The following is a 57671-nucleotide window of genomic DNA, read 5'->3' as shown; positions in this document are numbered from 1 at the left end:
CGGGAACATGCCATTGCATGGAAGCTTGTCCAAAGCCCGAGAGTGAAAAAACTCTACTGTGCCCCTGGGAATCCGGGAATTGCCGCACTTGCGGAATGTGTGCCCATAAATGCAGAAGAGATAGATAAGATTTGTTCCTTTGCAAAGGAAAAGGAGATTGATTTTGCTGTGATCGGGCCGGAGGTGCCCCTTTCCATGGGTATTGTAGATGCTCTTAAGGAAGTTGGGATAAAAGCCTTTGGTCCGAATCAAAAATGTGCCCGGCTTGAGGGCAGCAAATCTTTTACCAAAGCCTTCTTGGCCCGGCATAAAATACCTACGGCTGGGTACAAAGAGTATACCGATATGGAGCAATTAAAAAAGGCCATCGGAATTTTCGGCTATCCTATGGTGTTGAAGGCTGACGGCCTGGCTGCCGGAAAAGGGGTCGTCATTGCGGAAGATCGTGCTGCGGCTGAAAAAGCCATCGAGGAAATGATGGGTGATAAGATTTTTGGAGCTGCCGGTGAAAAGGTGGTAGTGGAAGAATTTTTGTCAGGGATTGAGGCATCGGTACTCTGTTTTGTTGATGGAAAGACCATTCTTCCTATGGAATCCGCCCAAGACTATAAAAGGATTTATGATAATGATAAAGGCTTAAATACCGGAGGGATGGGAACCTATTCTCCTAGCCTGATTTTTACCGATGAAATCAAAGAGCAGATAAACGAGCGGGTTCTGAAGCCTACCCTTCAGGGATTTCAGAAGGATGGACTCGACTTTAAAGGCGTTTTGTTTATTGGGTTAATGATCACAGAGGAAGGTCCGAAAGTAATAGAATTCAATAATCGTTTCGGTGATCCGGAAACACAGTCGGTTCTGCCGAGAATGAAATCAGACCTGGTAGATATCATGGAGGCCGTCATGGAGGATCGGCTGGCTGAGCAGAAGCTGGAATGGGATGACAGAAGAGCCGTATGTGTTGTAATGGCTTCATGCGGCTATCCCGGCGAATATAAAAAGGGAAATCTAATCGAGGGGCTTCATGACGTGGATGAGGATGTGCTGGTATTCCACAGTGGTACAAAATTAGTAGACCAAGATATCGTTACCGACGGGGGACGGGTCTTAGGCATTACTGCACTTGGCGAAACACACGAGGAAGCGAGGAAAAAAGCCTATGACAATGTAACCCGCATTATATTTGAAGGTGCTCAATACAGAACGGATATAGGACTGCTAAGAAAAATGGAGAGATAATTTCTCTCCATTTTAATCAAATAATTTCAAGTAAAATAGGGTTAGCTTTTCAGGTGATTGACAGAATTTAACTCTTTGCCCCCTGCAAAGGCGGTCAAATTGGCTGCCGCAATACCAATAAGGCGTATGCGTGATTCTTTGGTAATCCATGCAATATGCGGTGTGATGATGCAGGAATCCATGCCGATTAATGGGTTTCCTTCCCTGGGCGGCTCTGCGGATAATACATCCAGGCCTGCAGCATAGACTTTGCCGGTTTCCAATGCTCTCTTCAGATCCGCTTCGTTAATGAGAGGGCCTCTTGATGTATTTAGCAGGATCACACCATCTTTCATTTTGGATAGGGTGCTTTGATTGATAAATCCTTTATTGCTCTCGGTTAGCGGACAATGCAGGCTTATTATATCTGAAGAAGAAAGTATTTCTTCTTCATTGGCAAAATGAATTTGCTCCGTTGCAAAATTACGATCCGGATAACGAGTAGAAATTAAAACCCTCATACCGAAAGCCTCAGCAATCCTTGCGACTCTCCTGCCGATATTTCCAAATCCTATAATGCCGATTGTTTTCCCCATTAGCTCCATCTGAGGCGATACGGTAAAGCAGAAATCCTTCGATTCGCTCCAAAGACCTTTTGTGACTGCATCACTGTGCTTTTGAACCCGATTGCATATTTCAAGAAGCAAAGAAATGGTAAGCTGGGCAACGGATTCAGTTGAATAGGCCGGAATATTGGTAACCTTTATCTCCCGCTCATTGGCATAGGCCAGGTCAACCATATTGATGCCTGTTGCCAGTATTCCAATATAGCTGAGATTAGGGCACTGTTCCATGACCTCTTTCGTCAGAACACATTTTGATGTCAGCACCGCTTCCGCTTTGCCGATACGCTGAATCAGCTGGTCTTGAGAAGTTCTGTCATAAACCGTAACCTCTCCCACTTTGTCAAATTCGCTCCAGCTCAAGTCGCCGGGATTGATGGTATATCCATCCAGTATTACAATTTTCATATCGTCGCCTTTCTTTGCCTTCTATTGCTTATAGGCTGAACTTTGCAGGGCCCTTTCCTTTGAACCCTTATTGATGAATTATATATACTTACTTTTCAGGAATAATGGTATAATACTTATTGGTTCATTATTATATCAGAAACGTTAAGAATCATACAAGCGCCTCTCAGATTCAGAAAAAAGAATTGTTTGTGCGGCGGGAAAAAACGATAAAACCAGGAGGGAATTGCAATGGAAATTTTAAATATATCGCCGGTTACATTTACAGATGGCAGGATGCTGATTCTGGATCAGACCCTGCTGCCCGGTGAAACAGTATACCAGGAGCTTTTCACCAAGGAGGATGTATGGGATGCAATTTATAAGCTGAAAGTAAGAGGTGCGCCTGCCATCGGTGTGGCAGCGGGCTATGGACTATACCTTTCTGTGAAAGACATAGCGGCCGACAGTTATGAAGACTATTATAAAAAATTTATGGATGTTAAAAACTATCTTGCTTCATCCCGTCCTACAGCTGTGAATCTTTTTTGGGCACTGGACAGAATGGAGAGTGCGCTTCAGAAATTCGATCCGAAATTGAAGAAAACAGAAGAAGCGTCGGAATGCAAGAGCTGGGAGCAACTATTTGCAGAGATTCGGGAGGGGCTGTTCCTGGAGGCGGAGAAGATCAGATTGGAAGACGAAGCGTCCTGCCGTACTATGGGGGAATATGGCTTGTCTCTTTTAAAACCTGGAATGGGGATTTTGACCCATTGCAACGCAGGGACTATCGCCACGGCGAAATATGGCACCTGTTTGGCGCCGCTGTATATTGGGCAGGAGCGGGGGTATGATTTTAAAGTTTTTGCTGATGAAACCAGACCGTTACTGCAAGGGGCAAGGCTCACTGCCTGGGAACTCTCCCAGGTTGGTATTGACACCACCTTGATTTGTGATAATATGGCATCCATCGTGATGAAAAACGGGTGGGTGGATGCCATTGTTGTAGGCTGCGACAGAATGGCTGCCAATGGTGATGGTGCGAATAAAATCGGTACATCTGGGGTGGCAATCCTGGCAAAGGAATACGGGATTCCTTTTTATATGTTTGTCCCCACTTCTACCATTGATATCAATACTAAGACAGGGAAGGATATTCACATAGAACTGAGAGAAGGGGAAGAGATCTATAAAATGTGGTATGCCAAGAGCATGGCACCGGAAGGAATCAAGACCTACAATCCGGCCTTCGATGTGACAGATGCCAAATATATCACAGCGGTGATAACGGAAAAAGGAATTCTTTATCCGCCCTATGAGGAGAGCATCGCAAAACTGTTTGAAAACGAAACCAGGAAGGCTGAGTAGATCAGTCTTCCATTGCTGAATGTAAGGAATGACCCGGAGGAAACATGACAACAAATCGAATCTATATCCTGATGGTGTGCTCTGCAATGTTCTGGTCCGGAGCTTTTATTGCTGGAAAATACAGTGTACCATACATACCTACCTTCACCTTGACTTTTCTTAGATTTTTCATTGCAGTGATCATCCTGTATTTTGTTATGAAAAGGCAGAAAGAAACGTATCAGTTTGAAATCGGACATCTGCCGGTATATCTTTTTACCGGACTTGTGGGTATGTTTGGTTACCATGTACTGTTCTTTACCGCATTAAAGAGTACAACTGCCATCAACTCGTCCATCATTGCCGCTGCTAACCCTATGGTAACGGTGCTTATGGCTTTTCTTTTCCTGAAACAGAAATTAAAAATAAAACAGCTGGCCGGAATCCTGCTTTCTTTTTCAGGAGTACTTCTTACCATTACAGGTGCCGACCTTTCTTTGCTAAAGGATTTTTCCTTTAATAAAGGGGATCTCTGGATGCTTGGTGCTGTATCAGCATGGGCAGCTTACAGCGTTTTCAGCAAAAGTAAAGGGAAGGAAATCCCATCTCTTGCCATGACATTCTATAGTTTTGTTGTATGTACCGCAGCGTTGATTCCCTTCGTACTCTATGAGAAGCCGTGGACATTTCTCTTGTCCGTACCGCTGTCTGCCTATGGTGCAGTTATTTATATGAGCATTTTCCCCTCTGTGATCGGATACCTGGTGCAGCAGATGGCGATTAAAGAAATTGGTCCAGGGAAAACATCTATCTTTATTAATCTGGTTCCTGTCTTTTCCATCTTGCTGGCTGTGATGCTCCTTGGCGAGGTTCTGCAGCCTGTCAAGCTGCTTACGGCAGCGCTTATTATTCTAGGCGTTTTCATTTGCCAGCGTGATTCAATTGATAATTGAATCACACGGTAATTTCTGAAAATTCGCAATATGAGAATTGCTGCGACAAACCTCTTAAAAAATGGTATTGTATTTTGGTGAGAACAGATCAGATTATATTTACATGATAGTTATGGAGCAATAACAATATGAACATTTTTGAACGAAATGCAAAAAAAGTAGTGGTAGCTGGTGTTCTTTCGGCCTCAACCTCCGCTATTTTTATCCGATTAATTAATGCATCATCCATCGCCGTGGGGTTCTACAGACTTACCTATGCACTGCCTTTCTTTACTCTGGCGGTTATTTTCTGGCATAAAAAGGAGCTTCTTTCCATTACCCGCAGGCAGCTTATGGGCTGCATTTTAGCGGGGCTTTTTCTAAGCGCTCATTTTTTTACCTGGTTTACATCCATAGAAAATACCACGGTGGCCAGTGCCGTAGTAATATGCTCTACGCATCCTATCATCATTCTAGCCATTACTGCACTTGTCCTTCGGGAAAAAACCAATTTGAAAGCGGTGGCCGGCGTACTGATCGCCCTTCTCGGGGCCGCAATCATTACCGGCGGGGATTACAGCTTTTCGGGAAATGCAATTTATGGCGATATTATGGCTTTTCTGGGCGCTATTTTTCTGGCCCTCTATTTTCTTGCCGGCAGAAGGCTGAGAAAAAATATCAATGCAACCGTATATGTTTTTCTTGTATTCAGCGTTTCCTGGGTGGTTTTTACCATTGGAATGTTTGCAACGAAAACACCTTTTACCGGGTATTCCTCCATGGATTATGGGTACCTTTTTGCAATGGCTATTGTCTGCCAAATCGGTGCACATGCTGTATTTAACTGGTGCTTAGGACATGTGACGCCCCTATATATCTCCACCATAGAGAACGGGGAAGCTATTTTCGCTTCTGCCATGGCAGTGATATTTTTTGGGGAAATTCCGACCTTGTGGCAATTGGTGGGAGGAATTATCACAATTTGCGGACTCTTGTACTACAATTACCACGAGGCAAAACTTGAATGAACAGATGCTTTATGATAATATAGGGGATATTGGACAAACTTGGATTCTCTTGTACGGAACCAATAAAATTTCAACAAGGAGCGGTGCATGTCATATAAGATTAAACTTGACATATTTGAAGGACCATTTGATTTGCTTGTATACCTCATAGAAAATGCCGAGATGAACATCTATGATATTCAGGTATCGGAAATTACGAAGCAATATATGGAATACGTAGAGCGAATGCAGGCTCTGGATGTTATTTTAGCCGGAGAATTTATGGTATTGGCGGCTGCGTTAATTGAAATAAAGTCCAAAATGCTGCTCCCGAAAATAAAACCGGAGGGTTCCGAGGCGCTTTATGAAGATCCCAGGACCGAATTGGTACAACGAATTCTGGAATATAAGAAATTCAAAGCTGCAGCGGAACTGCTGGAACAGCAGGAAGCGCAGAATCTGCGGATTTATGAAAAACCGAAGGAAGATTTGGCTCCTTATACAAAAGAACCGGACGAATATCTGAATCTTGACCTGGCCCAGTTTGTAAAAGCGTTTCATATTTTTCTTCAAAAGAAGAAAAAATTGGAAGAAATCAAAAAGAATTATGAGCGGGTAGAACGGCAAAAAATAAGTATTGAATCCACCATTGACTACATAAAAAATCTCTTCCGCTTGAAGGACAAAAAAAGATTGAGCTTTCGAGAATTATTGAAGCCCCAAACCAGCCGCTATGAGGTAGTGCTTACCTTTGTATCCATGCTGGAAATGATACGGCAAAAATCCATTATGGTAAAACAGAATATAAATTTTGGTGAGATTACATTAAGTCTGCGCAGTAACGAGGAAGACCAGCCGCAAGAAGAAAGGAGCACCATTTCATGACAAGCAAAAAAACAATAAAATCTGCTTTTGAATCCATGCTCTTTGTATGGGGAGAGCCTCTGGATGTAAAGGTTGCGGCAGAAATTTTCAATATAAATTGGAAGGATGCTTATGATTGCTTCAAGGAACTTCAAGAAGAGTATGAGCTGGAAGGCAGAGGTATTCTCATCAGAGAAATTGATAAAAGCTTTCAATTCTGTACGAATATAGCAAATAATGAATACATAGAAAGGCTCTGTACGCCTGTAAAAGAAAAAAAATTGTCTCAATCTGCCCTGGAAGTTCTGGCTATTATCGCTTACAAGCAGCCTGTAACAAAAGGCGAAATAGAAGCAATCAGAGGAATCAAATGTGACAGAGTTATTGAAGGTCTGATGAAAAAAGGTCTGGTAGAGGAGGCAGGAAGATCCTCCGGAATCGGGCGCCCTATTTTATTTGGAACAACCAAAGGTTTTCTGAAAAACTTTGGTTTTAAAGACCTGAAGGATTTACCTGAGATTGAGGATATCGTCAGCGTGGTTCATGATGACGAAGAAATACAAGACAACTTGGATTTGCAACAAATTTCTATCGACCTTATGCAATCTTAATCTTTAGAAAACATAAAATTTCCAGCATATCTCTTTTCTTTATAACAAAAACTATAAAGGAAGGAGATATTTTTATGAGAAGAATAATAATTTCTATACTATTAATAGCATTAATGGGGCTTTTCACACCGATATACGGCGAACCAGCTTTAGAAAAACAAGTGCCAGAACCGCCAGCCGTTTCAGCCCAAAATGCAATCGTCATAGAAGCGGATTCCGGTAAAGTTTTGTATGAAAAAAATGCCGATGAAAAGGCGTATCCCGCCAGTATAACAAAAATTCTTACAGCATTGCTGGCGATAGAAAACGGTGACTTGGAGAAAAAGGTTAAAGTATCTCAGAATGCCGCAGGCGTAGAAGGTTCTTCCATCTATTTGGAAAAGGGAGAAAAAATTCCCTTAAGAGATCTGGTTTACGGGCTCATGCTAAGATCGGGAAATGATGCTGCAATTGCAATTTCCGAAGCAATAGGGGGTACAACTGATAATTTTGTTGCAATGATGAATGAAAGGGCAAAAGAAATTGGAGCGGTGAATACACATTTTATGAATCCAAACGGCCTTCATCATGACGAACATTATACGACAGCCAGAGATATGGCTTTGATATCCAGAGAAGCTATGAAAAATGAAGAATTCAAGACAGTTGCGAGAGCAAAATCCTGGATTACGGATCGGGGTGTTGGAAAGTATAACTACTTTTACAATAAAAATAAGGTCATTTATCAATATGAAGGCGGCACAGGTATTAAAATAGGTTATACAAAAGCGGCTGGGAGGACTTTGGTCGCCTCCTCAGAAAGAAATGGAATGGAGCTCATTTGTGTCGTACTGAATGCTCCGGATTGGTTTAATGATACCTACAAGTTAATGGACTACGTATATAACAATTATGAAAAAATTCTCATTGCTCCCGGACAAAGACCTCTAAAAGCGGTTAAAGTCATAAAAGGCTGCAAGGATTTTGTATATGTGGGTCCGAAGCAGGATATTACAATTCCCGGAATGAAAGAGACAAATAGTAATATTTCCATTGAATATGTGATGAGTACCGGTATAAAAGCACCTGTATGCCGATGGCAGAAAGCCGGTGAACTAAAAATATATGTAAATAATGAATACATCTACTCTGCGCCATTATTTTATTTAGAAGATATCGATCGAAAGTAAAAAACAAATAAAAATCAGTTGACAGAAACCGTATCCGATGCTATGATAAGAAAAAAAAGAAGTTAGCGTATGCTAACTATAAGAGAAATCTAAGCATTTATCTGCAAAACAATTGAGAACATATTGTTCTCAATTATTTTGACAAATTGGTTAGCGTAGGCTAACCGAGGAAAGGATCTTCATGATAAACGAATTGGAATTTGAAAGAAAGCTTGTATATCATTGTGCGCCAACTCTTGACGGAATGAAGTCGGCGAACATGTTTGCCTTATGCAAAAATGCTTATGAACTTGAAAAGCCGTATATTCTTTATTATAAGAAGCTGTTCGGTCAATGGGGCATTCAAATGACTACCTTAAAACAATGCCGCCAAAAAGTTTTAATTCTTGTTTATCGTAAAGAAGCTTTGGCCGGCCAATTGAATCAAAAAGAGGTTGATGAATTTTTAAGAGCTCAGGGTTACAGCCAATGCGTCACGCTTGAAGAAAAAGTAATGAAATTAAAGGAACGAATGAGTGATAGAAGTACTTTTCCGCATGAAATTGGTCTGTTTCTGGGGTATCCGTTGGATGATGTGGTTGGCTTTATGAAAAACAATGGGAGAGAATGCAAATTAAACGGGTATTGGAAGGTGTATTCCAATGTGGAACAAGCCAGAGAACTCTTTGAGCAGTTTACACAATGCAGAAATCAACTTAGCAGCAGAATAGAAAACGGTGTTTCAATTGAACAGATTTTACATGGAACATACTGGGGAAAACCCGGGGAAAGGGAGAATAGAAAATGGGAAAGGCAGCAGTAATATATTGGAGCGGTACAGGAAATACACAGGCTATGGCAGAAGCGGTTTATGAAGGCCTGAAAGCAGGGGGTGATCAGGCAGCAGAATTATTTTCAGTAGATAAATTTGATCCCGGAAAGATTGAGGAGTATTCCAAGCTGGCTTTGGGTTGCCCGTCGATGGGAGCCGAAGTCCTTGAAGAAAGCGAATTTGAACCTTTCTTTGAAGCCATCGAACAGAAATTAAAAGGAAAAAAAATCGCCCTCTTTGGTTCTTACGGCTGGGGAGATGGTGAATGGATGAGAGACTGGTACGAAAGAACGGCAAAAACAGGAGCTATGCTTTATGCAGAAGGGTTGATCATAAATGAGACTCCTGATTCTGATGGGCTTGAAGCGTGCAGAAATCTGGGAAGGGGTCTTGCAGCTTATTAGGGACTGTGACATAAAAAGGTGATGAAATATGAGTATATTATTAATCGGAGGCCATGACAGAATGCACTGTCACTATAGAGATATCTGTGACAAATGCGGACATAAGGTGAAGGTGTTTACGCAGTTTCCCAAAAACTTTGAAAAGAAAATCGGGAATCCCGATGCTATGATTATATTTACCAATACTGTTTCTCATAAAATGGTCAGTGTTGCCACAAATGAGGCCAAACGAAAAGACATTCCCATCTTCCGATGCCATACGAGCAGCGGCGTTGCGCTGGAACGTACCATTCAGGAATTAGAAGAAAATCTGAATTAATGCCTATCCAAAATCATACGTTCAGTCTACGCTAAACTCACTGCAGCTTTCAGCAGTGAGTTTTTCTTTGCTCTCCGATTTATTCGTTTGAAACTGTCACAAAAGAGTTTGTCTGTCAATAACTTGATAGTAGTTTTAGTCGGAGGGAGCTTGAAAAATGGTTATGAATTGTATTGACGCAGGGTCGGAGAACTGCCCGTGCTATCTGGCTTTGACAGGTGATTGTTTGACCTGCAGCCGGCTGCAAGGGAAAGATTACTGTGATTGCAGCTGGAGAGGTGTTTGCATTTATAATGAATTTAAGCAGTTGAATGGGAAGATCAATAATCCCAGAAAGGATTTTGAGGTACCCATTGTTGAACGCAGGACTTACATGGATGACCTGGTGGTATTTGTCCTGAATGTAGGCAAAGGTTTTGCAATAAAAGCAAGCAGACCGGGCTCTTACTTATTTATGAAAACCAAAGATGCCTTGAACTTTTATGAAGTACCGATATCGGTTATGAAGGCTGATGTTGAAAAGGGGTATTTGCATTTGGGTGTTAAAATTATTTCAGCCAAAACAAAAGCCCTGCTGCAGGAAGAGGATAGCTTTGTCATTCGAGGCCCTTATCGAAACGGCCTGCAGGGTATCCAAACCATTCTCGGAAAAAGGGTACCGGGTCATAGCGTTTTGGTATTGGCCAAGGGCATCGGTATCGCACCGGCAATTCTTGCCTGCCAGTATCTGTGCCATCGCAGAATTGTAGATATGGTCATTGATACGGAAAAAATCAGCAAGGAACTGATCAGCGATTATCTGGATGAAAATACCTTTGAATGCTACGAGGGGGCGGCAATGAGCAGCGGAATTATTAAATATCTGCCTTTCTCGGAAGAAGAGGGAAAAAAAGAAATCGAAGCGCTCATGAAGGAAAAAGGGTATCACAGTGTAATTATTCTTACGTCCGACTACTACATTGAAACCCTGGGTAAACTGGCAAAAGAAATTCTGCCTCATGCAGATCTGGCAATGAGCAATAATTTCAGAATTTGCTGCGGTGAAGGATTATGCGGCTCTTGCAGCCTGGAAACCGTTACCGGGGATACCATCAAGATGTGCAAATGTCAGCTGACAGGAGAAGAACTGTTGGAGAAAAGGGCCTCCTGGTAGACCGCCATCTTGCCTTTCCCTGATTTTTTCGCGTGATACAAGGCCCTGTCCGCGTTTCTCATAACCTGGTCTGCAGTCATGCAGGGCTGCCATTCGGCAATTCCAATACTGATGGATACGTTCACTTCCATTTTGTTATCTGCCACCAGGCGAAGGGAAGAGATTTCTTTAAAAAGCCACTGGCAGGCCAGCTTTGCATAATGTATCGTAGTACCGGGCAAAAGTATCACAAACTCATCTCCTCCATAGCGGGAGCAGATATCCATGGATCTCATATACATTTTTATCGTATCGGCCACGCTTTTTAAAACTTTATCTCCGAAGGGGTGGCCGTACTCGTCATTAATGGCTTTGAAATCATCAAAATCAATCATTAACAGAACAAAGGATTTCTTGGACTGAGCTGATTTTTTTATCAGCTGTTTCAGGTGATGATCGTGGTATCCTTTGTTGTGCAGTCCTGTCAGATAATCCATTTCAGAAAAGACGGAGGACATGCCTATAAGCTGGTAGATGATAAAGCTTGTAATCAACAATAAGACCAAGGAACTTAAAAGAATAAAATTTCTGATATTCGCAAGTGTTGACCGCACTTCCGCAGCGGAAACATCCGTCCCTATGAAAGCAATGATTTGGTCCGTTTCCGGATCAATAACCGGCGTAATGCCGGTAACCAGTTCTCCCCAGACCTCGTCGCTTACAATGGGAGTATAACTTGATTCTTTACTTTCATATACTTTTAACTCTACTTGATCCAGATTATCTATTGAACCAAAAGGGGAATATAATTCGCTTTCCGGATCTTCCCCGTCAAATATATACATGATTTCATGATCGGAAATGCGTTTGGCGCAATAGAGGAATTTCACTTCGGTTCTGGTTTTGATATCCTGAAATATTTTCTGCATTTCATAGAAGTATTCTTCATCATAGCGATCGGTTTTATTGAAATCGGTATAAACCAGCTGTTTAAAGGAATCTAGATCCTGCTCCACCAATTTTGCAACTGAAATGGAGAGATCCATTGCCGTATTCCCCTTTTCCTCTACAATCATACTATGGATATTGCGGTAAACGGAAAAGGAAAAAAATGAAAGCATCAGCGTTATGGCAATGACGGTGACAAAGAACAGAACCTTTCTGGAACCTGTTAATGGCCTCATTTCTATCACTCCTTCCAATAAAACTGCGATGATTGCTTATCCTATAAAACTGTAATGATTGCTTTTCCTGTAAAACTGTGATTATTTCTTATCATATCATATTTTTTGCTTAAATAATAGAGCATCCATAAGCCCTATTTTGCTTACGGAATGGCAAGTAAGGAGAATTAGCGAATATTCTTCTTTCTATTTTAATAAGATTAATAAGAGATGAGGGGGGGACGGTAATGCAGAGTACACTTTTGGAACAAAAATTGGCATTTCTGATTGAACGGAATCAAATGATGGAATTTACATTAGAGGAATTGGCGGAATATGACGGCATGGAAGGCAGAAAAGCGTACGTTGCGATAAACGGAGTTGTTTATGATGTAACAGATGAGCCTACCTGGGCGGATGGGAAACATTTTGGAATGACAGCAGGAAAGGACCTTACCGATCTGTACCGCTCCTGCCATTTTTGGGACGCCATCATCCAAAAATTAACAGTTGTAGGCAGATTGGTGGTGTAGGAATGGCTTCTATTGAGAAAAAGAATCTCGTATGGCTGGAACTCAATGGATGCTCCGGAAATATCATTTCCCTGCTTGACGGTGCAGATCCGGACTTTCAATATATGATCAATGAAATGGTAAACCTGGTTTATGAACATAGCCTGTTAGCCTCAGAAGGAGAATTCGCCATGGACCAGCTGTTTTCTATGCTGGACCAGGAGTTTATTCTGGCCGTGGAAGGAGCAGTCTCTTTGAAAGACAATGGTATCTATCAGATCATTGGAAAGTGGCAGGGGAGAGATGTTACGGGTCTTGAAGCCATTAGGCTGCTGGGAGAAAGGGCGACACATGTTCTGGCAGTAGGGGCTTGCGCCTCACATGGAGGGGTTTCTGCGGCAAGACCAAATCCATCGGAGTGCGTGGGCGTACAGAATGTATTGGAACGGAAAGTGATTCAGCTGCCTGGCTGTCCCTGCCACCCTGACTGGTTTTTAGGTACTCTGGCTGAGATCCTTATGTACGGAGAGGTGGTCTTAGACGCTGAAAACAGACCGACACTTTTTTACAGCACCACTATCCATCAGCGCTGTGAAAGACGGTCTTATTTCGATCAGGGAATCTTCGCTACCACACTGGGCGAGGACACCTGTATGTTTCGGCTTGGCTGCAAAGGTCCGATTACCTATATCGACTGTCCGATCAGAAAATGGAATATCAGGGAAAACTGGCCGGTTCAAGCCAATACGCCTTGCATCGGGTGTGCGCAGTTCGGGTTTCCGGATGTAATGGAGCCCTTTGTAACATATCCGGCAGAAACACAAGGAGAAACAATATGAGTGAGATCATTAAGCTAAACCCGATTACCAGAATCAGCGGCTTCCTGGAAATTGATGTGACGGTAGACGATCATAAAGTAACGAATGCAGAAACAGTAGGTCTTATGTTCCGGGGCTTTGAAAAAATGCTGAATGGAAGAGATCCTCTGGATGCTATTTATTTTACGGAAAGGATATGCGGTATTTGTTCAACTGCCCACGGTTTGGCTTCCACGCTGGCGCTTGAGTCTGCACTTGGTGTTGTCCCCAGCGAACAGGGAAGATATCTAAGGGACTTTATGCACGGTTGTGAATTTCTTCAAAATCACCTTCGGCATTTTTATCAATATACGTTACCGGACTATGTGAAGCTGCCGGATGAATATCCTCTATTCCAAACAGCTCATACGGATTTCAGGCTGCCCAAGGAGAAAAATGATCTGCTTGTAGCCCACTACTTTGAATCTTTGGAATTCAGCCGGAATGCACATCAAATGCTGGCGACCTTCGGCGGCAAGGCCCCTCACAACCACGGAATCTTTGTAGGCGGTATCACCTTCCAAGCCAATGCGGATAATATTACAAGCCTGAAGTCGATCTTGCTTGGTATCAGGCGTTTTATAGAAGAGAAAATGATTCCTGATGTAGCCATTATCGCTCAATATTATAACGACTATTATCATATCGGTAAGGGATACGGAAACTTAATGACGTATGGCTGCTTTAACAATTATCAGGAGCTGGGGACCTTGTATGTAGATCCTTCAACGTATCGGGACGGGCAGATTACCGCTTTGCATAAGGACCGTATCTCCGAGGAAATCGATTATTCCTGGTATACAGATCAGGTGGATGCCTATACCCCTTTAGAAACAGTACCGGTAAATGACCGGAATAAACAAGGGGCTTATTCCTGGATTAAATCATCAAAGTATGAGAACCGTTCCTATGAGGTGGGGCCTCTGGCAAGGCAATGGCTCAGCGGCGAATATCAGAACGGTATCTCTACCATGGACCGAACCATTGCAAGAGTATTGGAAGCAAGAAAGATCGGCGAAATCATGGATACGCTCCTGGATCATTTTATACCGGGTGCATTTACTCAGTCCCAGTATCAAATTCCGGAGACTGCCGTAGGAGCCGGCCTTACGGATACCACCCGTGGTTCTCTGGGTCATTGGATTAAAATAGACGGGAAGGTAATCTCCTTTTATCAGGTGATAACCCCATCCGTATGGAATCTATCATCAAGAAGCAATGAAGGACTCCGGGGAACCGCTGAACAGGCATTGATGGATACTTATATTGAGGATGAACAAAACCCTGTGGAACTGGGAAGGATCATACGCTCCTTTGACCCTTGCGTTTCCTGCGCAACTCATGTGTTTTACAAAGATAGCAAATCCAAATTCATACTGGTATCCCCATGATGGATATGCTGGTATTGGGTATCGGAAATCGGTTGATGATGGATGACGGTATCGGCATCTATCTTACCGAAATCCTGGAATCTGAGAATAAGCAAGAAAATTGCAGATATGTGGCAGGGGAAACAGATGTTAATTATTGCTTGGAGCAGATCAAGGGGGATGAATTTCTGGTGATCCTGGATTCCTCCTGTCTGGGGCGGGAACCCTGTTCGGTGTCGGTGGTACCCATTGCCGAATTATTCGATAGAGGGGATTTGTCTTTGTCTCTTCATGAAGATGATCTGATACAAGCGATTGTCAAAGGGAAAAAACTGCATAAGGATGCTTATTCTTCTGACGGGATCCTGATTGGCGTTGAAGCCTGTGTTATTGATTACGGTATCGGATTGTCAGAGCAAATGAAAGAGAAATTTTCCGAGATTGTTTTACAGGTAAAGAATATCATCCAAAAAATTTTATCAGAGATATAGCCTTTGCAGAAGCATATCGTTACGAGATGGAAACGCGGTGTCGTTTACAGAGAGCGCGTATTCTGTCGGAGTAAGACCGGTATGCTTTTTAAATACCTTGGAAAAATAGTTGGCGCATGAGTAGCCGCAGGCTCCCGCTACCATTTCCATCGGCGTATCGGAACCGGAACTTAACAGAAGCTGTGCGTGATAGATGCGGATTCGAGTCAGGTATTTACCGGGAGAGATTCCTGCGGAGGCAGTAAATGTCCGGATGAGGTGCGGTTTTGTCACTTCCAGCTGGGCAGCCAAATCATCTATGCCGTATAAAAAAGCATAGTTGCATTCGATCAAGGAGATGGCATCCTTTACCAGAGACGGATAACCCTGCCCTTCCCGGCAGGATAGAAATATTCTTTGATCCGGCAGTTGATTTTCCGATTGGCTGGCCCTTTGATCCGGCAGTTGATTTTCCGATTGGCTGGCCCTTTGATTCTCCAAGCTTTTTTTCTCCTTTTCCCTGATGATTATCTAGATTATATTCGATATTCCATACAATATCAATATTTTACCCTTAATTATCAATTTATTACCCTTGTGCCTCTTTGCATTGCTGTGTTAGACTGAGCACAACAAAGACAGGGAGGATGAAAGATGGCTAATATTTCATTGAAAAATATAAAAAAAGTTTATCCGGGAGATGTAGTTGCGGTACAGGATTTTAACCTGGAAATAGAAGATAAGGAATTTATCATTTTAGTTGGGCCTTCCGGCTGCGGAAAATCCACAACCCTTCGAATGATCGCGGGCCTGGAGGATATTTCTTCGGGCGAGCTGTATATAGGAGATCAATTGGTTAACGATGTGGCGCCGAAGGACAGAGACATTGCCATGGTGTTTCAAAACTATGCCCTTTATCCGCATATGACCGTATTCAAGAATATGGCATTCGGTCTTACATTGAGAAAAATGCCCAAGGAGGAGATCAAGCAAAAAGTTGAGGAAGCAGCTAAAATTCTGGATATCGAACATCTTTTGAATCGTAAACCAAAAGCTTTATCCGGAGGACAAAGGCAGCGTGTAGCCTTAGGACGGGCAATGGTAAGAAATCCGGCGGTATTTTTGCTGGATGAACCTCTTTCCAATCTTGATGCCAAACTGCGTACCCAAATGCGTACCGAAATTGCAAAACTGCACAAAAGGCTGGGAACTACTTTTGTCTATGTAACCCATGACCAGACAGAGGCTATGACCATGGGAGACCGTATTGTCGTCATGAAAGACGGATTTATACAGCAGGTGGACACCCCGCAGAATCTCTACAATAAACCATGCAATCTCTTTGTTGCCGGATTTATCGGATCACCTCAGATGAACTTTATCAATGCGGTGATAGAGAAGATGGATTCCGGTTATGCTGTAACTTTCGCAGGTTACAGAATGCCTTTGCCTGAGAGTAAGTGGGCGAACCTGGCTCCTTATGAGGGAAAAGAAGTGGTGCTGGGAATCCGGCCTGAGGATATCGCAATCAACGATGAAATCAGTTCTGTGAAAGTAAACATAGATGTGGTCGAACTGATGGGATCTGAAATGTACTTATACAGCGATTTGGCAGGGAGTAAGCTGACGGTGCGGACTCCGGTTATCGATAACTGCAAAGCGGATGCTGAACTCTGGCTGGCCTTCAATACCAATAAACTTCATATCTTTGACAAGGAAACGGAGAAGGTAATCAGCAATTAGATTTGCCGAAAACAGAAAAGCGTTAGAAATCTAGAAAAGCGTTAGAACTCTCCAAACATATAAAATACAAGAATGGTGCCTGCGGAATCGGCTTTCTTTTGGAAAGCAACCCGGGCACCATTTTTTTATTGCTTATCGCTGTCGGATTCTTGTTATGGAGAAGTCAAAGAGGTCACAGCGAAGATAGTCTATGGAATACATGGCAGGATTTCCTCTTGAATCGAAATGGAGCTGTTTCAGCCCTAGTATGGCAACATCTCTCATCTTGCGAAGCTCCGAGATGAGGGGATCGTCTTTACTTGGAATCACAATACGTGTTGTGGATCTTGCAACTAAAATGCCTTTTCTTTTTTCAAAATAATTAAATATTGAAGATGGGGGCGATTTGAAATCCAATTCGTCTGCCAGGGTTCCGGGAATATAGTTGATGCTGGAGCAGATGGCTCCGGCTTCCGAATATCGGATTCGCTTTATCACACAAACGGATTCTTCTTTGGTAAGACGCAGCAGCTGAGCGACTTCAGCCGAGGGGTATTCGCTGGTTATGGTAAGCTTGGGAGCACCTTCTTCAATACCTGCATTTCTTATCATTTCCGAAAGGCTCCTCAGCTCTGAAAGATCGTTTTCAATTTTGTGAGTATCATCCAAAAGGTAGGTTCCTGCTCCGTGTTTAGAGTAGAGGATTCCTTCTCTGCGTAAAAGCTCCAGAGAGCTCCTCCAGGTTTCCCTGCTTATGCCAAAAAGCTTCGACATTTCCGATTCGGATGGAATTCTCTGACCGGGAACAAATTCACCTTTTTCATACATTTCAAGAAATTGTTCTTTTGCTTGCATGGCTAACGACATCTTTTTCATAACAGAACCTCCCCACATTGCAATATAAATAATATTACAATAAAATGCCTGAAAATGGTAGTCATTTTTTTACTTACCCGCGGCACATGCTGCAAGCGGTAGGAGTGGCTGCGATACCGCCAAGCGCAGTTTCTTTCAATTCTCGGGGGAGGCTTCTTCCCACTTTGTACATGGTATCCACAACCTCGTCAAAGGGAATGATCCCGGCAATACCGCACAGGGAAATTTCGGCACTGATCAGAGCATTGGAGGCACCCATGGCATTACGCTTCTGGCAGGGGGCTTCCACCAGCCCCCCAATGGGATCACACACCAATCCGAGAATATTGGTTATGGCAGTGGAAGCTGCACCGAGACATTGCACGGGATCACCGCCCATTAACTGCGTGACCGCAGAAGCTGCCATAGCGCTTGCGGTACCTACCTCTGCCTGGCATCCCCCCTCAGCTCCGGCAACGGTAGCGTTTCGGGTAATCAGATAGCCCACAGCTCCTGCGTTAAAAAGTGCGTCTACCATTTCTTCCTCTGAAAAATGAAAAGATTCCTGTATTGCCAAGAACACGCCGGGGATGACCCCGGAGGAGCCTGCTGTGGGAGCAGCTACAATCAGTCCCATGGAAGCATTTACTTCCAGAACACCCATGGCATAAGCAATTGCCTTTGATATAATATCCCCGCAGACCGGCTTGCCGTGAAGCCTTCTTTGGTTGATTTTTACCGCTTCTCCGCCGATGAGCCCTCCTATTGACCGGATTTCCTGAGTCAGCGACTGTTGTACGGCCTCTTTCATAATGTGATAGGCATGGGTCATTCTATTTATCATTTCTTCCCGGGAGGCCCCGCTTATTTTTGTCTCTCTTTTGAGCATGGCCTGAGAAATGGTTAGGCTGTTCTCTTTGCATAACTGTAAAAGCTCTTCGGCGTTAATAAAGTTCATTTCACATCCTCCCCCTATACCTCTATCAGCATAGCGCTTTCTATATGACTGTTACTCTCAAGCTCGGCAACAACGTCCTGGGAGACTTTTTCATCCACCTCGATGATGGTATAGGCAAATTCGCCTTTCGCCTCCCGATAAATACTCATGAAGGCAATGTTGATATGATGGTCGCTTAAAATTTTAGTAATATGGGCTGCTACGCCGGGAGTATCCTGCTGTTTTACCACAATGGTGTTATAGTCACCGGAAAGGCTGATTTCGACACCGTTTACTTTTTTAATCAAAATATTACCGCCGCCGATGGATTCTCCTCTGACAGTGGTTGTTTTACCCGAATCATTTGTAATGACAATATCGACGGTATTGGGATGGACGTCCTTGTTGGTTTTATTCACCTCAAAAGAATAGATAAGGTTTCTGTCCTCGGCGATGGAGAAGGAGTTCTTTATCCTGTAATCTTCGGTATTGAAGCCCATAATTCCGGCCAGCAGCGCTCTGTCTGTGCCATGGCCCTTGTAGGTTTCGGCAAAGGAACCGTAAAGAATAAATTTTACGTTGACAATCCCGCCCTTTACCATTTTGCCTGCAAGAAGGGCAATCCGAAGAGCTCCGGCAGTGTGGGAACTGGAAGGGCCAATCATGTTGGGGCCGATAATATCGAAGACACTGATGTCTTTCATATTCCTTTACCTCACTTTATCTTATTTCTTTATCTCATTTCGAATGTATTTTAATGAAATAGGGGCTGGCAATCAGAAGGTTGATAATCCGGTCCATTCCTGGAATCGGTAAATCATTATCCTGAATATGCTGTCATCCATATATTCAGTGTAATCTGCGGTATATGTCCCATCCTGGTTGAACCATATTCTATGAAAATAAGCTTCAAAATCTTCTGCTAAAGGATCCTCTCTCTTCACGGTCACCATCAGATCCGCTTCAAGATTGTAGTTGTCTAAATTTCTGCGGGTATAATTCGCAGAGCCCCCGATTAAGACAGCTTCTTCATCTTTATAAACGGCAAATATCTTGGCGTGATATTGTTCGCCGTGGGTGTGATACCAACGTATTTGTATGCGATTGCCTGATTTCTTAAGAAGCTCAGCTGCAGCCTGCCTGTTTGGTATTCCTGACTTTTCGTATCCAAAGGCATCCTTATTGGGATCCAGAATGATTTTAACAGATGCTCCCCTTTTTGATGCCTCTATGAGCTGCTTGATGACTTCCCGATGAGACAAATAAAACATTCCTATGTAAATGCTATTTCCTTGACCGGCGCTTTCGATATTTTCTAATATTTCATCCCTTATTTTGTTTTCTGTCAGAATAAGTACTTGAGTCTCCGAAAGGGCTTCCCGGCTTTGAAGATTATATTCTATATCTTTGATTTCGGTGCCGGAGAATAAGGCCACTGCCTTTTCTGCTTCCAGCAGGCTTTTTACAGCTTCGCCGGAAAATTGAAACGCAATATTAGAATGATAGGCGCTTCCGTCGTGTGGATTAGCAGAGCTGACCATGGCAGACTGATCCGTGATCAATACCTTTCTGTGGTTCGCTTTGAAATTAAGCAGTCTCAGGTAATTGCGAATTGTCACATCAGGCCCGTTGTCACCGAAGGGATTTTGGATCCAACCGGATCCATTTAACCCAAAGGGTGCTATATAGGTCCTGTAATAACCGGAATAGATTGGATTTGAGTCTCTGACCTTGCTCAGATCGGTGATAATAACTTCAATCCCATTGTCTTCCATTTGCTGAAACTGCCGATTCATCTTTGAACTATAGCTATTGTTGATTTCGTCGGTAATGACATACACTTTTATATCTTTACTTTTTTTCTTCTTTTCTATAATAGCATTTGTAAGTTTTTGAGTTGTATGTGGAAATTCATATTTTTCTGTATTGTAATAATCATTATATAAGAATAAATCTGCAACGATAAACTCCTTTGCTTCATCTATCATTTTTAACTGCTCATTCAGGATATTCTGATCATGAATCAATGCATCGTTTTTTGTATAGGTTAGATCATACAGGAGCCTGATATCGGATACAGACGAAGGAGAGCTTATATAGGAGGTTCCTTTTGGTGGAGGTGTCATCCATCCGAATAACAAAGGGAGGATTAATAAAACTGAAATCAGAATGCGAAAAATTCTTCTGTTTTTCACTTTCCAGCATTGAATCTCTTGCAATACTAAACGGAACTTATCTTTTATCATAGATCACCATTCTCTCTAATTTATAGCGGCTTTTCTAATACTATAACATAAGAGAAGCCCTGTGGCTACGGTAGTGACACAGGGCTGGAAAATTGCTGGAATATTTATTTTGAAGTAATTTGTCTTTTTCACCCGGATCAGGGTTAAAAAGTCTTCTTCCTGTGAAAAGTTGAGCCTCTATCTAAAAACCAATCTTTCTATCTGATCTTCAATCCTGCCTAATATAACATTGAAAACGTAAATAGCGGCGATATCATGATCCTTTTTATGAGTCATTAAATAAATCAAATCGGTTCCGGATGTACTGAACTCTATATTTGTTATTCCAACAAGCTCACCGTTATCTGATTCCATATCCTTTAGTAATGGTTCAATATCATCTAAATTTTCGACAATACCTCCCCCTGAATAATTAACACCTACCGCATGAACTTTAATGTTCGTGATCGATATATTTTGAAACATCTCAATCAATTCATTTGGTTGCTTTGGCTCACTAAATTCAACATAGACCGGTTTTGGAATGAAAACCAGTAGGATGATCACTGCTAGTACAACAACTCCTGTTATAATTTTTCGTTTATTTAATTTTTTCATTGCCTGTTACACTTCTTTCTGAAGATTTTCTTAATTTTTAAGCTTATAAAGTGAAATTGTATATATTATAGCAGCACTTGCAATCAATTTCATTATATCTATTAATTTGTATTTCCCCATTAGGCAAATTTTCGATATCCTTAATCAAATGCAGTCACGAATCATCTCCCTTTTCCTTTGCAATGACAACTCTGCATTTACAAGTATTTTTTCCACGTTAAAATCGCTCACCATTTCATATCACGAAACCTTCTGGAAAAATTAATTTCAGAAAATAGTTTACAACGGAAATCGGATCGACTATAATGAAGTTGTCTATACAAGTTGGTTGAAAAAATAGGAGTAATTTTATGAGCAAAAAGCAATACGACACACTAGTCATAGGCCCTGTTTCTCTCGATCATAATATTGATTTTGAAGGCCGGGAATACAGTGAAGTAGGCGGAGCCATTGTACAGTCGGGGTTTGCGGCAGCCAGAACCGGGCATTCCACCGCATTGTTTACAAAACTGAATCCCGAAGATGCTGATTTACAAATAACTTTTGAATCCTCCGGGGCCGATATATACTGGAAGGAATCGGAAAAAACTACTTCCATTCGAAATAAATATTTTACTGCGGACAAGGAAACCCGAGAATGCAGAGCAATCAGCATTTGCGATTCCTTTACCTTAGAAGAAATTCCTGACCTTGATACCCGGATCTATCATCTGGCCGGTTTGATTTACGGAGACTTTTCCAGTGAGATGATCAGGCAGCTAAGTGAACGGGATAAAAAGGTCGCAGTCGACGTACAATGTCTGCTGCGTCATGCGGAACCTGACGGAGGTATGGTATTTTACGATTGGCCCGATAAAAAAACCCACCTGAAATACATTGACTTCCTGAAAACAGATGCTGCTGAGGCAGAGATCCTGACCGGCAAGGCAGACAGGACAGAAGCAGCTAAAATTCTCCACAGCTGGGGAGCCAAAGAAATCATGATTACACATAACACTGAGGTTTTGATCTACGATGGCAGAGATACGAATGTCTGCCCTATCAGAGCAAGAAATTTATCGGGGCGAACGGGTCGGGGGGATACCTGTTTCAGCGGTTACATTACGGAACGATTGACAAAAAACATTTCGGAAGCGCTATTGTTCGCCGTGGCGCTGGTCTCCCTCAAGATGGAGCAAATAGGACCATTTAAGGGAGACAGAAACGACGTTGATGAATATATCAGAGATTTTTACCCGGAGTACATAGTTTGAAACGGAAGATACAGGAGGCGCGTTATGAGGCAGAATAAACGAAACATCATCATAAAGGCTGTATGCATTATTGTTTTGCTTGGCTGGACATTATTTCCGGTTTATTGGATGTTATCGTTGTCCATCAGAGTGGATAAGGAATTAATTTCTTCCTTATCTCTGATTCCAAAGTCCTTTACATTGGATCATTTTATCAGTTTATTTGAGAAAAACAATTTCTCCGTAGCCATTATAAACAGCCTGCAGGTTACGGTGATCTCCCTGATTTTCTCTTTGTTTTTCGGTTTGGCCTGTGCCTACATTCTTGCCAGAGCCAGGTTCCGGTATAAACTCAAAGGATCGATGCTGTTCTGGGTTTTGCTGGTACGTATTATTCCGCCTATTGCCTTTGCGCTTCCGCTTTACATAATGATGAACAGCTTTGGAATTTTAAACAGCAAAGTTCCGCTGATCCTTTCCCATATCCTGATCAATATCCCATTCATCATCTGGTTTATGATCAGCTTTTTTGCAGGTTTGCCTGAAGAAATCGAAGAAAGTGCCGAGATTGACGGTGCAACGGAGTATCAGCTGTTTTGGCGCATCGTACTTCCGCTGGTATTGCCGGGCATTACGGCAGTGGCTATTTTATCCTTTATGACTTCATGGAATGAGTATTTATACGGCGTTATTTTCGTGCAGAGTCCCGGAAACTTTACGATCCCGCTCAGCCTTGCCACCTTAAACAGTGAACAGGAGCTGGCGCAGTGGGGAAGTATTGCCGCCGGGGGCATAGTATCGCTGATCCCAATTGCGGTCTTTGTCATATTTGCGCAGAATTTCCTGATTCAAGGCTTATCAAGCGGCGCCGTTAAAGAATAAGGTTATCAAAGATGTTCGCAGCGGAAATCTGCAAATCGGATAAAATTAGGAACAAGGTAACGATTTGGGATTTCCTTGCATAAGTTCGCTGCCAATTTGTGAACGGAAGAATTCCAATCCGGCTGAAGCCGTAGAATTCCCGTATGGTACCTATCTGACATTTGCTCTTCAAATGTGGTTAGGTGCATAAAATTGGGCGAGCTAACAAAAGGAGGAGTTAAAAAATGAAACGCAAACTATCGATTTTACTGGTCCTTTGTCTTCTTGTAACCATGCTGGCAGCATGCGGCGGAGGGGAGAAGGAGGCCGACACAAGCGGAGAGCCTGTAAAATTAGTTGTGGCTGCTCGCGGTGGTTCACATGTGGATGTTCTTGAGGCTGTAAAAGGGGATTTTGAAGCAGAAAATAACTGCACGATTGAAGTTCTGGGCCTGGAAGCAACAGATCTGAAGCAGAAAATTTCACTTGATTCCCAAAATAAAACCGGCGCTTATGACCTGGCAATGGCAGATGATCCATGGATGCCGGAGCTCTGTGAAGCGGGAATCTTTGCAAACCTCACGGAGATGGGATACAAAGAAGATTCTGACTTTGTAAAGGCTTCTCTGGATATCGGAAAGCATCCTTATGCAGAGGGTGACCTTTATGCCTTGCCTTTCGCAGGAAATGTTCAGCTTTTGTTCTACAACAAGCAGGTATTGGACGACAAGGGCTTTTCTGTTCCTGAAAGCTGGGAGGATATTCTGAAAATATCCAAAGCTGTTAACGGGAAAGACGGCAAGGTTGGATACGTGATCCGCGGTCAGCAGGGAAATCCCATCGTATCCGATTATTTACCGGTTCTTTGGGCCTTTGGCGGAGATGTTTTTGATGAAAACTGGAATGTAACCATTGACTCCAAAGAAGCCAAGGAAGCTTTAAAGCTTTACATGGATTTGCTGGCAAACGGTGCTAACTATGAGAAAAATGACATCGTTGCAGCGGTTTCCGACGGAAAGGCAGCTATGAGCCTGGGATGGCCGTCCTGGTACATCTCCGGTGAGAGTGCAACTGCTGAATATGCTTCCATTCCATCCAAGGCAACGAGCTCCAGCAACGCTTACCCAACGGGTATGATCGGAAACTGGATGATGGGTGTGACTGCAAATTCCGCAAACAGTGAGCTTGCCATGAAGTTCCTGGAATATGTGACCAGCGCCGATGTACAGAAAAAAGCAGCTGAATTCGGCGGAGTTCCAACACGAACCAGCGTATTTACGGACAGCGAATTGACAGCTAAATATCCTTACTTTGAAACTATCTTAGTCGGTACCGAAAATTCTGTGGTTCGTCCGAGAACACCTCTTTGGACTGACATTGAAACTGCCTATGGAGCAGAATTGTCCAGTGCAATTTCCGGAACCAAATCAATCGATCAGGCTTTGGCAGATGCAAAAGCAGCTATTGAAGCGATCATGAAATAATGAAATAAAGGGCCCGGAGAAGATTTCCCTCCTCTATAAAGATATCGGCTCCGGTCCCTTCTATCAAATCAGATGACAGCAGGGTGGTAAAATATGAAAAAAAGGAAAAGCGGCTTTGCCTACATAATGACTACACCGACAATGCTAATACTAATCGCACTTAGCATATTTCCACTGATATTTAATATATTTTATAGTTTTACGGACTATTATTACTTATCCCGACAGGAACCCGGAATCATTGGTTTTGAGAACTATACCAATATTTTTAAGGATGTATACTTCCAGCAGGCAGTTTATAACACAGTGAAATTTACTATTCTTGCAGTGTTTTTTGAAACACTCCTGGGATTGGCCATTGCTTTACTGGTAAACAGTCTGCAAAGGGGACGCAAGACACTGAGAACAGTATCCTTGCTGCCGACTCTTTTGCCTCCGGTTACGGTTGCTTTAATATGGCAGATCATGTTTTCTAACAATTACGGTATTATCAATAAACTAATTGGCGGTATCGGCATCGGGCCAGTGAACTGGCTCATGGATGTAAATACGGCATTTTACGCCATTCTTGTGATAGATATATGGCAATATGCTCCCTTCGCATTTTTATTGATCTATGCTTCGCTGCAATCGGTTCCCCAGGGACAGTATGAGGCGGCAAAAATTGACGGTGCCGGTATCTGGCAGCAATTTATTTATGTTACTCTTCCGAATATTGCAAACGGAGTGATCATGGTAGTTCTGCTTCGAACTATTGACACCTTCCGATTGTTTGATAAAGTAAATATTTTAACAAAAGGCGGCCCGGCTAATTCAACGGCAACCATTACCCAGTATATATTTCAGCACGGTGTAAAGGGATTGAAGGTCGGATACGGATCGGCAGCAGCTTTGATTATGACAGTCATTGTTTTGATTCTGGCAGGCGCATACATAAAAAAATCCTTCGACAAGCAAAAGGTTTAAGGAGAAGATCATGCAGGTGCATTTTGTAAATGTCGGCTATGGAGAGGCCACCCTGATCACAAAAGATAATTTTGTCATGCTGATAGACGGCGGAACAAACAGAAAAGAAGAATATGATAATCCCGGCTGCATCCGTATCCGGGATTATTTAAAAAAAACAGGAATCTCAAAAGTTGATCTGGTTGTCGTCACACATATACACGATGACCATATTGGCGGAATACCGGAGGTTTTGAGAAATTTTCCGGTTTCTGCGGTCTGGATCAATGTAAAGCCAATACTGCCTTGCCTGGATATGATTGAATGGTTTCAAAGCGTCAGAGAAGGAAATCTGAGCGGAGTATTATTTAAAAATGCTCTGGAAAGCTACAAGGAACTTTTGGAAGAATGTGAGACCAGGAAGATACCGATTTTTCAAAGAGGAAGGGGAGACGGAAGGGTATCTCCGGATCAAGGGCTGACGGTTGAACTATTATCCCCAAGCCCTGAGCACCAAAAAGAGACCCTTGAAGCATTTGAAGAGCTTCGTTCCGGATCAGATCTAAAAAAAGCAGAGGCTTTGTATTATGAAATTGATGCAAAAGGCAATCAAACCAGTTTGTCTCTTTGGATACAAGCCGGAAAAACGGCGGTGCTTCTTACCGGAGACAAGGTGGACGGCTGGGATGAAATCTATAGAACCTACGGAAACAGGCTGGGAAGTCAGATTTTAAAAGTGACACACCATGGGCAGGCGGACGGGATGCCGCAGGAGATGATCCAAGTATCCCAACCGGATATCTTTGTCATATGTTCTTCTGTCGATAAGAGATTTAACAGTGCACACCCAACGGTAATTGACCGGGCTTATGCCTATCTGAAAGAGAACAGGAAGGTTGGCGGAGTATTTGTAACAGGATGTTTGGGAGAGGGATTTTCAGAAGTAAAAGAGATTTGTGCTGTTAAATTTATTTGTGACGAGAACACCGGAGAAATCTCTACGTATTATGTAGAAAGCTGAATGCAGCAGTCTTGAGAATAACTGAAGAGAGGGGGATGATGATGACCATACTCGAAATGTGTTTTAGAATCGTATTGGCCATGGTAATTGGCGGAATCATAGGCTGGGAAAGAGAGACCAGCAATCGTCCTGCAGGGCTCAGAACTCATATGCTGGTTGCTATTGGAGCTGCCGTGGTTATGTTGATGGGAGAGATGTCCCTTTACAAGTACGCAGACATTACAACGATGGATCCAACACGATTAGGTGCCCAAGTCATATCCGGAATCGGTTTTCTGGGAGCAGGGACCATTATGCGTGAGGGCCTGACCATCAGGGGACTTACCACCGCAGCCAGTCTTTGGGCCGTGGCCTGTCTCGGCCTTGCAGCCGGCGGGGGGTTTTATGAATCGGCAATAGCAGGTACGATTGCGATTATCCTTACTCTCACAATATTTGAATATTTGGAAAAGCGCTTTATGAAGGTGAAATTTACAGGGCTGCATATGGAACTGGATTGTACGGATTTGTCCTGTGCCCTGATCAATATCAAGAGGATTGCTCCGCGTTATGATATCACGTTAAAGGATGTGGACATCACAGAAGAAGAAATCGGTGATGACAGAGTCAGATATCACCTGGTATCAAAGTTAAGCTTTAATAAATCCAGGAAAAAAATAGATTATGATGGATTTATTTCGGAAATTTCGGCCTTAAATGGGGTCTCGAAAGTCAAAGCAGAAGAGTGTTAGGCCGTACCGGTAAATTGATTTGCGGACTCTTACCTATTTTGCAGTCATCAACATTTTGATATATTAGCCCGCCCAATTTGTGAAGCAAATTGTTGGCGGACTTATGCACGGAAATCACAAATCTGTGATTTGTGATTTCTACTGCCATATTATACAGCAGACCGGGAGTCATTTGCTCCCGGTTTGCTGTGCCTCCTATAAAAGATAGCAGATTGTCTTTCCCATGATAGAAATGTATAATAAGGTTAAAAATTCGAGATCAAGAGAAAATCTTGCCGAACAAAGGGGTAAAACTTAAAATCGGGTGAAATCTTGCCGAGAAAGAGCAGGAACGGGCAAGTCTCGTCATAGCAGAAGGGGGAACTGTATGTACAAGGAAAAAGGAGTGATGGCAGGGGCGATTGCCGCTCTGATTCTGATTGTGGCCGTTGGTATCGCCCTTGGTATTCATCAGAATGAAAGTCTGTCTGCACCGTCCAGGATATTGGGCCTGGTGGTGACGGTGACGGAGGATACCTGGAAAGATGAATTAGAGCGATCTATTGAAGAAGCTGCTGAGCTTCATGATATGGTGGTAATGCCCATCATGGCGGAGCGTAATCAGAATGCACAGATCGATGCGCTTCGTGCCCTGATCGCCTATCAGGCGGATGTCATAGTCTTCTCCCCTCTGGTGGAAAACGGATGGGACAAGGTCCTTTCGGAGACGGAACAAGCAGGGATTCCGGTTATTGCGGTGGATAAGGCCGTTCGTCCCGGAAGGGGAGGCATCACTGCCAGTTATGTGGGTTATGATTATTATCATGCTGCTGTAAAGGCCGCACAACGGCTATTGCTTGACACGGAGGGAGAGGCGGTGATCCTGGAACTCTGCGGCACTACCGGGGCCTATTCCGTGCGTGAAATCACACGGGGATTTCGTGAAACGCTGGAAAAGGACGGACGTTATCATATCGATTACAGTGTCTGCGGTGAATTCATGCGCTCAAAGGGTAAAGAAATCGTAAATAACATGCTTCGAAATGATTATCAAATCGATATTATTATCTCTCATAATGATGCGATGACACTGGGGGCTGTGAACGCCATTACCGAAGCCGGTAAAATACCGGGGAAAGATATCAAAATTTATGCCTTTGGCGGGGCGGAAGAGGTGCAGACCCTGGTACAGGAGGGCAAAATTGAATGTCTGGTTCGTTGCAATCCGGCCGCGGTAGGGGTAAAGACGCTGGAAGCAGCCGGCAGACTGATGTGGGAGGAACAAACACAGGAGGACGTAGAGCTTCTTATAGACACCCTATTGATCACAAAGGAGGACTGGGCGCAATGAAAAAGACTTTTCATGCCATCCTCAGAGGAGACAGCAGCATCCGATCCATGCTCAAGCAATCTTATCAGACCATCATTATTGCCATGGCGGTACCGACAGTAATTATGACTGTAGCCATGCTGGTGATGACTGCCCGTTACGGGGAGCTGATTGACAATATTGATCGCGCGGCGGAAATACGTGATCTGGTAAAAACCCAGTTCGCGGAGGAGATATGGAATATTGTATCGGGGAAAAAGGAGTTCGATGAAGGCAGCCAATACGACATGATCAACAGAGTGGATGAAGGTTTGCGTGATTTGGAGGAAAACAGCGAAAATGCGGCACGATATGTGGTGGCGGCCCAGCGTGCCAACGATACGCTGCGAACCTACGTAGACGCATTGCATGATCAAATCAGGAATCAGGCGGCGGTAAGTCTTCAGGAAAGCTCTTACCGGGACATTGTCAGCGTGGTGGGACTCACTTATACGGTGCTGGAGCAGTATATCAACGAGGAACTGATCACCATATCAAGGCTCAACCACCAAATACAGGCAGTAGCGCTGGCGGTGCTGGTGCTGATTGTCATGATTTTGCTGCTGGTTATTTATTTTGCTGTCAACTCCTTTCACCATATGCGGGTTTCCATTTATAAGCCTATTCTGGAACTGGAGGAGATGACACGACGGATTACCAATGGGGATTTGGACGCCCGGGCTGCAGACAGCCTTGTTGAGGAGCTGGCCCCTCTTACAAAGAGCTTGAATCATATGGCGGGACGTCTGCAGCAGCTCATTGATGAGCGGATAGAAGTAGGTCAAAATTTGCAAAAAGCGGAGATGAGAGCACTTCAGGCACAAATCACACCCCATTTTGTTTACAATACCTTAGAAACCATCATCTGGCTGGCTGAACAGGAGCGAAATCAGGAACTAGTGGATATCGCCATGGCCTTTACAGATTTTCTGCGCATTTCACTGAATCAGGGAAAGGATTATGTAACGGTAGTCAACGAACAGATGCATGTGCAGAGCTATCTTAGCATCCAATCGGTACGATATCATAATATTATGACGTACCGAATTGATATTGATCCGGAGCTTGGAAACTATCCCATCCTGAAGCTGCTGCTGCAGCCCCTGGTGGAGAATGCCATTTATCATGGCATTAAAAATAAGCGCGGCGGCGGACATATTCAGGTTACCGGGGAGAAAAACCCGGATAACACGATGACCTTCACGGTGGCTGATGATGGAATCGGTATGACAGAGGAGAAACTTAATAAGGTGCTGGTACGCTTGCGTGGGACCAGCCTGTCGGAGAGCAGCGGATTCGGACTTTACAATGTAAACAGGCGGATTCGGCTGTATTACAACAGAGAACTGGAGATAGACAGTAAATATGGAAGAGGGACAAGCATTCGCTTCACCCTTCCTTGCAGGGAGTGGGACTATGATTAAATTATTTGTGGCAGACGATGAAGAAATTATCCGGGCAGGTATCCGAAACTGTATCGAGAAGCAAGCGGAAGCCTATACCATTTGCGGAGAGGCAGCCGACGGCGAAATGGCCTTGCCGCTGATCCAGGAGCTGAAACCGGACATTCTGATCGCTGACGTTCGTATGCCTTTTATGGATGGCCTGGATCTTTCGGCACTGGTGAAAAGAGCAATGCCCTGGGTTCATATTGTAATCGTCAGCGGGCACGACGAATTTGAATATGCTCAGAAAGCCGTTTCGTTAGGAGTAGACGCTTATATTTTGAAGCCGGTGAATTCTGCGAAGCTGCTTGAGGTGCTCGATGATGTAGCGGAACGTATCGAAAAAGAGAAAAAGAACTATCTGGAGATTGAAGAAAGCCTGAAACGTGACGAGCTGGAAACCACCATTCTAAGGGAGCACTTTCTTGGGGAATTGGTTTTGGGTGCACTGAATCTGAACGAAGCCTTACAGCTTGCTGAACGGCATAAGGTCAGCCTGCTGAGCAAGAAATATATGGTATGCCAGGCCGTTCTCCCCGATTTTGTGGCAGGCGAGGAGCTTGCACGAATCAGGCTGCTTGTAAATCGGGTACTGGGTGACAGAACCGACAGCATCTGGTTTCTCCATGGCTCCGAGCAGCTGGTTTTCATCGTGAAGGGGGAGTGTGAGACAGCAGTGCGTGAGGCTGCTTATGAAACCTCCCAGATTCTGAGTCATGAGCTGAAGCGATACCTGTCCATGGATGTTTCCGTAGGTATCGGGTCTATAGTGGATCGTGTGGGAGAACTGCCCAAGTCCTATGCAGATGCCCGCAGTGTGTTCGGCAGCGGCTTGATCTTCCGAGGCAATAAAATCATTGGCTTTGATGATCTGAAGCATGACCGGATATCACGTAAGCCTGCCATTTCTTTTAACGTTCCCCTTGCGGAGCAGCTGCGTCATGCCGCGCCCAAGGATTTACCCAAGATTTTGGACAATTATTTTAAAGAGGTAAGCGATGAGAGCATCGACAGCCATTTGCTGCGATATTATCTGCTCACCGATCTGATTATCACCGTATCCCGTTTGACGAAAGAAAAAGGTGACCTTCAACGAAGTCTCTCTGAGAACCCACAGCAGGTGTTTCATCTGGCTTCTTCCTTTGAGGAGGGACGAAGCTTTGCATTGGAACTTTTGACAGAGATGGCTTCTCAGCGAAGCACTGGGTCGGACGTGCCCTACGGACAGGAAATCCGGAACGCCAGAGAATACATTGACACTCACTATTCAGACCCGGAAATTTCGCTTCATACAGTGGCAAAGCAGGTGGGATTCTCTCCCAGCCACTTCAGCGCCATTTTTTCACAGGAAACAGGGGAAACCTTTATCGAGTATTTGACAAAGCGCCGTATCGAGGCAGCCAAAACACTTCTGTACGATAAAAACAACAGACTGCATGATATTGCTTTGGCCATCGGATACAACGACCCGCACTATTTCAGCTATGTATTTAAACGCAATACGGGAGTCAGCCCGAAGGAATACCGCAATGCTTCTTGCTAAAAATTTACGATAAAAATTCGTAACTTTTTGCTTCCAATAAACGCAGAACTGGAAATCAGGTGCATTTTTTCGATAAATCTATGCATTCCATCTCTGCGTTTTTTTGTTTATAGTGAATGCAGAAGTAAATGCCGGGCGGGCCAGAAGGGGGCGTATTGATGTGTCTAAGCCGCAACGTTTCAGCAACTTCAGAATGCTGTTGAATCAGCCGATGCTGTTGCTCACCATACTCTTTATTTTCGCTATCTTAATTATTTTTATCATCCTTCCGCTGATCAATGTTTTTCGTCTGGGCTTTACAGGGCCTGACGGCAGCTTTAGTGCGGAAACCTTTGTCAGGATGGCATCTAATCCCGGATACCAGAAAACCTTCTTCAATACCATGAAGCTTGGAGGGCTGGTGGCTTGTATTTCTACCTTTGTGGGTTACATATTTGCCTTTGCAATTACCCGTACGGAAATGCCGGGAAAAAGATTTTTCCGGGGAATTGCCACACTGCCGATTATATCTCCTCCCTTTGTGTTATCACTTTCTCTGATTTTCTTATTTGGCAGGCTGGGTCTTGTGACCAATAAGCTGCTGAATATTGACAGCTTTGATGTGTACGGTCTGGGAAGCCTGGTGGTGGTACAGTCCGTTTCCTTCTTCCCCGTTGCCTTTTTAACGCTGACAGGGATATTGGAATCCATCGACGATTCCGTAGAAGATGCTGCCTATAACATGGGTGCGTCCAGATGGCATATTTTCAGGACAGTGACGCTGCCCCTATCTCTGCCCGGCATCGGAAGCGCACTGTTGCTGGTGTTTATCCAGTCGCTGGAGGACTTCTCTAATCCCGCTGTTCTGGCAGGTGACTACTCTACCCTGGCGGTGGAGGCATACCGGGTAATCACCGGATTATATGATATGCAAGGCGGAACCATACTGGCCATCATTCTGCTGCTGCCTACCCTGACGGCCTTTGCGGTTCAGAGATACTGGATCAGCAGAAAATCCTTTGTGACGGTTACGGGAAAACCTACGCAAAAGCGCCGGAAGCTCCATGAGCCGCATATTGTCTGGCCCCTTTTCGGAGCTTGCACCTTAGTCAGCGCCGTGGTGATTTTACTGTACGGGACCGTTCTTGCCGGTGCCTTTGTCAAGACCTGGGGTGTCAATAATACTTTCACACTGGAACATTTCAAATATGTATTCTCTATGGGATGGGATCCGGTAAAAAATTCCATGATTCTGGCTGCTGTTTCAGCACCTGTCTCCGGAATCCTGGGCATGGCCATTGCCTATCTTATTGTAAGGCAGAAATTTTTCGGAAAGAAATTTATGGAGTTCTCCTCCATTCTAACATTTGCGATTCCAGGAACCGTATTGGGTATCGGATACATATTCACCTTTAATCAGGAGCCGTTACTGTTAACGGGAACGGCCGTTATCCTGGTAGCAGCCTTTACCTTCCGAAATATGCCGGTGGGTATTGAAGCCGGAACTACCACGCTGCTGCAGATTGACCGATCCATAGAGGAGGCATCCACCATTTCGGGTGCCGGCGCCGGAACTACTTTCCGCAGAATCACGCTGCCGCTGCTTCGTCAGGCTTTCTTTTCTGGATTGGTGTACTCCTTTGTCAGAGCCATGACAGCGGTAAGCTCGGTTATTTTCCTGATATCGCCCAAGTGGAACCTGTCTACTGCACGTATATTTGCATTGTTTGAATCCAGCCAGTACAGCGGAGCCGCAGCCTATATCGTCATCATGATCGTAATTATCCTTGCGGCCATATCACTGATCAATCTGATGGTAAATCTGCTGTTCAAGCCAAAATATTTGAAAAGAACTATTTCATAATCGTTGATCGTACGAAGGGGGTCATAACTATGAGTAAAGATATTGTGGAAGATCTGAGACAGCGCTCCAGCGGCGTCAGAATGGTAGATCTGGCAAAGGCCTTTCCCTCTCATGAGGGATTGGGAGATACGGTGGCTGTAAATCATATTAATCTGGAAATTCAGACTGGCGAAATGATGACGCTGCTGGGTCCTTCCGGCTGCGGTAAAACTACGACTCTTCGTATGATTGCCGGATTTGAAACACCTACCGGTGGAGAAATTTTTATCGGTGACCGTTCTGTTACCAATATCCCGCCCAATAAGCGGGACATCTCCATGGTATTTCAGTCCTATGCCCTGTTTCCCCATCTCACCATCTTTGAAAATGTGTGTTATGGGCTGCGGGTTCAGAAGCTGTCGAAGGAGCAGCTGCAGGAACGTACCAGGAAAGTCATCGAACTGATGGAGCTTTCCGGCATGGAAAATCGCTTTCCCAATCAGCTGTCAGGAGGCCAGCAGCAGCGAGTCGCTCTTGCACGAGCTGTGATTATTGAGCCCAAGGTGCTGCTTTTCGATGAGCCGCTATCCAATTTAGATGCAAAATTAAGAGAACATATGAGAGATGAGCTGCGTTCTTTACAGAAGCGCTTGGGAATCACTAGTCTCTATGTTACCCATGACCAGTCCGAGGCTATGGCCATTTCTGACAAGGTGGTCATCATGAAGGACGGCAACATTATGCAGCTGGGCAGTCCTCAGGAAATCTACGAGTTCCCTGCAAACCGTTTCGTAGCCAATTTCATTGGCAAAGCAAACTTTATTCCCTGCGTGTATCGCGGAAGGGATAATGGCAGTGCAGTGGTATCACTGGCCGATACACTCTATAAAGTGCCGAATCCGGGGAGTATGGCCGGCATCGAGGAAAATGAAGAATGTGTTCTTTCTGTAAGACCCGAATCCGTTCGTCTGACAAAGGCGAGAGAAGGGGCAATCACCGGAACGGTGACACGTGCGGTCTACTACGGATCCAAGGTAGAATATGAAATCGTGATTGGTACAGGACCTGTTATCGTTGAAATTTACAATCCGCAGTTGACGGAACGCTTTTATGAAGGTGACAGTGTCAGCATCGCTTTGGATGATGTCTGTGTAAGGATTTTAAAATAGAGCGCGAAGCTGCATTCCGCAAATGATGCAAGGTCATGTGTAAGTATGCTGTCAATGATGTAATGCCAACGCAGCAGGAAGCTGTCATTGAAGGAGAAGGAGAGACAAATGAACGACTATGTAATAGGTATCAATCTGCCGGATTCCACCAACCTCACCAATTTGGAGGCAGAGCTGACTCGTATTCAGAGAGACGGTTTTGATGCCTGTGAAATTAATTTATCCACCTTCCCTCTGATCATCGGAGGAGAACTCCAGCCAATGGTGGTGGAGCATGTAAAAGAAATTTTAAAACGATATCCCTTAAGGTATACCGCCCACGCAGGATACGGACTGGATCTGCGCAACCTGGAGGAGCATACTATGCATCGCGCGGTTCTTTTTTCCTCCATCGATGCATGCGCCGCTTTGGGGATTACTCCCCTGAATCTGCATTATGAGGTGCAAACCCTCTACACGGCCAGGGAGAAGGCCTTTTTCGATGCCCATGCGGAAGCGGCTGAATATGGACTGAACCTTGGTGTACAGATCAATATAGAAAATATAGAAATAGAATATGCTAGCAAGGCGGCGGAATTCGTCCGTGCTGTCAATCATCCCAATTTAGGAATGACATTGGATTTGGGTCATCTGTTTCTGTCCGCAACCCATTTCGGATATGATTTTATGGAAACGGTGAAGGACTGCGCTCCCTTATTGCGTCATCTGCATATCAACGATAATACCGGGGACTTTGAGCTTTTGCGGATGACCAACTTTGATATTTATAAGACGATGGATCGGAACTATCGATTTGCATTTGGGAGAGGCGATATCCATATCCCGCCTTTCTGGGGGAAGGTACCCTTGAAAGAAGCCTTTGCCGTGATAAAGAAGGCAGGATATCAGGGCGTCTGGCTTTGTGAATATTACAACCAGAGTTTTCTTCCCTTTAATAAAGAGGTACAGGAAAGGGTGCGCCGTGAAATAGAAAATGCCTAAATATCAAGTGATATCTTAAGTTAATTCTTTTGTAACAGATGTATTCCTTTTCAAGCAGGAGGTCAAACAATGAAATATGATTGCTATTTAATCGGACCGGTTTCCCTTGATTACGATGAAGCTTTTGACGGAGTGGTAAAAAAATTCATTGGCGGCGCTTTAATTTACAGCTCTTATGCGGAGCTGGCCGGCGGACGTCATATCGGTGCCGTTACAAAGATGGCCCCGGAGGATCAATATGTACTGGATTCCCTTTTTATCAAGGATCTTACAGTTTTGCCTTCAAAAGCCACCACTTCCATTCATAATACCTATCACACCCCCGACAGGGAACGACGCACCGCTTCCGTGAAAGGAACCGCAGATACTTTTATGGTTAAGGATATTCCGGAGGTAGAGGCGGAAGTATTTCAGCTGGCGGGTCTGATTTATGGAGATTATGACACCGATCTTTTCCCCTTCCTTGCCGACAAAGGCAAGGTCGCCTGTGATATGCAGGGCTTTCTTCGAAGAGCCGAAGGGGGAAGGCTTGTTTTTCGTGACTGGGAGGAAAAAGAAGTATATCTGCCCTATATCACCTATTTAAAAACCGATGCGGCAGAGGCGGAGACCATGACGGGCTGCTCCGACAGGCGAGAGGCTGCGAAGCAGCTGCATGATTGGGGAGCCAAGGAAGTCATGATCACACACCACACCGAGGTGCTGGTTTATGACGGCAAAACTTTTTACACCTGCCCTCTTCGCGCGAGAAACCTCAGCGGAAGGACTGGCCGGGGAGACAGTACCTTTGGCAGCTACATAACAGAACGGATCGACAAAACCATTCCCGAGGCACTGTTATTCGCTTCGGCTCTGGTTTCCCTGAAAATGGAGACCTTTGGGCCCTTTAAGGGAACTCGGCAGGATGTGCTTGCGTATATTCAGGAGCTGTACCCGGAGTTTTAAACCCTCTTTACAGCCCTTAATATAAACATTGAAAAACTATCTAAACACTACCAATTATAAACAAAAAGAGGAGGATTGAAATGTTTACGAAACGTATTCGAATGTGTGCTTTGCTTTTGGCTGTCATGATGGTGATGGCGACGGCGGCGGGATGCGGCTCATCTGCCACAAACTCAGACGGAGGTCAGGGAGGCGACGAGAAGAAAGAACCTGCCTACAAGGAACTGACCGTTTACAGCGCTTTGCCTGAAACAGAACTGCCCTTCTACTTCAACGCCTTTACACAGGATACTGGTATCAAGGTCAATTATGTACGTCTGTCTGCCGGAGAAATGCTGACAAGAGTCAAAGCAGAAGCAAGCAACCCCAACGCTTCGGTTATGTACGGCGGTTCCACCGATAATTTTATCGCCGCAGCCAAGGATGGTTTGCTGGAACCCTATTCCTCACCGGAGTTAGCCAATGTTCCTGACGAGTATAAGGATCCTGACGCAGTTTGGTCTCCTTTCTATGTAGGCGCTCTCGCATTTGCCTGCAACAAGGACTGGTTTGAGAAAAATAATCTCGAATATCCAAAGACCTGGCAGGATCTTCTGAAACCTGAATTCAAAGGTCAGATTTCCATGGCGCATCCGTCTACTTCCGGAACTTCCTTCACAATTTTGGCCACCATTGTACAGATGATGGGGGAAGACAAGGCTTGGGACTACCTGGCAAAACTGAACAAAAATGTTCGTCAGTATACAAAAGCAGGGGCAGCTCCTCCAATGGAAGTTGCATTGGGTGAGGCCGCCATTGCTCTGACGTTCTCCCATGATGGATTGAAGCCAGCCAACGAAGGCTATCCTATCGAAGTTGTTTTCCCGGAAGACGGTACCGGCTATGAAGTAGGTGCCATCGCCCTTATTAAAGGCGGAGCGGAAAAAGAACAGGAAAATGCAAAACTCTTTATTGACTGGGTATTATCTCAGAGAGGGCAGGAATGCTTTATTGAATCCAAGAGCAACAGACTTCCGATCAATGTAAATGCAAAAGTATCCGATGGACTGGAAAAGATCAGCGATATCAATGTCATTGATTATGATGCTGTTTGGAGCGGTGAAAACAGAACCCGTCTCATCGAGGAATTTACAGCAAAAATTGACAACGCTGGTTCCCTGAAGGAATAGTACTTAGAAAATCGAATCGCGAGAGATTCATTTTTTTCAGGGCGGAGAAATCCGCCCTTTCCTCCACATCCGGGGAAACATTACCGCTTAAAATCGGAAAATACTGAATGAAGTGAGACCCATCGGTGGAAGTTTCAAACTCAACACTGATGGCAAGCCGAACGAATTTCGAGTTTAGCGGCTCTTGATCTCACCATCTAAGAGGTGGGAATCTTAGAGCCTTAAGGAGATAAATGTAAAGCGGGTGAGAAGTATGACCATACTTGAAATGTGTTTTAGAATCGTATTGGCCATGGTGATTGGCGGAGTCATTGGTTGGGAAAGAGAAACCAGCAATCGTCCTGCTGGGCTGAGAACTCACATGCTGGTTGCCATCGGAGCTGCTGTGGTCATGCTGATGGGAGAAATGTCGCTGTATAAATACGCCGATATTACCACCATGGATCCAACAAGGCTGGGCGCCCAAGTCATATCGGGAATCGGTTTTCTTGGGGCCGGAACCATTATGAGAGAGGGCCTGACCATTCGAGGCCTTACTACCGCTGCCAGCCTGTGGGCAGTAGCCTGTCTGGGGCTTGCCGCCGGAGGGGGATTTTATGAATCCGCAATCGCAGGAACAATTGCGATTATACTGACGCTTACCATCTTTGAATATCTGGAAAAGCGTTTTATGAAGGTGAAATTTACAGGATTGCATTTGGAACTGGATTGTACCGATCTGTCCTGTGCCCTGATCAATATGAAACAGATTGCACCCAGATACGATATATCCTTGAAAGACGTAGACATTGCCGAGGAGGAAATCGGGGATGAAAAGGTAAGATATCATCTGGTGGCAAAATTAAGCTTTAATAAATCCAGAAAAAAAATAAATTATGACGGATTTATTACGGAAATTTCGGCCTTAAATGGCGTCTCAAAAGTGAAAGCAGAGGAATGCTGAGACCTTAGGCTATAATAAATTTTTGCAGTTATCAACATTTCATACAATTTTACAGCGGGCCGGGGGCAAATTGCTCCCGGTTTGCTGTATCTATATGGTTTTTTCGATGTCCAAGTGGACATCCTTTTAGAAATACTCATTGGTCACTTTGCCATATAAGATTCTATAATACTATAACCTTTCCTTATACTGCAAAATATGAAATAATTTTGCAGTATAAAAAATCCATTGGCCTTAGTTAGATAGTATGCAATTATCTATTCCCATAATTGTACTATAGCCCTAGGTCAGGTGATCAGTATGAATTTCTTCTTAATTAGGGGCTTGCTGAACAATTCCTTTTCTACTTTCTTGAGTTGTTCGGCAGCCCTAATTACTTCTAAGACTCCTTAAATTAACAATAAATTGAAATTTTTATAATAAATTGAATAATTTACATACATATTGTACGTTTTGCGCACGTATATGCCATTTTGCGCATAAATAATTGACACGATATAGAACTAAATTTAAAATGAGGCTCAACATCTGATTAAAAAAAGGGGGTATGCAGTTTGAAAGTATTCAACTATAGAAATATCTTATATTTTGGCTAACACTAAGGTTAGAAGTTCAACATTAAAAGGGAGGGATGTTTAGGAGTAATTAATACAGCAGAGAAATCTGAAAAAATATCGCTCAGAATACCAAAGGGTAAAACAGAAAATTAATGCGGTATTCCGATAGCTGTTTTAGATTCACATCAAAGACTAATATTGTTGTATAAGAAAGATACAAGAGATAAGGAGTGTTATGTTATGTTTAAACAAAGAAAGATAACCGCTTGCATTTTATCAATCATCATGATTTTTGCCCTGGCAGCAACGGCATTTGCGCATGATCTTGATGGGTATGCAGATAGAAACGTGTACGATATGTTAGAAATCCATTACACAATATTGACTGGTTTAGAGGCTGATGTTGCTGATACATATTATGAAGAAATTAGTAATAATGGTTTTACTAATGAACAACTGGACTCCATAGATAAAGTTCTATATCCAGGCAACCTGGATTCACTGAGTGCTACTTATGATAAATTAGCATACCTTCAGGACAATTACTCAGAATTAACATCTTATATGCCTCAAGATAAGAAAATTCTTATTGACAAATACATTATGTATTTGGGATTATTATATTACTACGAGAATCCTCGTCAATCAGAATATTTAAAAATGAATGAAATGGATGAATCTATTCAAAGGAATCAGGTAGGCAAAGCCGCTGCAAATATCGTGGGCAAATTAACGATATTTGCTGATCCCTCTACACGTGGAGTTGGTTCTTCAGGACATGAAATTAATTTAGGAAAGCATGCGTGGATATCATTTGAGAATACATCCTCGGGATACCAACGGCTTGGAGGTCTTGACTATTATCAGGGTACCGGCGGAACGGTTGGGACATATGGTAATTTACCGGAAACCAATAACTATAAAGGTGTACATTATAATGTAGAGAGCGTAAAAGTTAATGATCATTCCATGTATTTGCCACGATATTCTTTATCGGTGCAGATTACCGCAGATGATCTCTCTCGTATCAACCAGACGATCACTTATAATGATACTTGGACAAAGGTAAATAATTGCTCGTGGTTTGCAGCCGCGGTATGGAACGCTTCCGGTGGCAAATATGTCAGTGCGGGTGTGATCCCAACGCCTAAAACACTGGCTGATAATATAAAGAAAATTTCCGGTTATGATACAAATGCAGAAGTGCCATATTGTGATATAACATATTACAAGGCCAAAAATCCTGTTAAGTTTACCCTTTAATTAATTTATATATTAGAAACGAGAAGAAAAGTAGCTTCTCGTTTCTAATATATAAATTTACAGGTAGCTTCCTCAATATTCCGAATCCCCGGTGAGGATCAGCAATAAGATTTGCTTAGCAACACGAAAGGAAATGTTGATAAAATGGCAATCAATAATAAAATAGTCCGAAAAATTATAATTTTTGTTCTGATCCTCTTTTGCATCAGCAGCACCATCTTTTTATGGGCAAGATATGGCTGGCGGTTCTGGGATTTTAAGATGTGTACCTATCCCAGTGGAATTTATGTCAGCGATGTTATTGTCAATGAGGATCATATTGCTGTAAGAGGCAGTACGACATACAGTGGAGACCGTTTTGTGGGATATGTGTATGACATAGCTGATCGAAAACTTTACATCGGTCTGAAATATAATTTGTTTTTTGGTATTTGGGATGGGGATGCATCTTTTGACATTAAGATTCCCTGCGATACGGAGACCATAGATGAGGTCTACCTCTCAAATGATGTTGAGAAGAAATTGATCTGGCCTGATGAATAGCCCGCTTTCAAAATGTTAAATATACACTGAAACTAAGGCGGACACTGTAAATTTTTACCTTTCTTAAGAAGACCAAGTTTACCCGTAAATTGCTCCCGGTTTCCTGTATCATTTCCCTCCTGCCGCGAATATGCTAATAGCATATTTTGAACAAATGGAGGCAATTAGATGTATAAAGTTGTGATCATCGGCGGAGGCTGGTCCGGCATCGCGGCTGCTTTGGCTGCAAGAAAAGCGGGAGCAGAGGTTTCCCTGGTGGAGAAAACAGATATGCTGCTTGGACTTGGTAATGTTGGTGGTATTATGAGAAACAACGGCAGATTTACTGCCGCCGAAGAAAATATAGCACTCGGAGCAAGTGAACTCTTTGGGATCACCGATAAATTGTCCCGGCATGTCAATGTGGACTTTCCAGGACACAAACACGCCAGCCTGTACGATGTCATAAAAGTCGAACCACAGGTAAGGCGCCTTCTAAAGGAAACAGGAATTGAAGTCCGAACCATAGCCAGAGCAGTGGATGTGGTTATGGAAACAGAAAAAACTGCCAATGGAGATGGTGTTCTCAAGGGAATCGTACTTGCGGACGGCAGCATCATAGAAGGTGATGTATTTGTAGAATGTACGGGATCCACAGGCCCTATGGGAAATTGTCTTACTTATGGAAACGGATGCTGTATGTGTGTCCTGAGATGTCCTGCCTTTGGCCCAAGGGTCAGTATTACACAAAAGGCCGGCAAGAATGATATTATGGGTCAGAGAAAGGATGGCGCCTTCGGTGCCTTCAGCGGCTCTGGTAAACTGGAAAAATCATCACTCTCTGAAGACATTCAGAAAATGCTTGAGGAAACCGGAGTGGCAGTCATTCCGCTGAGGCAGGAAGAAGTGGCCAAGGAAAAACTCGATTTAAAAGTATGTCAACAATATGCATTGGATGAATATGCTGAAAATATTGTTTTACTAGATACAGGTTATGCAAAAATTATGACCCCCTATTTTCCTCTGGAGAAGCTGAGAGCCGTACCTGGCTTTGAAAATGCCAGATACGCCGATCCTTATGCAGGCGGAAAAGGCAATTCCGTTCGATACTTATCAGTAGCGGAGAGAGACAATCATATGCGGGTAACCGGTCTTGAAAACCTTCTCTGCGGCGGAGAGAAATCAGGACTTTTTGTGGGTCATACAGAGGCGATTACAACAGGAACCCTTGCGGGTTATAACAGCGCAAGATACTTAAAGGGCATTCGGCCTTTGGAACTGCCAAGGCAGCTTGCAACAGGAGATTTGATCTCTTATGCAAACAGAAAGATCAAAACCAAAGACGGTTTGATGACGAGATATACCTTTGCAGGCGCAGAATATTTCCAAAGAATGCAGGAAAAGGGTCTTTATACGACAGATCCGAAAGCAGTCAGGAAAAGAGTAAAAAAATATGATCTGGAGAATATTTATAAGGAACCTATTATTTAGTAGATATTATGTATCGCTTATAAATAATTTGTAAGCTTGTACTCAATTATAATAAGAAAATATAATTTATTTAATAGAAATGCATAAAATAAGGCTGTCAATGACTATTTGACAGCCTTAACTTTTATAGAGCAAGGAGAATGTACACGAATGATTGAGGAAATGACCATCAGCCGGCTCCATGAGATGATATGCAATCAGAAAATAAGCATAAAAGAGCTCGTTGGAGAATATTTAAAACGAATTTATTTATATGACCAGGGAGAAGACAAGCTGAACAGCATTTTGGAAATCAATCCGGAGGTGCTGTCCATCGCAGCGGAGCTGGATGGTAAGAAGCCGGAAAACAGATCCAAGTTGTACGGAATCCCCATTCTTTTAAAAGATAACATCGGCACAGCGGACCATATGCACACCTCCGCCGGTTCACTGGCATTGGCAGACTCCATTGCTCCTTCCGATGCGGATATTGTTAAGATCCTGCGACAAAAGGGTGCGGTGATTCTTGGCAAGACCAACATGACGGAATTCGCCAATCATATGGCAAGAGGCATGAAGGCCGGTTACAGCGCAAGAGGCGGAGATGTAAGATCTCCTTACAATAAAACCGGAGATCCCTCCGGATCCAGTACAGGGTCAGCTGTAGCGGTAACAGCAAATCTTTGTGCCGCATCGCTGGGTACCGATACCTCGGGATCCATCACCGAACCGGCATTTCATAACGGCATTGTCGGCTTTCGTCCTTCAATAGAAGCGCTGAGCCTGCAGGGCGTTATCCCTGTTAGTTTTACGCTGGATACGGCAGGGCCAATGACCCGCAGCGTCATAGATTCAGCTATTTTGTTTTCCGAAATTCAAAATACCAGCCTTGACATAAAAGATGTAAATCTAAAAGAGACGGTAATTGGAATCCACCAGTCCTCCATGGAAAATCTGTCGCCGGAAATGGAAATAAAAGCCGGAGAGATCATTCGGCATTTGGAAAAATCAGGTGCCACGATAAAATATGTTTCTTTGCCGAAAGTGCAGGCGGATGACATAAAAACAATCCAGCTCCATGAATTTAAATACTCTCTGAACCGTTATCTGTCTAATCTGCCAGAAACGTATCCGATACATTCTCTGAAGGACATTATAGAGTATAATCTTTTGCACTCGGATCAAGCGTTGAAATATGGTCAGTCCATATTGCTGGACGCTGAAGAAAATACCAGCGGAGAATTAAGGGAAGAAAACTATCTTCAAATGCTGCTGGATAGACAAAAGAAAAGAATGGAAATGGAAAAACAGCTGAGTAATCTTGACGTTTGTATTCTATTTCAAAATGATTTTATTTCTCAATATACAGGATTCCCAATCATAACAATTCCTTATGGATTATTCCGGGATGGCATGCCCTACGGCTTTTATCTGACGGCATCAAAGGACAATCAACTCTTAAGAATGGCAGGGAGGATAGAAGAAATGATTGGATATCGGGCAGTGCCAAGACTTTCATAGTTGGCAGATTTATGTTAAAATATCTTGTTAGGTAAAATGAAAAAGAAAGAGAGAAATCAAGATGCGTTTGAATAAATATATTGCGCAGGCCGGAATCGCCAGCAGAAGAAAGGCGGATGAACTGACCCAGCAGGGGAAAGTAAAAGTCAACGGCATGATTATGAAAGAGATGGGTTACGATGTGGCAGAAGGAGATGTCGTTGAAGTAAATGGACAAACTATCCGGAAAGACGCCAAAAAAGTATACATCATGCTGAATAAGCCTATCGGATATATCACCTCTACAGAGGATGAAAGAAGCAGACCGACGGTAATGACCCTGGTAAATGATATTGAAGAAAGGGTATTCCCCATCGGAAGGCTGGACTATAATACCTCGGGCATGCTTCTGATGACCAATGACGGTGAACTTGCTTATAAGCTGACTCATCCGAAGCATCATGTCTATAAAACGTATCGGGCCAGAGTCTCCGGGCAGCTCTCCAATGAAAAGATTTATAAGCTGAGAAACGGCGTGGATATCGGCGGTTTTGTCACTTCAAAAGCAATCGTAAATGTGATCAAGCAGGCTGAACGATCAGCTATTGTGGAGATCAAAATATTTGAAGGCAAAAACAGACAGGTCAGAAAGATGTTTGCAGCCGTTGGAAATAAAGTGCTTGAACTTGAAAGAGTTGCTATCGGAGAACTGTACCTGGGACATTTGAGGCAGGGGCATTATCGTAAGCTTACGGCGAAAGAAATCGAATATTTGAAAGAGTGCTAAGCGGCACGGACTTTCTGACACCAAACGATAAAATTTTGGGATTACATTCTGCAAACCAGGAAAACGATTATGAATCTAATTACAAAGCCAACCAGACTATCCGTGAAAATCATGGAAGAATATATCTCCCCCGGAGACTTGGTCATTGATGCTACGGCAGGAAACGGCAACGATACCCTGGCGTTGGCAAAACTGGCAGGCAAAGGGGGAAAGGTTCTTGCTTTTGACATTCAGCAAGAAGCCTTGAAGAAAACGGAAAGCCTTCTAAAGGAAGAAGGCTTTTTCGACGTTTGCAGGCTAATCCTGGATTCCCATCATAATATGGGGAATTATCTTGCAGAAGAGGAAAAGGGAGGTGTTTCTGCCATTGTATTTAATCTTGGCTATCTCCCCCGGGCGAACAAGGAATTGACCACCAAAGTACAGACCACGCTGCCGGCAGTGGAGAAATCTCTGGAATTCATCAAGCCAAACGGCATTGTTGTACTGATTGTTTACAGCGGACATGAAGAAGGAATGCACGAAAAAGAAGCACTTCTTTCTTTTGCTTCGCAGCTTTCAGAAAAGAAGTATCATACCGCATATCTTAGTTATCCCAATCAAAAGAAAAATCCTCCGGAACTGCTGCTTATTACAAAAAAATAAGGCTGTTATCGGAAAGCAAAGAGCCCAATTCTCAAAGATCATTGGGCTCTTTACTAATATAAGCGCGCCCAATCTGTGAAACAAATTGAGGGCGAACTTATTTTTTTTGATGTTTTATTTTCTCTTACTTTCCTTCGGTGTTACACAGATGCCTTCGGCTCTGCAAACCACGATAGGTTCGTCCAGGAAATCCGCAGCGGATGGGCTGATGTCCGGACGGGCAGCCACTACTTTTTTTGCTTCAAATCTCATTTTTCTCGATGTATTTCCTACTTCATATATTTCTCCGTATGCTTCAATATAGTCTCCTGCAAAAGTCGGTGCTAAAAACTGAACATCGGTGTACTTTAAGAATAAGCCTTCATCTCCATCAAGCTTAATCAGAAGCTCCGTAGCGACATCTCCGAATAAATGAACCATGTGAGCTCCATCCACCAGGCTGCCGCCGTAATGAGCATCCTTGTGCGACATTCTTAATCTAATGGTAGAAGTAATCTTTTCCATAATCTTTCTCCTTTTGATTTTCAATACTTTTTTATTATACCTTATATAAAAAATAAATTGCAAATAGTATGCCAATAGGTTATCCTTATAATATGCGGAAAGTGAACCGATTTCGTTTCGGTGCATTTCTCATGATTCTATTTGTGAAAGAAAATAAGGAGGGGACAATATGTTTAATTTATATGGAACAAACCGGGTCATCGAGCCTCAGCACGTCTTGTCCACTTCAGCCTGGAAAGTAGACAATAATAGAGAAATCCTTCCCAATGAGCTTAGGGTTTCCATTAAAAAGCTACATATTGAGAGCACGAGCTTTAAACAGATCTGCATTGAATGTAATAATAATATTGAAAAAATTAAAGACAGAATCATAGATATTGTAATTAAACGAGGAAAGCTCCATAACCCTGTTACGGATACCGGGGGGCTGCTCTATGGAACGGTTGAGAAAATCGGGCCGGAGTATCACAATGAAAAGGGACTGAAGGTTGGGGACGAGGTGATCTGCAATGCCTCGCTGGCGGCCATACCGCTTTATATCAGCAGAATCAACCGGGTGGATATGACCTATAATCAAATTGACGCGGAAGGCTACGCTATTCTGTTCGATAAATTTCCTACGGTAAAAAGGCCGGAGGGAGTGCCGGTAAATCTGCTTCTTTATGCCTTTGACGAATCCGGAACCCTTTATACCGTCGGAAGCTGTGCCAAAGGGAAAGAAAATTTTCTGGTAGTGGGCAATAATTTGTTAACCAACATGCTCTTTGGCTATGCCGTTAGAAAGGCCGCAGGGCCGTCTGCTCACATTGTCTGCCTTTTCGATAATAAATCGGAAATGAAGGTGAAGGGAAAGAGCATCGATACATTACTGTCTGAAATATTTACGGAAATCCATTATGTCAATATCCTGAAGCCTATGGAGTGTATTACCAGACTCAATGCGGATGCCTTCTTTGATCTCAGCATCAACTGTGCTGATATTCCGGGGGCGGAGACCATTAATATACTCGCTACCAAATCAGGGGGGACGGTTTGCTTTGCCAACCTCATCAACAACTATAATATTGCGCTTTATCTCACCGAATCCATCTCGAGGCAGCTGGATATCCGCTGTGCTGACGGCTACCTTGACCGGTATGACGAATTTGATATACAGATCGTAAAAGAACTGGCTCCCTATCTGGAGAAGGCCATAGTCACCGAAAGCAAGGTGGAAGATAATATTGCCTATCCTTTGGGCCGAACTAAAAAAGGCTTTGAACTGTCCGGATACCGTAAGAGTCTTGTGGAGGATTTTATCTGTGAAAGCAGAGCCATGACTATGGTGGTGGATGAGATTCTCAGTGTCGCCAAATATGACTGCAATGTGCTCATCACCGGAGATACCGGCGTGGGCAAGGAAAAAGTGGCAACCATCATACAGAAAAACAGCAATCGAAGGATGCAGCCCTTTATTAAGATCAACTGCGCCGCTATTGCTGATAATCTCATGGAATCCGAGTTTTTTGGATATGAAAAAGGCTCTTTTACAGGAGCCAATCAGACAGGGAAAAAGGGATACTTTGAAATGGCCGATAACGGCATCATTTTTCTGGATGAAGTGGGAGAACTTCCTCAGGACTTACAGGCAAAACTGCTGAGAGTGGTGCAGGACGGCGAGTTCTATCGAGTTGGCGGAACCGAACCTATTAAAACCAATGTAAGGATTATTTCCGCTACCAATAGGAATTTGGAAAAACTGATAGAAGAGAAAAAATTTAGGAGAGACTTATATTACCGTTTGAATGTGTTCCCGATCAGAGTGCCGTCTTTGGATGAAAGAAAAGCTGAAATACCGGCTCTGGTGGAGTACTTTATGAAGAAGTACATGGAAAAATTCGGGATGCAAAGAACCATTGCCGAGGATGCGCTGGCTTATTTGAAGGAATGCAGCTGGCCCGGAAACATCAGAGAGCTTGAAAATGTAGTACAGAGACTGCTGATTACGGCAAAAGGCGAAACCATTACATCTCTTGATGTGATGAAGGAGCTGCATACGGATCTTTTCGACAAGGTTCGAGAGAATGTGGGTGATACCGCCTTTGAAGACGGCGGAATGCTTACTTTAGATGACATGGTAGGAAGCTTTGAGAAAAATATTATTCAATATGCCTGTGATAAATACGGCTCCACGAGAAAGGCCGCAAAAGCTATAGGGATCAGCCAGACACAGTTGATCAGAAAGAAAGGTAAATATCAGATCTCGTAAAGGACTTTCGATACGGATGGAATGGTTACAATGGGGTAAACTATTGAAATACAGGCCATCCGTTTTCTCTTTTTTTGCATGAACCGAAAATGGTTCGGGGACACAAGCAATTTGCTGTGGATCCGGTTCGAAAACCGGGAACTTCATGAGGATTTCAACAATAGACCATTGGCATACTACTTGCTATATATAGTTACATAACACATTTTTTATTTAGTATTTGAATTTTGAAGAGAAATATTTAGGAGGAAACAAAGAATGAAAAAAGGATGCCCATATGGTACACACAGAGTCATCTCACCAAAAGGAGTACTGCCACAGCCTGCAGACGTCATCGACAACACGATGGAAATTTACGACAATGAAGTTTTAATTGACGTTCAGACTTTAAATGTAGACTCTGCTAGCTTTACACAAATTGAAAGACAGGCAAACGGAGATATCGAAGAAATAAAGAAAATCATGCTTGGAATCGTTGCTAAGGCAGGAAAGCACAAGAATCCGGTTACCGGTTCCGGCGGAATGCTCATCGGTACGGTAAAGGAAATCGGACCTGCTTATGTAGGAGATCTTAAAGTAGGAGATAAAATTGCAACATTAGTATCCCTTTCACTGACTCCGCTGGTAATTGAAGAAATTCTTGAAGTAAGACCTGACATTGACCAGGTAGATATCAAAGGACAGGCGATCCTGTTCCAAAGCGGAATTTATGCCGTACTTCCGAAAGATCTTCCGGAGACTCTGGCATTATCCGTGCTTGACGTTGCAGGGGCACCGGCTCAGACCGCCAAGCTTGTTCAGTCCGGCGATACGGTAGTAGTGATCGGCGGAGGCGGAAAATCAGGACTCCTTTGCCTTTATGAAGCAAAGAAAAGAGCCGGCGTAACCGGTAAGGTAATCTGCATCGGCGGCAGCGAAAAGAGCACAGACAGAGCCAGAAAGCTGAATCTTGCCGACGAATACTTTGCGGCGGATGCTACGGATGCCATCGGAATCTACAATAAAATCATGGAACTGACAGACGGAAAGCTTGCAGATGTTGTTATCAACTGCGTAAATATCGAAAATACAGAAATGGCCAGCATCCTCACAACAAAAGACGGCGGTACTGTTTACTTCTTCAGTATGGCTACCAGCTTCACCAAAGCAGCATTAGGTGCGGAAGGTGTTGGCAAGGACGTGAATATGATCGTAGGAAATGGCTATTGTAAAGGACACGCAGCAATTTCACTTCAAGTGCTGAGAGAATGCGAACCACTGAAGAACTTATTTGCTGAAATGTATGCTTAACAGAAACGGATCTGTTTATTTAATCTAAGGAACCTTTATTTAATCTGAGGATATTCGATCCTATATGTAAAGGCTGAAATAAAGCCTGTTTAATCTAAGGAGCAAGCTCGTTAGCAAAGCTTGGAACATGTATGCAGCAGAAATCTTCGAATCCGTTTTTGTGTAGATTTGGGATTTCCTGCATAAGTTCGCCGACAATTTGCTTCACAAATTGGGCGAGCTAAGTCGCAGTAAAAATCTACGAATATAAAATTCGTGATTTTCTTGCATAAGTTCGCCAACAATTTGCTTCGCAAATCGGGCGAGCTAAGTCGCAGTAAAAATCTACGAATATAAAATTCGTGATTTTCTTGCATAAGTTCGCCAACAATTTGCTTCGCAAATCGGGCGAGCTAAGTCGCAGTAAAAATCTACGAATATAAAATTCGTGATTTTCTTGCATAAGTTCGCCAACAATTTGCTTCGCAAATCGGGCGAGCTAAGTCGCAGTAAAAATCTACGAATATAAAATTCGTGATTTTCTTGCATAAGTTCGCCAACAATTTGCTTCGCAAATTGGGCGAGCTAAGAAAGGAAGGATTTAAAAAATGTCAGAAAGAAGAAATTGGAAAGACATCGAAGCATGGAAGGGCATTTCAGAAGAACAGTGGAATGACTGGAAATGGCAGGTTGCCAACCGTATTACCACCGTGGAAGAGCTCAAGAAAATCATCAACCTGACTCCGGAAGAAGAGAAAAATATCGGGGAAACCTTAAAAAGCTTCCGACTGGGTATTACCCCTTACTACGCATCTTTGATGGACGCAGAAGATCCAAGATGTCCCGTAAGAATGCAGGCTGTACCTGTAATTGCAGAAACCCACAGAAGTGAAGCAGATATGCTTGACCCACTGCATGAAGATGAGGACTCTCCGGCTCCTGGACTGACGCATCGTTATCCGGACAGAGTTCTGCTCCTCATCACCGACCAGTGCTCCATGTACTGCAGACATTGCACCAGAAGAAGACTGGCCGGAGAAAAAGATGGCGCAAGAAGCATGGATGACATCGATAAATGCATTGCATATATTAAAAAGACACCTCAAGTCAGGGACGTATTATTGTCCGGCGGAGACTGTCTCCTTGTAAATGATAGTGTACTGGAGTACATCATCAGTGAGCTGAGAAAAATACCGCATGTGGAGATCGTGAGATTAGGATCCAGAACACCGGTTGTAATGCCTCAGAGAATCACCGATGATCTGGTGAATATGCTGAAAAAGTACCATCCGATTTGGTTGAATACTCATTTCAACCATCCGAAGGAAATGACTCCGGAAGCCATGGAAGCATTAAGAAAATTAGCCGATGCAGGGATTCCTCTTGGAAACCAGTCCGTACTTTTAAGAGGCGTCAATGACTGTCCACATATTATGAGGGATCTGGTTCACGCTTTGGTACGAAACAGAGTAAGACCGTATTATATTTATCAGTGCGATTTGTCACTGGGTATTGAGCATTTCAGAACTTCCGTTGCCAAGGGCATTGAAATTATCGAAGGCTTGAGAGGACATACCTCCGGGTATGCTGTGCCTACCTTCGTTGTAGACGCTCCCGGCGGCGGCGGAAAGACTCCGGTAATGCCGCAATACATCATTTCTCAATCACCGGAAAAAGTGATCCTGAGAAACTATGAAGGCGTTATCACTACTTATACCGAGCCGACAGACCTGCCGAAGCTGGAATGCACCTGCGATTATTGCACGGGCAAGAAAGAATATCATTATGAAGGCGTTGCAGGCCTGCTGCAGGGAGAAAGAATGTCCATGGAACCACAAGGCCTCCAAAGACATAAGAGAAATAAATAAGAAATAAAAAATAAAAATACAGGATAAAAAGGCAACAGGGGAATTGACGTGACGTGATGGTTCATAAACTGGCAAATTCTTTGAAGGCGCTTTGGCCGAATTCGACAGCATCGTCTAATGACGTGCTGCCACCGGCGACTGAAGAGAATTTGCCGGAACTTCCTTCAAGTCCCTGCTGATAAGAGCTTGTTACGAATATACAAAATCTAGCTCATTTCGGGTGCCGGATACAACAAGCCCAGGAAGCAACTAAGAAAGAAAGGAAACCATATGGGTCTACTAAGCCAATTAAAGCAAGAATATAAAACCCTGTCTATCGTCGGAATGGCTAAAAATGCAGGGAAGACGACAACACTGAATTACCTGATTGAAGAGGCTATGGATGACGGTGTTGTACTGGGAATCACCTCAACGGGCAGAGATGGCGAAAGTACCGATCTGGTAACCGGAACAGACAAGCCGAGGGTTTTCCTCGATGCAGGAACCATTGTATCCGTACCGGTAAAATTATATGAGTTGGCTGATGCAGGACTGGAAATTCTGAGGATGACCAACTATTCCACTGCACTTGGGCAAATGATGCTTTGCAGAGTTGCGGAAAGCGGTTATGTGCAGATTGCAGGACCGGTCAATACAAAAGATCATAAAAAAATGTGTCAGGAAATGATTGACCTTGGAGCGGAGCTGATTTTGATTGACGGAGCTGTGGATAGAAAATCCATTGCCGCTCCTGAGACCTCCGATGCCATTATATTGGCTACCGGTGCGGTATTGTCCAGAAGCTTGAAAAAAGTCGTGGAGGAGACGGTGCATATCCTAAGCTTGTATCGTCTGCCGGAACTGGAACCGGGAGTTTTTCGGGATGCCATTCTTTCCAATCGGGAAGCTGAGAAAATCATGCTGATGAAACAAGGAAAGATTGAAGTGCTGGATCTTAAGACGGGACTTTCTGCCAGCAGATTTCTAGACGAGGCAATCGATGAGGAGACGGAATACATATATATGCCCGGGGCCTTTACGATGAGTGTCATTGCGGATATTCATCCGGCAAAATTGAAAAATGTGCAATTTATATTGAAGGATCCGACCAAAATATTTATGGATGCTTTACCCTGGCAGCAGTTAAGAAAAAAAGGGTTTTCGGTAAAGGTGCTGGATCATATAGAGGTAGCGGCTCTGACTGTAAATCCTTATTCTCCGGCAGGATATTCCTTTGAGCATGAAGAACTTCTGAAAGCCATGCGGGATGCAGTGGAGGATATCCCTGTATTTGATGTAAAAGTGGGAGGGGGAGTTTAGTGAGATTATCCAATGTCAAGACACGAAACGAAACCGGACTGGAACATGTCCTTCATGACATGAATGTTCTAACCCCCTTCGGAAAGAAACATTTGAAGGAATTTGTCCCTTTTATGCCGGGAGAGGAAACCCGTCTTGAGGAAGAATTCCAAAAGATTGAGGAATTACTGTGTTTGTACGGGGAAAAACCGCAGAAAATTGATTTACTGCTGGAAACCTTCATGGATATGAAGGACGTAAGTTTTACCATCGAAAGAAGTAAAAACAATGCTTTAACCGTGGTAGAGTTATTTGAAATAAAGAGCCTGCTTTTAAAAATGAGGCGGTTAAGCGAAATCCTGGAAGGTGAAGAGCTTTCTCAGGAATTTGTTCTGCTTGGAACTGCCGCACTTTTAGATGAATTGGATCCCAGAAACGACCGTCTGGATACTTTTTATCTCTATGATGAATTTTCTGAAAAACTTGCAATGCAGAGAAAGAAAAAAAGGGATCTGGAACTGAAAATCAGAAGAGAACAGAAACAGATCAAGCAGATGGTGGAGTCCAAATACGGCATTTCCATGTCACCTAAGTTTGACTACGTGGTTTCTAAGTCCAATAAGGAACTGGTAAAAATCGTTCATGAAATTCCCGAGCTTGTGGTGGGTGACGAAGATTATATGTCAGTCATATTCACGCTGAAAAATACGGAAGAAATTGAGGGCATTATCAGGGAAATGGACGCTCTGGCAGTGATTATTGAAGACGAGGAACTGCAGATTCGGGAAAGGCTTTCAAAAAGAATTTATACCTTTCGCGAAAGCCTGTTGAAAAATTGTGAAAAAATCGGAAAACTCGATGTTACTCTTGCCAAGGCTATTTATGCGAAACAGCATTCCTGTGTTAAGCCGATTGTTGTAAAAGATCATGCAATGGAAATACAGGAGGGCAGACATCTTATTGTAGAGGGCATTTTAAAATCAAAAGGAAAATCCTATTGCCCTGTCAGTATCGCTCTGAAGGATGGGGTTACCTGCATTACAGGGGCCAATATGGGCGGCAAAACCGTATCCCTGAAGCTGGTTGGGCTTGTGGCATTACTAACGCAGTACGGATTCTTCGTGCCCTGTAGGGAAGCGAAACTCGGACTTTCCAACTATGTTCACATTCTCATAGGCGACAGCCAGTCCATGGAGAGGGGCCTGTCCAGCTTTGGCGGTGAGATGGAGGAGCTGAAGGAAATCCTGGATCACAGCAGGGAGAGATCCCTTCTGCTCATTGACGAGATCGCAAGCGGAACCAATCCCATCGAGGGGCTGGCGCTGACAAAGAGCCTGGTTGAATATTTAAAAATAAGACCCTACATCAGTTTGATCACCACGCATTTTGACAGTGTCACGGTAGGCCAGGGAATTCGGAATATGCAGGTTATGGGGCTTGCAAACGCCGATTTTCGAAAACTGGAACGAGAACTGAAATATGCAAACAGAAAAGAGCGGATAGACATCATCGGAAAATACATGGATTATCGTTTGTATTCGGCTGAAAGCGGCGAGGAAATACCGAAGGACGCTTTAAATATAGCAAAAATACTAGGCATTAACGACGAAATCATTGGAAAGGCAAAAGAAATTTTGGATTCGTCTGGCTGGAACTATATCGAAACATTGAAAAATGAGGGAGAAAGAAGGAAAAAGGATGAAAAGTAAGTTAAATCTTGACCCAAAAGTAATTAACAGCGCAAGGTCCTGTGCCGCCAGAATTGCGGAAAGTATGCAGACCTTTATCGACAGGCATACCACAGTAAGTACCGAACGAACCGTTGTAAGGCTTTTAGGCATTGACGGCGTGGATGAAGTGGATTCACCGCTGCCCAACGTGGTGGTCGATGCTATTAAGGATGGCGGCGGACTGCCCAGAGGTGTTGCCTATTGGATTGGAAATACCATGATCCAGACAGGACTTACACCACAGCAGATTGCAGAAAAAATGGCAGCCGGAGACCTTGATATCATGAAGCTGCCCTTAGCTTCCGCAGAAGAAGCGCAGGAAAAGCTTCTTCCTGTTGTAAAAGAGTCACTGGAAAAAATCAAAGCGCAGACAGCAAAGAGAAATGATTATCTGTCAACTCTTGGTGAAGGCAGACAGCCTTACCTTTATGTCATCGTAGCAACCGGAAATATCTACGAAGATGTCATTCAGGCACAAGCTGCGGCCAGACAGGGTGCCGATATTATTGCCGTTATCAGAACCACAGCCCAGAGCCTGCTGGACTATGTTCCTTACGGACCGACTACAGAAGGTTTTGGAGGAACCTATGCCACTCAGGAAAACTTCAGGATCATGAGAAAAGCCCTGGATGAAGTAGGAGAGGAAGTAGGACGATATATTCGTTTATGCAACTACAGCTCCGGCATGTGTATGCCTGAAATAGCTGCTATGGGAGCTATAGAAAGACTGGATGTCATGCTGAACGATGCTCTTTACGGAATTCTGTTCCGCGACATCAATATGCAGAGAACGCTCGTTGACCAATATTTCTCAAGAATCATTATCGGTTACTGCGGCATTATCTTCAACTCAGGAGAAGATAACTATTTAACCACCGCCGATGCTTTTGAAGAAGCACATACCGTATTAGCATCCCAATTTATCAACGAACAGTTTGCCGTACTTGCCAATATTCCGGAGGAACAGATGGGACTTGGCCATGCATTTGAAATGGATCCTGAGATTGAAAACGGATTCCTTTATGAGCTGTCACAGGCCATCATGGCGAGAGAAATATTCCCAAAAGCCCCTTTGAAATATATGCCTCCTACAAAGTTTATGACCGGCAATATTTTTAAAGGTCATATTCAGGATGCCTTGTTCAATATGATTGCGGTTTGGTCCGGACAGTCTCTGCAGCTTCTTGGAATGCTTACGGAGGCCATTCATACACCCCATTTACATGACAGAATGCTGTCCATTGAAAATGCTTCCTATATCTTCAATAATGCAAGAAATCTTGGAGACGAAGTGGAGTTTAAAGAGGATGGAATCATCCAGAAACGTGCACAGAACGTTCTTGCCGAAGCAGATAAGCTCCTTCATGAAATTGAAAAGGAAGGTCTTTTCTCCACCATTGAGAAGGGAAAATTCGGCGGTGTAAAACGCCCAAGAGACGGAGGAAAAGGTCTCGCCGGCGTCTGCGTTAAGGATGAAAGCTACTTCAATCCATTTATTGAATTGATGTTAGGAGGTGCCAAATAATGAATTGTAATGCCACTGCAAATACGACAGTAGATTTAACAAAAATAAAGCCCTATGGCGATACTATGAACGATGGCATGATGCAGCTCAGCTTTACCTTGCCTGTTCCTTACGGTGAAGAAGCCAATGAGGCGGCCAAGCTGCTGGCAAAGAAAATGGGCCTGGATGAGCCAGCCGTTGTCTTTTCCAAGGATTTGGGAATCGGATACACCTATTTTGTTGTTTACGGTAAGTGCCAGCATACGGTAGACTATACCACCATCAAAGTGACAAAAGTTGATGTGGATGTGATGGATCGTCTTGAATGTGAAAAATATATCGAAGAAAATATTAAACGGAAAGTCGTCATCGTTGGAGCCTGCTCCGGAACCGATGCTCATACCGTGGGTATTGATGCCATCATGAATATGAAGGGCTTCCACGGCCATTACGGTTTGGAACGTTACCATGGAATCGAAGCCATCAACATGGGCAGCCAGGTGCCAAACGAGGTATTGATTGCAAAGGCAATCGAGGTAAACGCCGATGCCATTCTGGTTTCTCAGATTGTAACCCAGAAGGATGTTCACGTAACAAACCTGACCAATCTGGTTGAACTTATGGAGGCAGAGGGAATCAGAGATAAGATGATTCTGGTTTGCGGCGGGCCCAGAATATCTCATGAGCTGGCACAGGAATTAGGTTATGATGCAGGTTTTGGAGCGCACTCCTATGCGGAAGATGTGGCATCCTTTGTGCTTACAGAAATTGTCAAGAAAAAGTTAGTGTAAGGAAGGAGAACGTTTTATGATCAATAAAATCAAGACTGCCCAGGAAGCAGTTGCTCCCATCCAGGACGGTGCAACCATCATGGTAGGCGGCTTCATGGCTACAGGAACACCTGAAATCCTCATCGATGCACTGGTGGAAAAAGGGGTTAAAAACCTCACCGTCATCTGCAACGATGCCGGCGTACCGGGAAGAGGAATCGGAAAGCTCCTGACAAACGGCCAGATCAAAACTCTCATCGCTTCCCATGTAGGCCTGAATCCGGAAGTGGCGCAAAAAATGAATACAGATGTACCGGAAGACAAGCTGGAATGCATTCTGGTGCCCCAAGGAACGCTGGCAGAGAGAATCCGGGCAGGCGGAGCCGGTTTGGGAGGCTTCCTGACCCCCACTGGAGTGGGAACCATCGTGGCAGAAGGAAAGCAGGTCATCAACGTGGATGGAAAAGACTATCTTCTGGAAAAACCCTTGAAGGCAGACTTTGCACTCATCAGAGGTTCCGTCACCGACGAATTCGGCAATACCCTGTACAACGAGGCAACGAG

At 43.7% G+C, this 57671-nt stretch carries 54 protein-coding genes (1 of these 54 running past the window's edge); 45 read left to right on the top strand and 9 right to left on the bottom strand.

From position 1 onward, the window contains the following. Window positions 1–1239: the 3' portion of a phosphoribosylamine--glycine ligase gene (gene purD / locus KCX82_RS20420; protein WP_227020329.1), read on the top strand. The gene continues 30 nt to the left of window position 1, outside the view; 1239 of the gene's 1269 nt are visible here — the last part of the coding sequence; its start codon lies beyond the left edge, outside the window; its stop codon occupies window positions 1237–1239. A gap of 41 nt (window positions 1240–1280) precedes the next feature. Here the strand turns inward: purD and KCX82_RS20415 are convergent, their stop codons facing one another. After that, window positions 1281–2249: a D-2-hydroxyacid dehydrogenase gene (locus KCX82_RS20415; RefSeq protein ID WP_227020328.1), complete on the bottom strand. Its 969-nt coding sequence runs from the start codon at window positions 2247–2249 to the stop codon at window positions 1281–1283. A gap of 231 nt (window positions 2250–2480) precedes the next feature. Between KCX82_RS20415 and mtnA the strand changes: the two genes are divergently transcribed. From mtnA to KCX82_RS20365, 10 genes are all read left to right on the top strand, one after another. After that, the gene (mtnA, locus tag KCX82_RS20410; protein ID WP_227020327.1) at window positions 2481–3596 is read left to right on the top strand and encodes an S-methyl-5-thioribose-1-phosphate isomerase; all 1116 of its coding nucleotides are present in this window, start codon (window positions 2481–2483) and stop codon (window positions 3594–3596) included. 44 nt (window positions 3597–3640) lie between these two features. Next, window positions 3641–4528, top strand: coding sequence for a DMT family transporter (locus KCX82_RS20405; protein WP_227020326.1), 888 nt, complete (start codon window positions 3641–3643; stop codon window positions 4526–4528). Window positions 4529–4656: 128 nt separating this feature from the next. Then, entirely contained in the window at window positions 4657–5535 is an 879-nt protein-coding gene (locus KCX82_RS20400) for a DMT family transporter (protein ID WP_227020325.1), read from the top strand. Window positions 5536–5622: 87 nt separating this feature from the next. Continuing rightward, a complete protein-coding gene (locus KCX82_RS20395) occupies window positions 5623–6399 on the top strand; it encodes a segregation and condensation protein A (protein WP_227020324.1) in 777 nt (258 codons plus the stop codon). Beyond that, complete coding sequence (gene scpB / locus KCX82_RS20390) at window positions 6396–6989, top strand: SMC-Scp complex subunit ScpB (RefSeq protein ID WP_227020323.1); 594 nt, start codon at window positions 6396–6398, stop codon at window positions 6987–6989. Before KCX82_RS20395 ends, scpB begins: the two co-directional genes overlap by 4 nt. A gap of 74 nt (window positions 6990–7063) precedes the next feature. Then, entirely contained in the window at window positions 7064–8158 is a 1095-nt protein-coding gene (locus tag KCX82_RS20385) for a D-alanyl-D-alanine carboxypeptidase family protein (protein ID WP_227020322.1), read from the top strand. Window positions 8159–8339: 181 nt separating this feature from the next. Further along, complete coding sequence (locus KCX82_RS20380; protein ID WP_227020321.1) at window positions 8340–8960, top strand: DUF3793 family protein; 621 nt, start codon at window positions 8340–8342, stop codon at window positions 8958–8960. Next, complete coding sequence (locus tag KCX82_RS20375; protein ID WP_227020320.1) at window positions 8942–9373, top strand: flavodoxin; 432 nt, start codon at window positions 8942–8944, stop codon at window positions 9371–9373. The genes KCX82_RS20380 and KCX82_RS20375 overlap by 19 nt, the downstream gene beginning before the upstream one ends. Before the next feature lie 28 nt (window positions 9374–9401). Then, on the top strand, window positions 9402–9692 hold the full coding sequence (locus tag KCX82_RS20370) for a DUF2325 domain-containing protein (protein WP_227020319.1): 291 nt from the start codon (window positions 9402–9404) through the stop codon (window positions 9690–9692). Between the two features lie 157 nt (window positions 9693–9849). Further along, a complete protein-coding gene (locus KCX82_RS20365; protein WP_227020318.1) occupies window positions 9850–10845 on the top strand; it encodes a hypothetical protein in 996 nt (331 codons plus the stop codon). Here KCX82_RS20365 and KCX82_RS20360 read toward each other — a convergent pair. Continuing rightward, on the bottom strand, window positions 10800–12008 hold the full coding sequence (locus KCX82_RS20360; protein ID WP_227020317.1) for a GGDEF domain-containing protein: 1209 nt from the start codon (window positions 12006–12008) through the stop codon (window positions 10800–10802). The genes KCX82_RS20365 and KCX82_RS20360 overlap by 46 nt on opposite strands. A gap of 227 nt (window positions 12009–12235) precedes the next feature. Here KCX82_RS20360 and KCX82_RS20355 point away from each other — a divergent pair, with 227 nt between their 5' ends. The 4 genes from KCX82_RS20355 to KCX82_RS20340 are packed head-to-tail and all read left to right on the top strand — an operon-like array spanning window position 12236 to window position 15217. Beyond that, window positions 12236–12520: a cytochrome b5 domain-containing protein gene (locus KCX82_RS20355; protein WP_227020316.1), complete on the top strand. Its 285-nt coding sequence runs from the start codon at window positions 12236–12238 to the stop codon at window positions 12518–12520. A gap of 2 nt (window positions 12521–12522) precedes the next feature. Beyond that, window positions 12523–13338 carry a hydrogenase small subunit gene (locus KCX82_RS20350; protein ID WP_227020315.1) on the top strand — a complete coding sequence of 272 codons (816 nt, stop codon included), beginning with the start codon at window positions 12523–12525 and terminating at the stop codon, window positions 13336–13338. Beyond that, complete coding sequence (locus KCX82_RS20345; protein WP_227020314.1) at window positions 13335–14747, top strand: nickel-dependent hydrogenase large subunit; 1413 nt, start codon at window positions 13335–13337, stop codon at window positions 14745–14747. Before KCX82_RS20350 ends, KCX82_RS20345 begins: the two co-directional genes overlap by 4 nt. Next, window positions 14747–15217 (top strand): hydrogenase maturation protease, encoded by a 471-nt coding sequence (locus KCX82_RS20340; protein ID WP_227020313.1) that lies wholly within the window; start codon window positions 14747–14749, stop codon window positions 15215–15217. The genes KCX82_RS20345 and KCX82_RS20340 overlap by 1 nt, the downstream gene beginning before the upstream one ends. Here the strand turns inward: KCX82_RS20340 and KCX82_RS20335 are convergent. Then, a complete protein-coding gene (locus tag KCX82_RS20335; RefSeq protein ID WP_227020312.1) occupies window positions 15206–15697 on the bottom strand; it encodes a helix-turn-helix domain-containing protein in 492 nt (163 codons plus the stop codon). The two genes, KCX82_RS20340 and KCX82_RS20335, sit on opposite strands and share 12 nt — an antisense overlap. Window positions 15698–15850: 153 nt before the next feature. Here KCX82_RS20335 and KCX82_RS20330 point away from each other — a divergent pair, with 153 nt between their 5' ends. Further along, complete coding sequence (locus KCX82_RS20330; RefSeq protein ID WP_227020311.1) at window positions 15851–16939, top strand: ABC transporter ATP-binding protein; 1089 nt, start codon at window positions 15851–15853, stop codon at window positions 16937–16939. A 132-nt stretch (window positions 16940–17071) separates the two neighbouring features. Here KCX82_RS20330 and KCX82_RS20325 read toward each other — a convergent pair whose 3' ends face one another. The 5 genes from KCX82_RS20325 to KCX82_RS20305 form a co-directional block, all read right to left on the bottom strand. Beyond that, window positions 17072–17794, bottom strand: a complete 723-nt coding sequence (locus KCX82_RS20325) for a GntR family transcriptional regulator (RefSeq protein ID WP_227020310.1) — start codon at window positions 17792–17794, stop codon at window positions 17072–17074. Window positions 17795–17867: 73 nt separating this feature from the next. Beyond that, entirely contained in the window at window positions 17868–18731 is an 864-nt protein-coding gene (gene sdaAA / locus KCX82_RS20320; protein ID WP_227020309.1) for an L-serine ammonia-lyase, iron-sulfur-dependent, subunit alpha, read from the bottom strand. Window positions 18732–18745: 14 nt separating this feature from the next. After that, window positions 18746–19414, bottom strand: coding sequence for an L-serine ammonia-lyase, iron-sulfur-dependent subunit beta (gene sdaAB, locus KCX82_RS20315; RefSeq protein WP_227020308.1), 669 nt, complete (start codon window positions 19412–19414; stop codon window positions 18746–18748). A gap of 72 nt (window positions 19415–19486) precedes the next feature. Then, window positions 19487–20956: a phospholipase D family protein gene (locus tag KCX82_RS20310; RefSeq protein WP_227020307.1), complete on the bottom strand. Its 1470-nt coding sequence runs from the start codon at window positions 20954–20956 to the stop codon at window positions 19487–19489. Window positions 20957–21133: 177 nt separating this feature from the next. Beyond that, window positions 21134–21553, bottom strand: coding sequence for a hypothetical protein (locus tag KCX82_RS20305; protein ID WP_227020306.1), 420 nt, complete (start codon window positions 21551–21553; stop codon window positions 21134–21136). A 350-nt stretch (window positions 21554–21903) separates the two neighbouring features. Between KCX82_RS20305 and KCX82_RS20300 the strand changes: the two genes are divergently transcribed. From KCX82_RS20300 to mnmM, 21 genes are all read left to right on the top strand, one after another. Then, the gene (locus KCX82_RS20300; protein ID WP_227020305.1) at window positions 21904–22806 is read left to right on the top strand and encodes a PfkB family carbohydrate kinase; all 903 of its coding nucleotides are present in this window, start codon (window positions 21904–21906) and stop codon (window positions 22804–22806) included. A gap of 24 nt (window positions 22807–22830) precedes the next feature. Further along, window positions 22831–23667: a carbohydrate ABC transporter permease gene (locus KCX82_RS20295; RefSeq protein WP_227020304.1), complete on the top strand. Its 837-nt coding sequence runs from the start codon at window positions 22831–22833 to the stop codon at window positions 23665–23667. A 224-nt stretch (window positions 23668–23891) separates the two neighbouring features. Beyond that, complete coding sequence (locus KCX82_RS20290; RefSeq protein WP_227020303.1) at window positions 23892–25130, top strand: extracellular solute-binding protein; 1239 nt, start codon at window positions 23892–23894, stop codon at window positions 25128–25130. Between the two features lie 93 nt (window positions 25131–25223). Continuing rightward, the gene (locus KCX82_RS20285; RefSeq protein WP_227020302.1) at window positions 25224–26096 is read left to right on the top strand and encodes a carbohydrate ABC transporter permease; all 873 of its coding nucleotides are present in this window, start codon (window positions 25224–25226) and stop codon (window positions 26094–26096) included. A gap of 10 nt (window positions 26097–26106) precedes the next feature. Continuing rightward, window positions 26107–27096, top strand: a complete 990-nt coding sequence (locus KCX82_RS20280; RefSeq protein ID WP_227020301.1) for a ComEC/Rec2 family competence protein — start codon at window positions 26107–26109, stop codon at window positions 27094–27096. Window positions 27097–27137: 41 nt separating this feature from the next. Further along, entirely contained in the window at window positions 27138–27827 is a 690-nt protein-coding gene (locus tag KCX82_RS20275; protein WP_227020300.1) for an MgtC/SapB family protein, read from the top strand. 367 nt (window positions 27828–28194) lie between these two features. Continuing rightward, window positions 28195–29157 carry a substrate-binding domain-containing protein gene (locus KCX82_RS20270; protein WP_227020299.1) on the top strand — a complete coding sequence of 321 codons (963 nt, stop codon included), beginning with the start codon at window positions 28195–28197 and terminating at the stop codon, window positions 29155–29157. After that, window positions 29154–30599, top strand: coding sequence for a sensor histidine kinase (locus tag KCX82_RS20265; RefSeq protein WP_227020298.1), 1446 nt, complete (start codon window positions 29154–29156; stop codon window positions 30597–30599). Before KCX82_RS20270 ends, KCX82_RS20265 begins: the two co-directional genes overlap by 4 nt. After that, window positions 30592–32163 carry a response regulator gene (locus KCX82_RS20260; protein WP_227020297.1) on the top strand — a complete coding sequence of 524 codons (1572 nt, stop codon included), beginning with the start codon at window positions 30592–30594 and terminating at the stop codon, window positions 32161–32163. Before KCX82_RS20265 ends, KCX82_RS20260 begins: the two co-directional genes overlap by 8 nt. A 160-nt stretch (window positions 32164–32323) precedes the next feature. Then, window positions 32324–34006, top strand: a complete 1683-nt coding sequence (locus KCX82_RS20255) for an ABC transporter permease (RefSeq protein ID WP_227020296.1) — start codon at window positions 32324–32326, stop codon at window positions 34004–34006. A 29-nt stretch (window positions 34007–34035) separates the two neighbouring features. Next, window positions 34036–35154 (top strand): ABC transporter ATP-binding protein, encoded by a 1119-nt coding sequence (locus KCX82_RS20250; RefSeq protein WP_227020295.1) that lies wholly within the window; start codon window positions 34036–34038, stop codon window positions 35152–35154. Window positions 35155–35262: 108 nt separating this feature from the next. Continuing rightward, the gene (locus KCX82_RS20245) at window positions 35263–36135 is read left to right on the top strand and encodes a sugar phosphate isomerase/epimerase family protein (protein ID WP_227020294.1); all 873 of its coding nucleotides are present in this window, start codon (window positions 35263–35265) and stop codon (window positions 36133–36135) included. A gap of 69 nt (window positions 36136–36204) precedes the next feature. Then, complete coding sequence (locus tag KCX82_RS20240; RefSeq protein ID WP_227020293.1) at window positions 36205–37080, top strand: PfkB family carbohydrate kinase; 876 nt, start codon at window positions 36205–36207, stop codon at window positions 37078–37080. Between the two features lie 80 nt (window positions 37081–37160). Then, complete coding sequence (locus KCX82_RS20235) at window positions 37161–38249, top strand: ABC transporter substrate-binding protein (RefSeq protein ID WP_227020292.1); 1089 nt, start codon at window positions 37161–37163, stop codon at window positions 38247–38249. Between the two features lie 253 nt (window positions 38250–38502). Beyond that, window positions 38503–39192, top strand: coding sequence for an MgtC/SapB family protein (locus KCX82_RS20230; RefSeq protein WP_227020291.1), 690 nt, complete (start codon window positions 38503–38505; stop codon window positions 39190–39192). A gap of 797 nt (window positions 39193–39989) precedes the next feature. After that, window positions 39990–41012 (top strand): hypothetical protein, encoded by a 1023-nt coding sequence (locus KCX82_RS20225; RefSeq protein ID WP_227020290.1) that lies wholly within the window; start codon window positions 39990–39992, stop codon window positions 41010–41012. A 144-nt stretch (window positions 41013–41156) separates the two neighbouring features. Next, window positions 41157–41555, top strand: coding sequence for a hypothetical protein (locus KCX82_RS20220; RefSeq protein ID WP_227020289.1), 399 nt, complete (start codon window positions 41157–41159; stop codon window positions 41553–41555). A 168-nt stretch (window positions 41556–41723) separates the two neighbouring features. After that, window positions 41724–43025, top strand: a complete 1302-nt coding sequence (locus KCX82_RS20215; protein WP_227020288.1) for an FAD-dependent oxidoreductase — start codon at window positions 41724–41726, stop codon at window positions 43023–43025. A 150-nt stretch (window positions 43026–43175) separates the two neighbouring features. Beyond that, window positions 43176–44525: an amidase family protein gene (locus KCX82_RS20210; protein ID WP_227020287.1), complete on the top strand. Its 1350-nt coding sequence runs from the start codon at window positions 43176–43178 to the stop codon at window positions 44523–44525. Between the two features lie 61 nt (window positions 44526–44586). Next, window positions 44587–45291 carry a pseudouridine synthase gene (locus tag KCX82_RS20205; RefSeq protein WP_227020286.1) on the top strand — a complete coding sequence of 235 codons (705 nt, stop codon included), beginning with the start codon at window positions 44587–44589 and terminating at the stop codon, window positions 45289–45291. Between the two features lie 69 nt (window positions 45292–45360). After that, on the top strand, window positions 45361–45936 hold the full coding sequence (mnmM, locus tag KCX82_RS20200; RefSeq protein ID WP_227020285.1) for a tRNA 5-(aminomethyl)-2-thiouridylate-methyltransferase MnmM: 576 nt from the start codon (window positions 45361–45363) through the stop codon (window positions 45934–45936). Window positions 45937–46050: 114 nt separating this feature from the next. On the opposite strand, the gene kal is transcribed toward mnmM, so the two are convergent. Then, window positions 46051–46440 (bottom strand): 3-aminobutyryl-CoA ammonia lyase, encoded by a 390-nt coding sequence (gene kal / locus KCX82_RS20195; RefSeq protein WP_264373344.1) that lies wholly within the window; start codon window positions 46438–46440, stop codon window positions 46051–46053. A 169-nt stretch (window positions 46441–46609) separates the two neighbouring features. Here kal and KCX82_RS20190 point away from each other — a divergent pair, with 169 nt between their 5' ends. The 8 genes from KCX82_RS20190 to KCX82_RS20155 all read left to right on the top strand — a co-directional run. Then, window positions 46610–48688 (top strand): sigma 54-interacting transcriptional regulator, encoded by a 2079-nt coding sequence (locus KCX82_RS20190; RefSeq protein ID WP_227020284.1) that lies wholly within the window; start codon window positions 46610–46612, stop codon window positions 48686–48688. Window positions 48689–48946: 258 nt separating this feature from the next. After that, a complete protein-coding gene (kdd, locus tag KCX82_RS20185) occupies window positions 48947–49978 on the top strand; it encodes an L-erythro-3,5-diaminohexanoate dehydrogenase (RefSeq protein ID WP_227020283.1) in 1032 nt (343 codons plus the stop codon). 587 nt (window positions 49979–50565) lie between these two features. Beyond that, window positions 50566–51825 (top strand): lysine 2,3-aminomutase, encoded by a 1260-nt coding sequence (gene kamA, locus KCX82_RS20180; protein WP_227020282.1) that lies wholly within the window; start codon window positions 50566–50568, stop codon window positions 51823–51825. A 270-nt stretch (window positions 51826–52095) separates the two neighbouring features. Next, complete coding sequence (gene kamB / locus KCX82_RS20175; RefSeq protein WP_227020281.1) at window positions 52096–53124, top strand: lysine 5,6-aminomutase reactivase subunit KamB; 1029 nt, start codon at window positions 52096–52098, stop codon at window positions 53122–53124. Next, window positions 53124–54812: a lysine 5,6-aminomutase reactivase ATPase KamC gene (gene kamC / locus KCX82_RS23185; protein WP_227020280.1), complete on the top strand. Its 1689-nt coding sequence runs from the start codon at window positions 53124–53126 to the stop codon at window positions 54810–54812. The genes kamB and kamC overlap by 1 nt, the downstream gene beginning before the upstream one ends. After that, the gene (kamD, locus tag KCX82_RS20165) at window positions 54802–56358 is read left to right on the top strand and encodes a lysine 5,6-aminomutase subunit alpha (protein ID WP_227020279.1); all 1557 of its coding nucleotides are present in this window, start codon (window positions 54802–54804) and stop codon (window positions 56356–56358) included. Before kamC ends, kamD begins: the two co-directional genes overlap by 11 nt. Continuing rightward, window positions 56358–57128: a lysine 5,6-aminomutase subunit beta gene (kamE, locus tag KCX82_RS20160; protein WP_227020278.1), complete on the top strand. Its 771-nt coding sequence runs from the start codon at window positions 56358–56360 to the stop codon at window positions 57126–57128. The genes kamD and kamE overlap by 1 nt, the downstream gene beginning before the upstream one ends. A gap of 16 nt (window positions 57129–57144) precedes the next feature. After that, window positions 57145–57671 (top strand): CoA transferase subunit A (locus tag KCX82_RS20155; protein ID WP_227020277.1); only part of this gene is annotated, 527 nt, incomplete at its 3' end.

The organism is Sinanaerobacter chloroacetimidivorans, from assembly GCF_018128545.1.
Lineage (GTDB): Bacteria > Bacillota > Clostridia > Peptostreptococcales > Anaerovoracaceae > Sinanaerobacter > Sinanaerobacter chloroacetimidivorans.
The sequence above is the reverse complement of the archived record's forward strand: the minus strand, read 5'-3'. Positions and strand labels throughout refer to the sequence as shown.

Bases quoted from the DNA above. Each gene is read 5' to 3' on its own strand.
- KCX82_RS20405 (WP_227020326.1), top strand. From the start codon at position 3,641: ATGACAACAAATCGAATCTATATCCTGATGGTGTGCTCTGCAATGTTC.
- KCX82_RS20260 (WP_227020297.1), top strand. From the start codon at position 30,592: ATGATTAAATTATTTGTGGCAGACGATGAAGAAATTATCCGGGCAGGT.
- KCX82_RS20240 (WP_227020293.1), top strand. From the start codon at position 36,205: ATGAAATATGATTGCTATTTAATCGGACCGGTTTCCCTTGATTACGAT.
- KCX82_RS20300 (WP_227020305.1), top strand. From the start codon at position 21,904: ATGAGCAAAAAGCAATACGACACACTAGTCATAGGCCCTGTTTCTCTC.
- KCX82_RS20215 (WP_227020288.1), top strand. From the start codon at position 41,724: ATGTATAAAGTTGTGATCATCGGCGGAGGCTGGTCCGGCATCGCGGCT.
- KCX82_RS20225 (WP_227020290.1), top strand. From the start codon at position 39,990: ATGTTTAAACAAAGAAAGATAACCGCTTGCATTTTATCAATCATCATG.
- kamE (WP_227020278.1), top strand. From the start codon at position 56,358: ATGAATTGTAATGCCACTGCAAATACGACAGTAGATTTAACAAAAATA.
- KCX82_RS20250 (WP_227020295.1), top strand. From the start codon at position 34,036: ATGAGTAAAGATATTGTGGAAGATCTGAGACAGCGCTCCAGCGGCGTC.
- kdd (WP_227020283.1), top strand. From the start codon at position 48,947: ATGAAAAAAGGATGCCCATATGGTACACACAGAGTCATCTCACCAAAA.
- kamA (WP_227020282.1), top strand. From the start codon at position 50,566: ATGTCAGAAAGAAGAAATTGGAAAGACATCGAAGCATGGAAGGGCATT.
- KCX82_RS20380 (WP_227020321.1), top strand. From the start codon at position 8,340: ATGATAAACGAATTGGAATTTGAAAGAAAGCTTGTATATCATTGTGCG.
- kamD (WP_227020279.1), top strand. From the start codon at position 54,802: ATGAAAAGTAAGTTAAATCTTGACCCAAAAGTAATTAACAGCGCAAGG.
- KCX82_RS20295 (WP_227020304.1), top strand. From the start codon at position 22,831: ATGAGGCAGAATAAACGAAACATCATCATAAAGGCTGTATGCATTATT.
- KCX82_RS20415 (WP_227020328.1), bottom strand. From the start codon at position 2,249: ATGAAAATTGTAATACTGGATGGATATACCATCAATCCCGGCGACTTG.
- KCX82_RS20265 (WP_227020298.1), top strand. From the start codon at position 29,154: ATGAAAAAGACTTTTCATGCCATCCTCAGAGGAGACAGCAGCATCCGA.
- KCX82_RS20270 (WP_227020299.1), top strand. From the start codon at position 28,195: ATGTACAAGGAAAAAGGAGTGATGGCAGGGGCGATTGCCGCTCTGATT.
- KCX82_RS20355 (WP_227020316.1), top strand. From the start codon at position 12,236: ATGCAGAGTACACTTTTGGAACAAAAATTGGCATTTCTGATTGAACGG.
- KCX82_RS20220 (WP_227020289.1), top strand. From the start codon at position 41,157: ATGGCAATCAATAATAAAATAGTCCGAAAAATTATAATTTTTGTTCTG.
- KCX82_RS20280 (WP_227020301.1), top strand. From the start codon at position 26,107: ATGCAGGTGCATTTTGTAAATGTCGGCTATGGAGAGGCCACCCTGATC.
- KCX82_RS20395 (WP_227020324.1), top strand. From the start codon at position 5,623: ATGTCATATAAGATTAAACTTGACATATTTGAAGGACCATTTGATTTG.
- KCX82_RS20235 (WP_227020292.1), top strand. From the start codon at position 37,161: ATGTTTACGAAACGTATTCGAATGTGTGCTTTGCTTTTGGCTGTCATG.
- kamB (WP_227020281.1), top strand. From the start codon at position 52,096: ATGGGTCTACTAAGCCAATTAAAGCAAGAATATAAAACCCTGTCTATC.
- KCX82_RS20330 (WP_227020311.1), top strand. From the start codon at position 15,851: ATGGCTAATATTTCATTGAAAAATATAAAAAAAGTTTATCCGGGAGAT.
- KCX82_RS20365 (WP_227020318.1), top strand. From the start codon at position 9,850: ATGGTTATGAATTGTATTGACGCAGGGTCGGAGAACTGCCCGTGCTAT.
- KCX82_RS20360 (WP_227020317.1), bottom strand. From the start codon at position 12,008: ATGAGGCCATTAACAGGTTCCAGAAAGGTTCTGTTCTTTGTCACCGTC.
- KCX82_RS20375 (WP_227020320.1), top strand. From the start codon at position 8,942: ATGGGAAAGGCAGCAGTAATATATTGGAGCGGTACAGGAAATACACAG.
- KCX82_RS20245 (WP_227020294.1), top strand. From the start codon at position 35,263: ATGAACGACTATGTAATAGGTATCAATCTGCCGGATTCCACCAACCTC.
- sdaAA (WP_227020309.1), bottom strand. From the start codon at position 18,731: ATGAACTTTATTAACGCCGAAGAGCTTTTACAGTTATGCAAAGAGAAC.
- KCX82_RS20340 (WP_227020313.1), top strand. From the start codon at position 14,747: ATGGATATGCTGGTATTGGGTATCGGAAATCGGTTGATGATGGATGAC.
- KCX82_RS20290 (WP_227020303.1), top strand. From the start codon at position 23,892: ATGAAACGCAAACTATCGATTTTACTGGTCCTTTGTCTTCTTGTAACC.
- KCX82_RS20310 (WP_227020307.1), bottom strand. From the start codon at position 20,956: ATGATAAAAGATAAGTTCCGTTTAGTATTGCAAGAGATTCAATGCTGG.
- KCX82_RS20305 (WP_227020306.1), bottom strand. From the start codon at position 21,553: ATGAAAAAATTAAATAAACGAAAAATTATAACAGGAGTTGTTGTACTA.
- KCX82_RS20210 (WP_227020287.1), top strand. From the start codon at position 43,176: ATGATTGAGGAAATGACCATCAGCCGGCTCCATGAGATGATATGCAAT.
- KCX82_RS20400 (WP_227020325.1), top strand. From the start codon at position 4,657: ATGAACATTTTTGAACGAAATGCAAAAAAAGTAGTGGTAGCTGGTGTT.
- mnmM (WP_227020285.1), top strand. From the start codon at position 45,361: ATGAATCTAATTACAAAGCCAACCAGACTATCCGTGAAAATCATGGAA.
- kal (WP_264373344.1), bottom strand. From the start codon at position 46,440: ATGGAAAAGATTACTTCTACCATTAGATTAAGAATGTCGCACAAGGAT.
- KCX82_RS20190 (WP_227020284.1), top strand. From the start codon at position 46,610: ATGTTTAATTTATATGGAACAAACCGGGTCATCGAGCCTCAGCACGTC.
- KCX82_RS20370 (WP_227020319.1), top strand. From the start codon at position 9,402: ATGAGTATATTATTAATCGGAGGCCATGACAGAATGCACTGTCACTAT.
- KCX82_RS20345 (WP_227020314.1), top strand. From the start codon at position 13,335: ATGAGTGAGATCATTAAGCTAAACCCGATTACCAGAATCAGCGGCTTC.
- KCX82_RS20285 (WP_227020302.1), top strand. From the start codon at position 25,224: ATGAAAAAAAGGAAAAGCGGCTTTGCCTACATAATGACTACACCGACA.
- KCX82_RS20325 (WP_227020310.1), bottom strand. From the start codon at position 17,794: ATGAAAAAGATGTCGTTAGCCATGCAAGCAAAAGAACAATTTCTTGAA.
- scpB (WP_227020323.1), top strand. From the start codon at position 6,396: ATGACAAGCAAAAAAACAATAAAATCTGCTTTTGAATCCATGCTCTTT.
- KCX82_RS20350 (WP_227020315.1), top strand. From the start codon at position 12,523: ATGGCTTCTATTGAGAAAAAGAATCTCGTATGGCTGGAACTCAATGGA.
- KCX82_RS20230 (WP_227020291.1), top strand. From the start codon at position 38,503: ATGACCATACTTGAAATGTGTTTTAGAATCGTATTGGCCATGGTGATT.
- KCX82_RS20275 (WP_227020300.1), top strand. From the start codon at position 27,138: ATGACCATACTCGAAATGTGTTTTAGAATCGTATTGGCCATGGTAATT.
- KCX82_RS20205 (WP_227020286.1), top strand. From the start codon at position 44,587: ATGCGTTTGAATAAATATATTGCGCAGGCCGGAATCGCCAGCAGAAGA.
- mtnA (WP_227020327.1), top strand. From the start codon at position 2,481: ATGGAAATTTTAAATATATCGCCGGTTACATTTACAGATGGCAGGATG.
- sdaAB (WP_227020308.1), bottom strand. From the start codon at position 19,414: ATGAAAGACATCAGTGTCTTCGATATTATCGGCCCCAACATGATTGGC.
- KCX82_RS20385 (WP_227020322.1), top strand. From the start codon at position 7,064: ATGAGAAGAATAATAATTTCTATACTATTAATAGCATTAATGGGGCTT.